Source organism: Streptomyces sp. NPDC091412, from assembly GCF_044756885.1.
In the GTDB taxonomy this organism is placed as follows: Bacteria; Actinomycetota; Actinomycetes; order Streptomycetales; family Streptomycetaceae; genus Streptomyces.
Genome location: NZ_JBIVTV010000002.1, coordinates 359799 through 417158, shown reverse-complemented (window position 1 = coordinate 417158; position 57360 = coordinate 359799). Strand labels below are relative to the sequence as shown.

General features: G+C 72.2%; 49 protein-coding genes, 1 tRNA gene and 1 pseudogene (1 of these 51 cut by a window edge). 22 read left to right on the top strand and 29 right to left on the bottom strand.

Annotation, left to right across the window (positions count from 1 at the left end):
* Positions 1-810 carry the 5' portion of an SDR family oxidoreductase gene (locus tag ACIQMV_RS06020; protein WP_402591465.1) on the bottom strand. Its footprint begins 300 nt before the window's first position, so only the first 810 of its 1110 coding nucleotides appear in the window; it begins with the start codon at positions 808-810; its stop codon lies off the left edge, out of view.
* Positions 811-1003: 193 nt separating this feature from the next.
* On the opposite strand from ACIQMV_RS06020, the gene ACIQMV_RS06015 reads away from it, so the two are divergent.
* Both ACIQMV_RS06015 and ACIQMV_RS06010 read left to right on the top strand, forming a co-directional pair.
* Positions 1004-2479: a zinc-dependent metalloprotease gene (locus tag ACIQMV_RS06015; RefSeq protein ID WP_402591463.1), complete on the top strand. Its 1476-nt coding sequence runs from the start codon at positions 1004-1006 to the stop codon at positions 2477-2479.
* Positions 2476-2991: an NUDIX hydrolase gene (locus ACIQMV_RS06010; protein WP_402591461.1), complete on the top strand. Its 516-nt coding sequence runs from the start codon at positions 2476-2478 to the stop codon at positions 2989-2991. Before ACIQMV_RS06015 ends, ACIQMV_RS06010 begins: the two co-directional genes overlap by 4 nt.
* Positions 2992-3052: 61 nt before the next feature.
* Here the strand turns inward: ACIQMV_RS06010 and ACIQMV_RS06005 are convergent, their stop codons facing one another.
* The 4 genes from ACIQMV_RS06005 to ACIQMV_RS05990 form a co-directional block, all read right to left on the bottom strand.
* Complete coding sequence (locus ACIQMV_RS06005; protein WP_402591459.1) at positions 3053-3808, bottom strand: AIM24 family protein; 756 nt, start codon at positions 3806-3808, stop codon at positions 3053-3055.
* A gap of 17 nt (positions 3809-3825) precedes the next feature.
* Entirely contained in the window at positions 3826-4506 is a 681-nt protein-coding gene (locus tag ACIQMV_RS06000; RefSeq protein WP_141358583.1) for an AIM24 family protein, read from the bottom strand.
* A gap of 11 nt (positions 4507-4517) precedes the next feature.
* Positions 4518-6212: a TerD family protein gene (locus ACIQMV_RS05995; RefSeq protein WP_402591458.1), complete on the bottom strand. Its 1695-nt coding sequence runs from the start codon at positions 6210-6212 to the stop codon at positions 4518-4520.
* Positions 6213-6347: 135 nt separating this feature from the next.
* Positions 6348-6944, bottom strand: a complete 597-nt coding sequence (locus ACIQMV_RS05990; RefSeq protein WP_141358587.1) for a M48 family metallopeptidase — start codon at positions 6942-6944, stop codon at positions 6348-6350.
* Positions 6945-7048: 104 nt separating this feature from the next.
* On the opposite strand from ACIQMV_RS05990, the gene ACIQMV_RS05985 reads away from it, so the two are divergent.
* Genes ACIQMV_RS05985 through ACIQMV_RS05975 form a run of 3 tightly spaced genes read left to right on the top strand, consistent with a single transcriptional unit; the run spans position 7049 to position 9858 of the window.
* Entirely contained in the window at positions 7049-7315 is a 267-nt protein-coding gene (locus tag ACIQMV_RS05985; protein WP_402591457.1) for a hypothetical protein, read from the top strand.
* Positions 7272-8486, top strand: coding sequence for a TOMM precursor leader peptide-binding protein (locus tag ACIQMV_RS05980; protein WP_402591456.1), 1215 nt, complete (start codon positions 7272-7274; stop codon positions 8484-8486). Before ACIQMV_RS05985 ends, ACIQMV_RS05980 begins: the two co-directional genes overlap by 44 nt.
* Positions 8479-9858, top strand: coding sequence for an ABC1 kinase family protein (locus tag ACIQMV_RS05975; RefSeq protein ID WP_401778230.1), 1380 nt, complete (start codon positions 8479-8481; stop codon positions 9856-9858). The genes ACIQMV_RS05980 and ACIQMV_RS05975 overlap by 8 nt, the downstream gene beginning before the upstream one ends.
* A gap of 13 nt (positions 9859-9871) precedes the next feature.
* Here the strand turns inward: ACIQMV_RS05975 and ACIQMV_RS05970 are convergent, their stop codons facing one another.
* From ACIQMV_RS05970 to ACIQMV_RS05950, 5 genes are all read right to left on the bottom strand, one after another.
* Complete coding sequence (locus ACIQMV_RS05970; RefSeq protein WP_402591934.1) at positions 9872-10141, bottom strand: hypothetical protein; 270 nt, start codon at positions 10139-10141, stop codon at positions 9872-9874.
* A gap of 146 nt (positions 10142-10287) precedes the next feature.
* The gene (locus tag ACIQMV_RS05965) at positions 10288-10611 is read right to left on the bottom strand and encodes a hypothetical protein (RefSeq protein WP_141358595.1); all 324 of its coding nucleotides are present in this window, start codon (positions 10609-10611) and stop codon (positions 10288-10290) included.
* Positions 10608-10994, bottom strand: coding sequence for a WhiB family transcriptional regulator (locus ACIQMV_RS05960; RefSeq protein ID WP_402591454.1), 387 nt, complete (start codon positions 10992-10994; stop codon positions 10608-10610). The genes ACIQMV_RS05965 and ACIQMV_RS05960 overlap by 4 nt, the downstream gene beginning before the upstream one ends.
* A gap of 174 nt (positions 10995-11168) precedes the next feature.
* Positions 11169-11489: a hypothetical protein gene (locus ACIQMV_RS05955; protein ID WP_141358598.1), complete on the bottom strand. Its 321-nt coding sequence runs from the start codon at positions 11487-11489 to the stop codon at positions 11169-11171.
* Positions 11490-11664: 175 nt separating this feature from the next.
* Positions 11665-13872: an ATP-dependent DNA helicase UvrD2 gene (locus tag ACIQMV_RS05950; RefSeq protein ID WP_402591452.1), complete on the bottom strand. Its 2208-nt coding sequence runs from the start codon at positions 13870-13872 to the stop codon at positions 11665-11667.
* A gap of 216 nt (positions 13873-14088) precedes the next feature.
* Between ACIQMV_RS05950 and ACIQMV_RS05945 the strand changes: the two genes are divergently transcribed.
* Entirely contained in the window at positions 14089-14331 is a 243-nt protein-coding gene (locus tag ACIQMV_RS05945; protein ID WP_141358602.1) for a mycoredoxin, read from the top strand.
* 81 nt (positions 14332-14412) lie between these two features.
* Here ACIQMV_RS05945 and nudC read toward each other — a convergent pair whose 3' ends face one another.
* The 5 genes from nudC to ACIQMV_RS05920 form a co-directional block, all read right to left on the bottom strand.
* On the bottom strand, positions 14413-15357 hold the full coding sequence (gene nudC, locus ACIQMV_RS05940; RefSeq protein WP_172632849.1) for an NAD(+) diphosphatase: 945 nt from the start codon (positions 15355-15357) through the stop codon (positions 14413-14415).
* 154 nt (positions 15358-15511) lie between these two features.
* Positions 15512-16915: a dipeptidase gene (locus tag ACIQMV_RS05935; protein ID WP_141358604.1), complete on the bottom strand. Its 1404-nt coding sequence runs from the start codon at positions 16913-16915 to the stop codon at positions 15512-15514.
* A 10-nt stretch (positions 16916-16925) separates the two neighbouring features.
* The gene (locus tag ACIQMV_RS05930; protein ID WP_402591449.1) at positions 16926-20579 is read right to left on the bottom strand and encodes a UvrD-helicase domain-containing protein; all 3654 of its coding nucleotides are present in this window, start codon (positions 20577-20579) and stop codon (positions 16926-16928) included.
* Positions 20580-20710: 131 nt separating this feature from the next.
* Positions 20711-24292: an ATP-dependent helicase gene (locus tag ACIQMV_RS05925; RefSeq protein ID WP_402591447.1), complete on the bottom strand. Its 3582-nt coding sequence runs from the start codon at positions 24290-24292 to the stop codon at positions 20711-20713.
* A 312-nt stretch (positions 24293-24604) separates the two neighbouring features.
* A complete protein-coding gene (locus tag ACIQMV_RS05920; RefSeq protein ID WP_401778216.1) occupies positions 24605-24991 on the bottom strand; it encodes an MGMT family protein in 387 nt (128 codons plus the stop codon).
* A gap of 186 nt (positions 24992-25177) precedes the next feature.
* Between ACIQMV_RS05920 and ACIQMV_RS05915 the strand changes: the two genes are divergently transcribed.
* The 3 genes from ACIQMV_RS05915 to ACIQMV_RS05905 all read left to right on the top strand — a co-directional run bounded on the left by ACIQMV_RS05915 (position 25178) and on the right by ACIQMV_RS05905 (position 31345).
* Complete coding sequence (locus ACIQMV_RS05915; RefSeq protein WP_402591444.1) at positions 25178-28030, top strand: lysylphosphatidylglycerol synthase domain-containing protein; 2853 nt, start codon at positions 25178-25180, stop codon at positions 28028-28030.
* Positions 28031-28103: 73 nt separating this feature from the next.
* Positions 28104-29645 (top strand): alpha/beta hydrolase, encoded by a 1542-nt coding sequence (locus ACIQMV_RS05910; protein ID WP_402591442.1) that lies wholly within the window; start codon positions 28104-28106, stop codon positions 29643-29645.
* A gap of 152 nt (positions 29646-29797) precedes the next feature.
* On the top strand, positions 29798-31345 hold the full coding sequence (locus ACIQMV_RS05905) for an alpha/beta hydrolase (protein WP_402591440.1): 1548 nt from the start codon (positions 29798-29800) through the stop codon (positions 31343-31345).
* A 119-nt stretch (positions 31346-31464) separates the two neighbouring features.
* Here ACIQMV_RS05905 and ACIQMV_RS05900 read toward each other — a convergent pair whose 3' ends face one another.
* The 3 genes from ACIQMV_RS05900 to ACIQMV_RS05890 all read right to left on the bottom strand — a co-directional run bounded on the left by ACIQMV_RS05900 (position 31465) and on the right by ACIQMV_RS05890 (position 32385).
* Positions 31465-31680, bottom strand: coding sequence for a hypothetical protein (locus ACIQMV_RS05900; RefSeq protein WP_402591438.1), 216 nt, complete (start codon positions 31678-31680; stop codon positions 31465-31467).
* A gap of 221 nt (positions 31681-31901) precedes the next feature.
* A tRNA-OTHER gene (locus ACIQMV_RS05895) sits at positions 31902-31998 on the bottom strand.
* On the bottom strand, positions 31960-32385 hold the full coding sequence (locus ACIQMV_RS05890; protein ID WP_402591436.1) for a hypothetical protein: 426 nt from the start codon (positions 32383-32385) through the stop codon (positions 31960-31962). Before ACIQMV_RS05890 ends, ACIQMV_RS05895 begins: the two co-directional genes overlap by 39 nt.
* 1050 nt (positions 32386-33435) lie before the next feature.
* On the opposite strand from ACIQMV_RS05890, the gene ACIQMV_RS05885 reads away from it, so the two are divergent.
* From ACIQMV_RS05885 to ACIQMV_RS05865, 5 genes and pseudogenes are all read left to right on the top strand, one after another.
* Positions 33436-34722 carry a hypothetical protein gene (locus ACIQMV_RS05885; RefSeq protein ID WP_402591434.1) on the top strand — a complete coding sequence of 429 codons (1287 nt, stop codon included), beginning with the start codon at positions 33436-33438 and terminating at the stop codon, positions 34720-34722.
* Between the two features lie 93 nt (positions 34723-34815).
* A pseudogene (locus tag ACIQMV_RS05880) lies at positions 34816-35123 on the top strand (GntR family transcriptional regulator); the annotation flags it as partial.
* Between the two features lie 242 nt (positions 35124-35365).
* A complete protein-coding gene (locus tag ACIQMV_RS05875; protein WP_402591432.1) occupies positions 35366-35899 on the top strand; it encodes a SigE family RNA polymerase sigma factor in 534 nt (177 codons plus the stop codon).
* Positions 35900-35977: 78 nt separating this feature from the next.
* Positions 35978-36781 (top strand): hypothetical protein, encoded by an 804-nt coding sequence (locus ACIQMV_RS05870; protein ID WP_402591430.1) that lies wholly within the window; start codon positions 35978-35980, stop codon positions 36779-36781.
* 585 nt (positions 36782-37366) lie between these two features.
* Positions 37367-37591 (top strand): DUF397 domain-containing protein, encoded by a 225-nt coding sequence (locus ACIQMV_RS05865; RefSeq protein ID WP_402591428.1) that lies wholly within the window; start codon positions 37367-37369, stop codon positions 37589-37591.
* 441 nt (positions 37592-38032) lie between these two features.
* Here ACIQMV_RS05865 and moeZ read toward each other — a convergent pair whose 3' ends face one another.
* From moeZ to ACIQMV_RS05830, 7 genes are all read right to left on the bottom strand, one after another.
* A complete protein-coding gene (gene moeZ, locus ACIQMV_RS05860) occupies positions 38033-39211 on the bottom strand; it encodes an adenylyltransferase/sulfurtransferase MoeZ (protein WP_141358622.1) in 1179 nt (392 codons plus the stop codon).
* Positions 39212-39274: 63 nt separating this feature from the next.
* On the bottom strand, positions 39275-40024 hold the full coding sequence (locus tag ACIQMV_RS05855) for a spherulation-specific family 4 protein (RefSeq protein ID WP_402591426.1): 750 nt from the start codon (positions 40022-40024) through the stop codon (positions 39275-39277).
* Positions 40012-40974: an NAD-dependent epimerase/dehydratase family protein gene (locus ACIQMV_RS05850; protein WP_398226348.1), complete on the bottom strand. Its 963-nt coding sequence runs from the start codon at positions 40972-40974 to the stop codon at positions 40012-40014. Before ACIQMV_RS05850 ends, ACIQMV_RS05855 begins: the two co-directional genes overlap by 13 nt.
* 230 nt (positions 40975-41204) lie before the next feature.
* Entirely contained in the window at positions 41205-42413 is a 1209-nt protein-coding gene (locus tag ACIQMV_RS05845) for a hypothetical protein (protein ID WP_402591423.1), read from the bottom strand.
* Positions 42410-44149, bottom strand: coding sequence for a DUF3492 domain-containing protein (locus ACIQMV_RS05840; protein WP_402591421.1), 1740 nt, complete (start codon positions 44147-44149; stop codon positions 42410-42412). The genes ACIQMV_RS05845 and ACIQMV_RS05840 overlap by 4 nt, the downstream gene beginning before the upstream one ends.
* 231 nt (positions 44150-44380) lie before the next feature.
* The gene (locus ACIQMV_RS05835) at positions 44381-45985 is read right to left on the bottom strand and encodes a DUF3152 domain-containing protein (protein ID WP_402591419.1); all 1605 of its coding nucleotides are present in this window, start codon (positions 45983-45985) and stop codon (positions 44381-44383) included.
* 8 nt (positions 45986-45993) lie between these two features.
* Entirely contained in the window at positions 45994-47187 is a 1194-nt protein-coding gene (locus tag ACIQMV_RS05830; protein ID WP_402591417.1) for an alpha/beta fold hydrolase, read from the bottom strand.
* 212 nt (positions 47188-47399) lie between these two features.
* Between ACIQMV_RS05830 and ACIQMV_RS05825 the strand changes: the two genes are divergently transcribed.
* From ACIQMV_RS05825 to ACIQMV_RS05805, 5 genes are all read left to right on the top strand, one after another.
* Positions 47400-47612, top strand: coding sequence for a hypothetical protein (locus ACIQMV_RS05825; RefSeq protein ID WP_141358634.1), 213 nt, complete (start codon positions 47400-47402; stop codon positions 47610-47612).
* 84 nt (positions 47613-47696) lie between these two features.
* A complete protein-coding gene (locus tag ACIQMV_RS05820) occupies positions 47697-47852 on the top strand; it encodes a hypothetical protein (RefSeq protein WP_172632851.1) in 156 nt (51 codons plus the stop codon).
* The gene (locus tag ACIQMV_RS05815; protein ID WP_141358636.1) at positions 47849-48493 is read left to right on the top strand and encodes a TetR/AcrR family transcriptional regulator; all 645 of its coding nucleotides are present in this window, start codon (positions 47849-47851) and stop codon (positions 48491-48493) included. Before ACIQMV_RS05820 ends, ACIQMV_RS05815 begins: the two co-directional genes overlap by 4 nt.
* Before the next feature lie 175 nt (positions 48494-48668).
* A complete protein-coding gene (locus ACIQMV_RS05810; protein WP_141358638.1) occupies positions 48669-48896 on the top strand; it encodes a DUF3107 domain-containing protein in 228 nt (75 codons plus the stop codon).
* A gap of 191 nt (positions 48897-49087) precedes the next feature.
* Positions 49088-49357: a hypothetical protein gene (locus ACIQMV_RS05805; RefSeq protein ID WP_388474249.1), complete on the top strand. Its 270-nt coding sequence runs from the start codon at positions 49088-49090 to the stop codon at positions 49355-49357.
* A 47-nt stretch (positions 49358-49404) separates the two neighbouring features.
* Here ACIQMV_RS05805 and ACIQMV_RS05800 read toward each other — a convergent pair whose 3' ends face one another.
* Positions 49405-50151: a ferritin-like domain-containing protein gene (locus ACIQMV_RS05800; RefSeq protein ID WP_141358642.1), complete on the bottom strand. Its 747-nt coding sequence runs from the start codon at positions 50149-50151 to the stop codon at positions 49405-49407.
* Positions 50152-50641: 490 nt separating this feature from the next.
* On the opposite strand from ACIQMV_RS05800, the gene ACIQMV_RS05795 reads away from it, so the two are divergent.
* Positions 50642-53254, top strand: coding sequence for a DEAD/DEAH box helicase (locus tag ACIQMV_RS05795; RefSeq protein ID WP_402591413.1), 2613 nt, complete (start codon positions 50642-50644; stop codon positions 53252-53254).
* 166 nt (positions 53255-53420) lie between these two features.
* On the top strand, positions 53421-54323 hold the full coding sequence (locus ACIQMV_RS05790) for an alpha/beta fold hydrolase (RefSeq protein WP_402591411.1): 903 nt from the start codon (positions 53421-53423) through the stop codon (positions 54321-54323).
* Here ACIQMV_RS05790 and ACIQMV_RS05785 read toward each other — a convergent pair.
* Positions 54320-55216, bottom strand: a complete 897-nt coding sequence (locus tag ACIQMV_RS05785) for an NYN domain-containing protein (RefSeq protein WP_402591409.1) — start codon at positions 55214-55216, stop codon at positions 54320-54322. The two genes, ACIQMV_RS05790 and ACIQMV_RS05785, sit on opposite strands and share 4 nt — an antisense overlap.
* A gap of 194 nt (positions 55217-55410) precedes the next feature.
* Here ACIQMV_RS05785 and ACIQMV_RS05780 point away from each other — a divergent pair, with 194 nt between their 5' ends.
* Positions 55411-55563, top strand: a complete 153-nt coding sequence (locus tag ACIQMV_RS05780; protein WP_141358650.1) for a hypothetical protein — start codon at positions 55411-55413, stop codon at positions 55561-55563.
* Between the two features lie 102 nt (positions 55564-55665).
* Here ACIQMV_RS05780 and ACIQMV_RS05775 read toward each other — a convergent pair whose 3' ends face one another.
* Together ACIQMV_RS05775 and ACIQMV_RS05770 are read right to left on the bottom strand one after the other, a co-directional pair.
* Positions 55666-56271, bottom strand: a complete 606-nt coding sequence (locus ACIQMV_RS05775) for a MarC family protein (protein WP_402591407.1) — start codon at positions 56269-56271, stop codon at positions 55666-55668.
* Positions 56272-56325: 54 nt separating this feature from the next.
* A complete protein-coding gene (locus ACIQMV_RS05770; RefSeq protein ID WP_402591405.1) occupies positions 56326-57183 on the bottom strand; it encodes a PHP domain-containing protein in 858 nt (285 codons plus the stop codon).
* Positions 57184-57360 lie beyond the last annotated feature (177 nt).

Below are 57360 nucleotides of genomic sequence, written 5' to 3'. Positions count from 1 at the left end.
CAGCGCGACCGCCGACGGCAGCTCCATCCGGCGGATCCCGCTGAGCTCCTCGACCTCCTCCTGCTCCAGCCACCCGTCGCACCCGACGGCCAGCTCCCCGTCGACCTTCTCCAGCACGGCGTACTCCAGGGCGCTGCACAGGTCCTCCACGTGGCAGAACTGCCACGCGGGCCGCGACCCGGCCACGACCAGCAGGCGCGGCGACTCGAAGTACCTGGTCAGCGCGGTGTCCGTACCCCCGACCAGCACCGCGGGCCGGACCACGGAGACGTTCAGCCCGGGGTGCGCCCGCGGCGCGCGCCGCGCCAGCCGCTCGATCTCCAGCAGGTCTCCGACCCCGGTCGCCTCGGCGGTCGCCCGCAGCTCCGCGTCCTCCGACAGCGGCAGCTCGTTGTCCGGCAGCGCCCCGTAGACCATCGAGGAGGTGCACAGCACCACGCGGTGCACCCCGGCCGCGGCCGCCGCGGTCAGCACGGTCTGCGTCCCCCGGACGTTGTACGCCGTCCGGGCGGCCGCATCGGTCTCCAGGTCGAGGTCGAGCGCCAGGTGCACCACGACGTCCGCGCCACGCAGCTTCTCCGCGATCGCCGGATCCCGCACGTCGAGGACGTGCCACTGCGCCGCCGCGCACTCCCCGCGCCGCTCGTCGATGGCGATGACCTGTCTGACCGCGGCGGACTCGGCGAGTCGCTCGGTGAGCAGCGCGCCGACCCCGCGCGCGGCTCCGGTGACCGCGACGACGGGCCCGCGCACGGCGGGAGTGCTCTCGTGGTTTCGCGCTGCGCGAACCTGTGGATCTGGGGAACTCACCGGGCGTCTCCAGCGGTTGTCTTCACATACGGGCGCGAATGACGCGTACGTACCAGGTGGCATCCATCCTGCCGCAGGCGTTCTGTCGGCGAAGCACCGAGGCCCGAACCGCTCGCGGTGTCTACGCTGGGTGGTGTTGTCGGGCAGCCGCGCCGCCGGAGAGAACCGGTGGCCTTACCAGCCGAGGAACCCCGTGAGTGACACCCCATTCGGATTCGGCCTTCCGCCGGAGGAGCCGGACGACGGCGACGAGGGCAAGAAGAAGGACCAGCAGAGCGGCGGTGAGCAGGGACCGGCCAACCCGTTCGGCTTCGGACTGCCCGGAGCCGGAGGCTTTGGCGGGCCCGGCGCCGACAATCCGCTCGCAGCCATGTTCGGTTCGCTGAACCCCACCGACCTGGGCGCGGCGTTCCAGCAGCTCGGCCAGATGCTCTCCTACGAGGGCGGGCCGGTGAACTGGGACATGGCCAAGCAGATCGCCCGCCAGACGGTCTCCCAGGGCACCTCCGACGGCACCAAGGACGCCAGTGTCGGCCCGGCCGAGCGCACCGCGGTCCAGGACGCCGTCCGGCTCGCCGACCTGTGGCTGGACGACGTGACGTCCCTGCCGTCGGGCGCCGGTTCCGCGGTGGCGTGGTCCCGCGCGGAGTGGGTCGAGGCCACCCTGCCGGCGTGGCAGGAGCTCGTCGACCCGGTCGCCGAGCGGGTCGGCACCGCCATGGGCGACGTGCTGCCGGAGGAGATGCAGGCCATGGCCGGCCCGCTGATCGGCATGATGCGCTCCATGGGCGGCGCCATGTTCGGCACGCAGATCGGCCAGGCCGTCGGCGTGCTGGCCGGCGAGGTCGTCGGCTCGACCGACATCGGTCTGCCGCTCGGCCCGGCCGGCAAGGCCGCGCTGCTGCCGGTGAACATCGAGGCGTTCGGCAAGGACCTGGGCGTGCCCAAGGAGGAGGTGCGGCTGTACCTCGCCCTGCGCGAGGCCGCCCACCAGCGCCTGTTCTCGCACGTGCCGTGGCTGCGCTCGCACCTGTTCGGCGCGGTCGACGGGTACGCGCGCGGGATCAAGGTCGACACCGCCAAGCTGGAGGACGTGGTCGGCCAGTTCGACCCGCAGAACCCCGAGCAGTTGCAGGACGCCCTCCAGCAGGGCATGTTCCAGCCGGAGGACACCCCGGAGCAGAAGGCCGCCCTGGCCCGCCTGGAGACCGCTCTGGCCCTCGTCGAGGGCTGGGTGGACGCCGTGGTGCACGCGGCGGCCAAGCCGCGCCTGACCTCCGCCGACGCGCTGCGCGAGACGCTGCGCCGTCGCCGCGCCTCGGGCGGCCCGGCCGAGCAGACGTTCGCCACGCTGATCGGCCTGGAGCTGCGCCCGCGCCGGCTGCGGGACGCCTCCCGTCTGTGGGCCTCGCTCACCGACGCGCGCGGAGTCGAGGGCCGCGACGGCCTGTGGGCGCACCCGGACATGCTGCCCACCGCCGCCGACCTGGACGACCCGGACGGCTTCGTGCACCGCGAGCAGATGGACTTCTCCGAGCTGGACAGGATGCTCGGCGAGGCGGCGGGCGGTTCCGCGCCGAAGCCGGACCTGCACAAGAAGGCCGAGAGCGACAACGGCGACAACAGCAACAACAGCGACAAGGACAACAAGGGCGACGGCGCCGAGTGAGCCTCCATGACGACGCGGTCCTCGTCCTGCGGGAGTACGGGGACCAGGAGGATCTGCGCCCGCTCTACCTGGAGCACCTGCGGACGCGTCCGGACGGCATGTGGAAGGCCTGCACGGACGGGCACATCACGGCGAGCGCCCTGGTGATCGACCCGGAGCGCGGCCGAGTGCTGCTGACCCTCCACAGGAAACTGCGCATGTGGCTCCAGATGGGCGGCCACTGCGAGCCGGAGGACGTCACGCTGGCGGACGCCGCGCTGCGCGAGGCGACCGAGGAGTCGGGCATCGAGGGGCTGGCCCTGCTGCCCGGCGGTCCCGTCCGCCTCGACCGCCACCACACGCCGTGTGCCTGGCATCTCGACGTCCAGTACGCCGCGCTCGCGCCCAGCGGGGCAGTGGCGGCCATCAGCGACGAATCCCTGGACCTGCGCTGGTTCGCCTACGACGACGTACCGGACGTGGCGGACAAGTCGGTCGTCCGCCTGCTGGAGGCCACGCGCGCCAGGCTCTGACCCTGCTCCGACGGTGCGCGGGGCGGCCACCACGGTGGTCGCCCCTGCCCGTGGCCTCGGCTCAGCCCCAGACGTTCCCCTGGTTCTGTCCCCGCGCCCCCTGCTGCCCCATGCCGAACTGTGCGGCGAGGCCCTGCCCGATCACCGCGTTCTGCGGCGGCAGCAGCTCGCTGGGCTGGACGAGCGCGTAGCCGCTGCCCATGAAGCTGAGCTCCCAGCCCTCGCCGGTGTTGCCGCGGCGCCGCCACACGCCGGAGGAGTGCGTCTGGGCCTGCATCTGTACGCGCAGTCCGGTGGACCAGGCGACGATCGCGTCGGCGTCGCAGTTGACGTACTTGTCCGGCGTCACCTGCATCAACAGCGGCGCGCCGGAGGTCATCAGGGCGACCCTGCCGTGGCCTGTGATGTTCAGCTGGTACTTCCCCGAGCCGGAGATGCCGTACATGCTGTCGACGGCGACGGCCTCGTGGTACAGCGAGGAGTCCATCGCCAGCACATAGCCGCTGTCGACGGTCAGGCCGTCCTGTTCGACGTCCATGATGTGCACGTACTGGGCGAGGTTGGCGAGGTAGACCGTGCCCTGTCCATGGCAGCGCATCAGGTCCAGGCCCTCGCCTGTGTACGCGCGCGTGCGTGCCTGGCTGCCGGTCTGGTACTCGGCGTCGAACTCGATCATGCCCTGGTAGGCGACCATCGTGCCCTTGCGGGCAAGGATGTCGTCGTGGCCCTCCAGGGTGACGCGCAGCATCTGCTTGTTCTGCAGGCTCCAGCGCTCCTGCGTCTGGGCGTCGTTGAAGGCGAAAAGCGGGCTCTGCATGGTCTCCTGTCTCCCCTTCAGCCGCGCATCCGCAGGCGGTCGGTGCTGTCCTCGCTGGGCTGTACGACGACGATGCCCTGACCGGAGAAGGCCATCTGGTAGGCCTCTCCGCTGCCCCGGCCGATCAGGGACTGCGCCCTGAAGCTGCGCTTGCCCTTGACCTTCAGGTTCGGCGACCAGGCGACGAGCGCGTCCGGGTCGACGTAGGTCTCGTTCTCGCCCTCGCCGCAGTCGACGACGATCGGCTCGCCCCGGGAGGTCAGCGCCACCCAGCCCTGTCCGGAGATCCTGGTGTTCCACAGGCCCTGCCCGGCGAACTTCGCCAACCCCTTGACCCGCTCGACGCCCCAGGTCAAGCCGGCGTCGAAGGCCAGCAGGTTGGTGGCGTTGACGGAGATCGCGTCACCGCCGAGGTTGATGACGACGACGTTGGCTCCGTAGTCGGCGAGGTAGAGCAGTCCGTCGCCGGTGCACTTCATCAGGGGGGCGCCCTCGCCGGTGACCCAGTCGCGCGCGATCTGGCGCACGGCCGACGGGCTGGGCTCGTACTGGATGAAGCCTTCGTAGGCGACCATCGACCCCACGCGCGCGAAGAGGTCGTTCCCGGTCTGCATGGCGACCTTCAGCATGTGGCTGCCGTGATTCTCCATGCGGGCGGTGACGGGTGCGGGGGCGTAACCCGCGAGCGGCTGGTTCATGACGGGCTCCCTCAGACCTCGTAGGGCTGGACGACGACGAAGTTGCCGGGGGCGGCGCGGAACTGGAGGTTGACGCCCTCTCCGGTGTCGCCCGGGTAGGCGTTGCGGCGCATCCGCACCTGGCTGGAGACGATCACCTGGGCCGCGGCCGACCAGGCGACCACGGCGTTGGAGTCGACGAACGTCGTCGGGGTCACGGGCAGGACGACCGGTGTGCCGTGCGTCTTGACGACGATCGTGCCGGTGCCCTGGAACTGCATCGTGAACAGGGCCCCGCCGGGGATGCCGTGTCCCTCGACGCGGCGGACCTCGTACTCCAGGCTCTCGTCGAAGGCGAGCACGTTCTCGGCGGAGACGCAGATCGCGTCGCCCTGGAGCTCGACGGGGTGCAGGTGGGTGGAGTTCTCGGCGAAGAACACCTGGCCCTGGCCGGTGCAGCGCATCAGCTGCATCTCCTGGCCCGTGACGTTGCCCGTGATCCGGCCCGCGAAGCCGGCGCCCTTGTAGGTGAAGTCGACCTTGCCCTGGTAGAGCACCATGCTGCCCTGCCGCGCCAGCACGGGCCGGCCCCCCTCCGTGCCGAGGTCGGCGCGGATCAGCTTGCTGTTCTGCAGGGTCCAGCGACGGCCGGCGGGCGCCTCCTTGTACAGGTTCAGCGCGGCGGACACCCCGGCGGCCTGGGGAGCGGCCTGCGGCGCCGCGTACGGCGCGGACTGGCCGGGGACCTGGCCGAACGGCGGCTGGTGACCGTAGCCGGGAGGCGGGGGCGGCGCCTGGTACTGGGCGGGCGGCGGGGGCGGGGTCCGACCGTGCGCCTGGCCGTACGGCGGCTGCCCGTAGGGCGCGGGCGCCGGGGCGGGCGGCGGGACCGGGCCGCCGGGCGGGGTCAGGGGGGCGATGATGGTCGGCGCCGCGTGCACCGAGGGCGCGGGGCCCGGTGCCGGGGGCGGGGGCGGCGGGGTGGCTCCCGGGGGCGGTGTGAAGCCGTGCGCGGCGGGTGGCGGCGCGGGGGCGGCCGGGAGTGGAGCGGGGGCGGCGGGCGCGGGAGCGGCAGGGGCCGGTGCGGCCGGCCCGGAGGGAACGGCGAATTCCGGGGGCGCGGTGGCCTGGGCCGGCGGGGCGAAGCCCGGAGCGGCACCGGGCTGCGCGTCCTGGCCCGCGGCGGGGTCCTCCTCCTCTTCCAGGACCTCGCCGCCGAAGTTCTTCAGCAGCGCCTCGAGGCCCCCGTCGAAGCCCTGGCCGACAGCCGCGAACCGCCACACGTCCTTGAGGTAGAAGTCGCCCAGCATCACGGCCCGTTCGGTGGAGAACTCCGAGCCGTCGAACGCGTACCGGGCCACCTCCTCCCCGCCCGCCACGATGCGCAGGTACCCGGAGTCGATCTGCGCCATCTGCCCGGCACCGTCGACGGCGGCCGTGAACGACAGCTTCCGGATGTGCGACGGGATCTTCTCCAGCGTGACCCGGAAGGACTCCGTGTCGCCTGCCTGAGCACCCAGCAGCTGGATGGCCTCCTCGGGGGACTTCGGCTGGTTGAAGAAGACGAAGTACCGGTCGTCCGAGAGGCGTTCGTCGGCGTCCAGCCCGAAGCAGCTGATGTCGACGGTCAGTCCGGGTGCCGAGATCTGCACGCCTACGTACAGATCCGTCCCCGCGGTCAGGTCACTGATCCTGGCCTTGTGGCCGCGCTGGAATTCCCTGGGCATGCGTAACGACCGTCCCCCGTCCCGAGTGCGAGTGCGTCGCGCCAGGCTAACGGCAAACTCCGACACCGGACGAAGTCGGTACAGACCCGGTACACAAACACAGTCCGGCGGTACCGGACGTCCCCGGCGGCCCGCTCACTCGTCGCGCGTTCCCGGCGGATGCGGCAGCCGCGCGGCCGCGGCCACCCCCTCCAGGTAGCCCCGGGCCCGCTCGGTGCGCGGGTACGCCTCCAGCAGCCGCCAGAAGTCGGGGCCGTGTCCGGGGACGAGCAGATGGGCCAGCTCGTGGAGCAGTACGTAGTCGACGACGTACTCGGGCATCCCCTGAAGACGGTGGGAGAGACGGATGCTGCCCTCCGCCGGGGTGCACGAGCCCCAGCGCGTGTTCTGGTTGGTGACCCAGCGGACCGAGGCGGGCCGGGCACGGCCGTCGAAGTACTGGGCGGACAGCCGCTCGGCGCGTTCGGCCAGCTCCGTGTCGCCGAGCGTCCGCCGGCTCTCCTGGGCGGCCAGCTTGTCGAGCATGACGGTCACCCAGCGCCGCTCCTCCGCCTCGGACATCCGGGCGGGGATGAGCACGACGGTGCGACCGCCCTCGCGGTACGCGGAGACCGTCCGGCGGCGCCGGGCGCTCCTGCGGACCTCGATCTCGCTCGCCGCCGCGCCCTCCGGGGGCCGGCTCGTCTTGCCGCGCTGTGGCGTTCCGGCACGGTTCAGTGGGTCGGCGGACACGCCCCGACGTTACCGGGTGCGAGGACGAGAAGTCCCGGGTGCGGAACGGTTCCGTGCGGATCCTCCACCGAGAGTCCGATTCGTACGACGAGTACCCACCGCCTGTGGACAACTTCCAGCACCCGCTGTCCGGACCGGGCATGCTGGCCGTCGTGACAGTCGTCGGTGGCGACTCGGACCGGCTCACCCCGGCGCATGAGGACGTTTTCGATGCCTTCCCTCCGCTTCCTTCGCTTCGTTCGCTCTCTTCACTTCGTTCCCTTCGCTTCGTTCGCTTCGCTTCGTTCGTTTCCGACGCTTCTCCTTCTTCGGGCTACGGGGGCTCGCATGCATCCGATGGTGAAACCCGCGCTCCGGCGCGGCTGGCGTGATCTCGGCACCGTGCAGTTCGGGATGACTCCCGCGCACGCGATGACACTGGGCCCGCTGGACACCGCGACGGGCAGTTTTCTGGACCTGCTCAACGGCACGCGCGGACTGCCGCTGCTGCGGGAGGAGGCGCGCCGCATGGATCTGCCCGACGGCCATGCCGACCGTCTGGTGGAGCGGCTGGCCCGGGCCGGGCTCCTGGACGACGCCCGGGGCGGCGGCGCGGCGGCCGACACGCTGCGGGAGCGGAAGGAGGCCATGGACCGGCTGGGGCCCGATCTCGCCTCCCTCTCCCTGATCACCCGCGAACCGGGCGAGGCGATGGAACGCCTCGCCGCCCGACGTGAGGCGCGCGTGCAGGTCAAAGGCGCGGGCCGGGTGGGCGCCGTCCTGGCCGCACTGCTGTCCGGGGCGGGGGTCGGCGAGGTCGACGTGCGGGACGGCGGCTGTGTGGAGCCGGGGGACGTCGCCCCGGGCGGGCTGTCCGCCGAGGCCGTCGGCGAACGCCGGGACGCCGCGGCGCGGCGGGCCGCGCGAGCGGCGGCCCCGGACCGTCCGGCCCGCCGCACCCCCCGGACGCGGCCCGAGCGGGAGGAGCGGGGATTCACCCTGGTGGTCCTCGCCCCGCGGGACGACATCGCCGTGCACGCGCCCGACCCGTCCGCGGCCGCCGCCCTGATCGAGTCCGGCACCCCTCATCTGTACGCCGGGGTGGTGGAGGGCACGGGCGTTGTGGGCCCGCTCGTCCTGCCCGGCGGGACCGGCTGCGCCGGCTGCCTGCACCGGGACCGCACGGACCGGGACGGGACGTGGCCGCGTCTGGTGGCGCAGTGGCGCTCGGGCGGATCACGTCACGTTCGTCCGTGTGATCTGCCTCTCGCCGCGACCGTGGCCGCCCTGTCGGCCGCGCACGCACTCGCCTTCCTGGACGGGGAGTCGCCCTCCAGCACGGGCGCCCGCTGGGAGGTTTCACTGCCCGGCCTGAACTGGCGCGCGCGACCGGTGTGGCCGCATCCGTCCTGTCCGTGCGGCGCGGCCGGGAAAACCGAGAGGGAGCGGGCCTCAAAGAACGGGGAGCCACGCGCGACAATGGCTGAGCAACGGCCGTCATCGACGCCCTGCCGTCGGGCAGACGCGGCGCGGCTTGCTGGGACTTGGAGGGCGCATGTCTGATCTTCCCCGGAAGGCGGTCACCCGGACCGCCAAGCTCGCCGCGCTCCCGCTCGGTTTCGCCGGGAGAGCGACCTGGGGACTCGGCAAACGGATCGTGGGCGAGTCAGCCGATCTCGTCGGCCGTGAGCTGCAGCAACGCACGGCCGACCAGTTGTTCAAGGTGCTCGGCGAGCTCAAGGGCGGGGCGATGAAGTTCGGGCAGGCGCTGTCCGTCTTCGAGTCGGCGCTCCCCGAGGAGGTCGCCGGCCCCTACCGGGTCGCGCTGACCAAGCTCCAGGAGGCGGCGCCCCCGATGCCGACGCGCACGGTGCACTCCGTACTGGAGGAGCGACTCGGCGCGCACTGGCGCGAGCTGTTCGAGGAGTTCGAGGACAAGCCGTCCGCGGCGGCCTCGATCGGGCAGGTGCACCGGGCGGTGTGGCACGACGGCCGCGAGGTCGCGGTCAAGGTGCAGTACCCCGGCGCCGGTGAGGCCCTCGTATCCGATCTGACCCAGTTGAGCCGGTTCGCCCGCCTGCTGGGGCCGCTGGTTCCCGGCGTGGACATCAAGCCCCTGATCGCCGAGCTCAAGGACCGCGTCTCCGAGGAGCTGGACTACGGACTGGAGGCGCAGGCCCAGCAGGCGCACGCCGAGGAGTTCGCCGACGACCCGGACGTCGTCGTCCCGGCCGTCGTCCACCAGCGCGAGCAGGTCCTGGTCACCGAGTGGATGGACGGTGTTCCGCTGTCCGAGGTGATCGCGGACGGCACCCCGGCCCAGCGTGACCGGGCCGGCCAGCTGCTGGCCCGTTTCCTGTTCTCCGGCCCGGCCCGCACCGGCCTGCTGCACGCCGACCCGCACCCCGGCAACTTCCGTCTTCTGCCCGGCGGACCGGACGGCGAGGACGACTGGCGCCTGGGCGTCCTGGACTTCGGCACCGTCGACCGCCTTCCGGGCGGCCTGCCGACGCCCATCGGCTCAGCCCTGCGCATGGCGCTCGACGGGGAGGCGGAAGCGGTCTACGAGATGCTCTCCGCCGAGGGCTTCGTGAAGGAGTCCATCGAGCTGGACCCGGACGCCGTCCTCGACTACCTCCTGCCGATCATCGAACCGGCCCAGGTGGAGGAGTTCACCTTCACACGCGGCTGGATGCGCAGCCAGGCGGCCCGGATCGCCGATCCCCGCTCCCCCGCCTACCAACTGGGCAAGCAGCTCAATCTGCCCCCGTCGTACCTGCTCATCCACCGGGTCACGCTCAGCACCATCGGCGTGCTGTGCCAGCTGGGGGCCACGGTGCGGCTGCGGGAGGAGCTGGAGGAGTGGCTGCCGGGTTTCGCCGCCCGTCCGGAGGGCGAGGAGCCGGACGACGAGCAATCGGCCGTCGAGGCGTGAGCGCGCGGGGGGACTACCACCAGGCGGAGTCCAGGCGCCCCTCGATCGAGCGGAGGTTCTCGCGGGAGCAGGCGTCGCAGAAGTAGCGCCGGGCGCCGTTCTCCACCGAGCAGGTCCACGTGGGCGGCAGGCCCTCGGCCGGGGTGCCGCAGCGCGCGCACACCAGGGCGGGACGCTCCACGCGTTCGCCGTCACGGTCCGTACCGTCACGGTCCGTGCCGTGGTGCGCCGTGCCCGCGGGGGCCGCGCTCGCGTGGTTCGTGCCTCCGGGAAGACTCGTCACTCCGCGACCATACCGCCGGGCCGCTGATCGGCGGGAACAACGCACCGCGGGGGCCGGTCCGTTCGAACGGACCGGCCCCCGCGGGGAGAGTTCCGGCCTCCCGGACCGGGAGGCCACCGCCAAGCGGTGTGGAACGGCGTTGTCGGTCAGTGCATCACTGCCATGGCGAGCGCGCGGCGGGCGCGCAGCGAGGCGCGCTCGGCGCGGCGCTGCATCCGGCGGGCGGCCGCCAGGCGTACGGCCTGGCGTTCCCTCTCCGCCTCGTGCAGCCGCTCGTGCATATGCGCACGAGCCAGCGCTTCTGGGATGAGTTGCATCTCTCGGTTCCTGTTCTGACGCGATTCGTTCGCGCCGGTGGTGGTGACGTCTTCGGTCGCGGAGCCTGCGGGCTCGCTGGCGGACGGCTTCATCGGGGCCTGCTTCTGGGGGTCGTGCGTGAGGGGGCGGTCGATCGTTCCTGCGGTGTTCATGCTGTGACCGGGTTCTTGCGCGGGCGGCCACGCGGCCGCTTCCGGGCGACGACGACACCTTGGACGAACAGCTCGCCGCCCCAGACGCCCCAGGGCTCGCGCCGCTCCTTGGCGCCGGCGAGGCAGGCCTCGATCAGCGGGCAGGTGCGGCAGAGGGACTTGGCGTACTCCACGTCCGCCGGCGACTCGGCGAAGAAGACCTCCGGGTCGTAGGAGCGGCACGGGACGGGCACGCCGAGGTTCTCGATGGCGTCGTCGAGCGCGGTGAGTGCGGTGAGCGGGGTGAGCGCGGTGAGCGGGGTCAAGGCGGGGTCCTCCGTGAGACCAGGCTTGGGGATCGTGTCGGAAGGCGGTACGGACGGGACGTGCGCTTCGAGTTGCACGGTTCGTCTTCCTCGTCTGTTCGGGTCGGCCGGTCGGCCGGGTGTCGGCTGGCTACCGGGTTCTTGTCTTGTCCCGAGGCCCCTTCGCTCCGCTGTCCCCGTTCGGGGAAAACAGAAGGGCCGCGGATCCCGGATGGGGTTCCGCGGCCCTGAAGGCGCCGGCCTGATCGGCGATCAGGCTGGATCACTCCAGGGTTCTGGCCCACGGAAGGCCCACGTCAGGTGGTGCTGCTTCGTCTGCTCCCGGTTACCGGCACCGGCCGCCTGAACGGCATAGGCCTGTGCCTTTGCCGCTACTGCTTCCAGTGCCTCGGTCGGTCGCTCGTCACGCTCACGGACGGGAAGACCCGCGAGGGACATAAAGGACTCCGGACGCGCGGCAGCGATGCCGGACAGACCGGTGCCCTGGTTGAAGGCGCCGAGCATGCACAGGGAGACGACCGAGCGATCGGTCATTTTGGCGGTGCTGATGGAGCTGGTCTTGATAGTGATCACTGGGCTCGCCTCCTCTCGGCGTCTGGGGGACTGGGGTGAGCCAGTCCGTACGGATATGCAAGTAGAACACGGAATCAGGGCCTCAGGAAGGCCACCGTTCCCGTGACCAAGAACCTATGGGGACGGACGGCGGGTGCGCAAACTATTTTTTCGACGAGTTCCCCTCAGTCCTCGGTCAGTCCTCGGTCGCTTCTCCCGCGGGCTCCCGGCCTGCGCAGATGGCGAGAACATCCGATCCGTAGCGGCGGAGCTTGCGCATCCCCACTCCGGGGATGCGGGCCAGTTCCCGCTCGTCGTCCGGGACGGTCTCGGCGATCGCCATCAAGGTCTTGTCGGTGAAGACGCAGAAGGCGGGCTGTCCGCTGCGCCCCGCCTGGCCCGCCCGCCACTCGCGCAGCCGCTCGAACAGGCCCTCGTCCATGTCGGAGGGGCAGCCCTCGCAGCGCATCAGCTTCATCTCGCCGGCGTCGGCGAGCGTGCGGCCGCAGACCCGGCACCGGGCCGGGGTGCGCTGTGTGCGCCGCGGGGCGGGCGCTCCCCGCGTCCCCACGGCCGCGGTGAAGCCGCGCTCGATGCCCCCGGAACCGCCGGGTGCGGTACGGCCCGCCGTACCGGCCGAGCCGGGGCGCAGCCCGTCGAGGAAGCGGCTCGGGCGGCGGCTGGGACGGCCGCCGGGCGAGCGGGACAGCGACCAGGAGACGTGCAGCCGCTCGCGCGCGCGGGTGACGCCCACGTAGAGGAGCCGGCGCTCCTCCTCGATCTGTTCGTCGGTTCTGGCGTAGGTGATGGGGATCATGCCCTCGGCGACGCCGACCAGGAAGACGACGTCCCACTCCAGGCCCTTGGCCGAGTGCAGGGAGGCGAGGGTGACGCCCTGGACCGTCGGGGCGTGCTGGGCGTTCGCCCGCTCGTCGAGTTCCGCCACGAGGTCGCCGAGCGTCGCGCCCTGCCGGACGGCGGCGAAGTCCTGTGCGAGGTTCACCAGGGCTGCCAGCGACTCCCAGCGTTCCCTGACCGCGCCGGATCCGGCCGGCGGCTGCGGGGTCCAGCCCTCCCCCGACAGCACGGCACGCACCTGTGAGGGCAGGTCGACGGCGTCGTCGAGGAGGGAGTCGTTGCCGCCGAAGCGTGCGGCGGCCCGCAGGGCGACGCCGGCCTTGCGCACCTCGGGCCGGTCGAAGAAGCGCTCCGCGCCGCGCAGCTGATAGGGCACGCCGACGTCGGCGAGGGCCTGCTCGTAGGTCTCGGACTGGGCGTTCGTCCGGAACAGGACGGCGATCTCGCTCGCCGGGACGCCGGAGGCGATGAGGTCGTGGATGCGGTGGGCGGCCCCCTCGGCCTCGGCGGGCTCGTCGGTGTACTCCGTGTAGGCGGGCTCGGGGCCGGGGGCGCGCTGGGAGACCAGTTCCAGCCGGTGGTCGGCGGCCCGGCCCCGGGCCTGGGCGAGCAGTCCGTTGGCGAGGTGGACGACCTGCGGGGTGGAGCGGTAGTCGCGGACCAGCTTGACGACGGTGGCGCCGGGATGACGGGTGCGGAAGTCGAGCAGGTGGTCGGGGGTCGCTCCGGTGAAGGAGTAGATCGTCTGGCTGGCGTCGCCGACGACGCACAGGCTGTCGCGGTCGCCCAGCCACAGCTCCAGCAGGCGCTGCTGGAGCGGGGAGACGTCCTGGTACTCGTCCACCACGAAGTGCTGGTACTGGGCGCGGACCTGTTCGGCGACGTCGGCCCGGTCCTGGAGGACGGCGACGGTCAGCAGCAGGACGTCCTCGAAGTCGATGACCGAGCGGGCCCGCTTGAGGTCCTCGTACACCGAGTACAGCTGGGCGATCTCGGCCGGGTCGCGTGGGGCGGTGCGGCCGTCCTTCGCGGCCGCGAGGGCGTAGTCGGCCGGGACGGTCTGGGTGACCTTGGACCACTCGATCTCGGCGGTGACGTCCCGCAGCTCGCCCCGGTCCAGGCGGATGCGGCAGGCGGCGGCCGCGTCCGCGACGAGCTGGATCTTGCGATCGACGAGCCGGGGCATGGAGCCACCGATCGCTTTCGGCCAGAAGTACTGCAACTGCCGCAGGGCGGCGGAGTGGAAGGTGCGGGCCTGCACGCCGTGCGCGCCGAGCTGGCGCAGCCGGCCCCGCATCTCCCCCGCGGCACGATGGGTGAAGGTGACGGCCAGCACGCTGGAGGGCTGGAGGACACCCGCGCGCACTCCATAGGCGATGCGGTGGGTGATCGCCCGGGTCTTGCCCGTGCCGGCGCCCGCCAGGACGCACACCGGCCCGTGCAGGGACGTGGCCACCTCGCGCTGCTCGGGGTCCAGCCCGTCGAGCACCGCGTCGGCGGAGTCCGGGACCCGAGGGAAGAGCGGGGAGTGCGTTGCTGCTGTCACACAGCCATGCTGCCAGGTCGCCGTGGGACCCATGAGCCGGTTGTCCACAGGCAGCCCCTGCGGTCGTACTAATGCCGCGCGCTGACGCGGCGCCGCGCGTCCTCGTGCCGCGCGTCACGCCCTGCCGCATACCCCCGGTGGGAATGCCGGAGCGATGGCGTACGTTCCTTCCCTGCGACGAATACGTCCCCGAGCCGCCGAAGGAGCGCGAGAGACATGCCGGGCACTGTGACGATGTACAGCACCACGTGGTGCGGCTACTGCCGCCGGCTGAAGAGCCAGATGGACCGCGAGGGCATCGCGTACACCGAGATCAACATCGAGCAGGACCCGGAGTCCGCGGACTTCGTCGAGAAGGCCAATGGCGGAAACCAGACGGTTCCCACCGTGCTCTTCCCGGACGGTTCGACCCTGACGAACCCGTCGCTGGCCCAGGTCAAGGAGAAGGTCGGCGCCTGATCACGGCGCGCCGCACCGCAGACGCCGAAGGCGGCCTCCCCGGCATCCCGGGAAGGCCGCCTTCTCGTCGTCCAAGGGGCCTCAGACGGCGCTCCTCGTCGGCAGCGGCTTGCCGTACCAGAGCTCGATGAGCCGGGCCGCGATGGAGATGCCGTAGGGCGGCAGGACCTCGCCGGACTCGAAGGCCGCGCGCAGTTCCTCGCGGGAGAACCAGCGCGCCTCGTGGATCTCGTCGCCGTCGACGGCGATCTCGGTCGAGAGGGCGTGCGCCATGAAGCCCAGCATGAGGCTGGAGGGGAACGGCCAGGGCTGACTGGCGACGTACTCGACCTCGCCGACGGTGACGCCCACCTCCTCGTGGACCTCGCGGCGCACCGACTGCTCGATGGACTCCCCGGGCTCGACGAAGCCGGCGAGCGTGGAGAAGCGGCCCTCGGGCCAGTGCACCTGGCGGCCGAGCAGGATGCGGTCCTCCTCGTCGGTGACCGCCATGATCACGGCGGGGTCGGTGCGCGGGTAGTGCTCGGCGCCGCAGGCCGGGCAGCGGCGGATGTGTCCGGCCGCGGCGATCACGGTGCGCTCGCCGCAGCGGGAGCAGAAGCGGTGCAGCCGCTGCCAGTTCTCCAGGGCCACCGCGTGCGCCATCAGGCCGGCGTCCCGGGGTGACAGCAGCAGGCCGGCCTCGCGCAGGCCGGCCGGGCGGGCGGACTGGTCCATGCGGCCGGGCAGGGAGTCCTTCTGGAGGGCGAAGTAGCTGACGCCCTCCGCGTCCGTGCCGAGGAAGTAGCGGTGCGCCTCGGTGAGGGGCGCCTCGAAGGAGGGCGTCGTGACCAGTTCGGTCCGGCCGTCGGGTGTCTCGTCGATCAGGGCCTGACCGCCGGAGACCACGAAGCAACGCGTCGAGGGGTGGCTCCACGCCGCGGCGAGCCAGGCCTCGTCGAGCCGGTGGTGGGCGGCCCGGTCGATGCCGCTGGGCGCGGTGAGCGAGATGGGTCGGTCGGCGGTGTGGTCGGTCCAGGTGGTCACGGGTGCTTCCAACTCCCCCGGTGGAACGGTTGTTTCGGCGGCGGTTCAGCGGGACGTGCGGCAGGAGGCGTCCGCGTCCGGCGGGGCCTGGGGGCACGGGACGGCCTTACCAGTGTGCGCCCGGCACGACACCGCCCGGGCCGGTGGGCGCCCGTCAGGGCGCATCGTGCCAGTGCTCCGCGAGGTCGCCCCACAGGTACGCGCTGGTCTCGACGCCCTTGAGCAGGAGGTCGAGCTCGACCTTCTCGTTCGGCGCGTGCCAGCCGTCGGAGGGGACGGAGATGCCCAGGAAGAGGACGGGCGCGCCGAGCACCTCCTGGAGGTCGGCGGCCGGGCCCGAGCCGCCCTCGCGCGTGAAGCGGACGGGGGCCTCGAAGGCACGGCCCATGGCACGGACCACGGACTGCAGGGCCGGGTGGTCCAGCGGCGTCAGGCACGGGCGCGTGGCCGCGCCGAACACGATCTCGTGCCGTATCCCCGCGGGCACCTGCTCGGCGGCCCAGGCGCGGACGGCCTTCTCGATGTGGTCGGGGTCCTGGCCGGCGACCAGGCGGAACGACAGCTTGACCATCGCCGTGGAGGGGATGATCGTCTTGCTGCCGGGGCCCTGGTAGCCGCCGCCGATGCCGTTGACCTCGGCGGTGGGGCGGGCCCAGATGCGCTCCAGGGTGGTGTACCCGGCCTCGCCGTGGGTGGCGTACGACTTGGCGGTGCGCACCCACTGCTCCTCGGCGAACGGCAGCTCGGCGAAGAGCCGGCGCTCCCGGTCGGTGAGTTCCACGATGCCGTCGTAGAAGCCGGGGACGGCCACGCGCGCGTGCTCGTCGTGCAGGGCGGCGACCAGGCGGGCGGCGGCGGTCGCCGGGTTGGGCACCGCGCCGCCGAAGGAGCCGGAGTGGATGTCCTGGTCGGGTCCGTACAGCCGGATCTCGCACTCGGCGAGGCCGCGCATTCCGGTGCACACCGTGGGGGTGTCCGCGGACCACATACCGGTGTCGGAGACGATCACCGCGTCGGCGGCCAGGCGCTCCGCGTGCTCTTCGACGAGCGCCCGGAAGTGCGGGGAGCCGGACTCCTCCTCGCCCTCGATCAGCAGCTTCAGGTTGACTGCCGGGGCTGTGCGGCCGGTCGCGGCGAGGTGGGCGCGGACGCCGAGTGTGTGGAAGAACACCTGGCCCTTGTCGTCGGCCGCCCCGCGCGCGTAGAGGCGGCCTTCGCGGACGACGGGCTCGAAGGGCTCGCTGTCCCAGCCGTCCTCGCGGGCGGCGGGCTGGACGTCGTGGTGGCCGTAGACGAGGACCGTGGGGGCCTCGGGGTCGTCGGAACGCCACTCGGCGAAAACGGCGGGGGCACCCGGGGTGGGCCAGACCTCGGTGGTGGTGAAACCGGTCTGCCGGAGTTTGCCGGCGAGCCAGTCGGCGCTGCGCCGTACATCGGGCGCGTGGTCGGGCTGAGCCGACACGGACGGGATGCGCAGCCATTCGGCGAGGTCGTCGAGGAAGGCGGTGCGGTGCTGCTCGATGTACGTACGGACGGCGCTGTCCGGGGTCTGGCTCATGGCTCCGAGCCTATCGGCCCGCGGTGGCTTCCCGTTCGGGCGGTTCGTCACACTGCGGCTCGGCGTGCGGCTCCCCCGTCAGCAGCCGTTCCAGCTCGGCGCGGCCCGGGAGGTCGTCGTGCCGCACCACCTCGCCGGTGCGCACGTAGACGAACGCGGCCGTGACACGGTCCAGGGGGATGCCCCGCTGTTCGGCCCAGCCCAGCCGGTACACGGCGAGCTGGAGCGGGTCCGCCGTACGGGAGCGGAGCGTCTTCCAGTCCACGATCTCGTACGTCGCCCGCTCGCCGTCACCCTCCTTGTAGACGGCGTCGATACGGCCCCGGACGACACGGCCGGCGAGAGCGAGCTGGAAGGGCGCTTCGACGCGATGGGGCGTGCGGTGGGCGTACGGGGTCCGTTCGAAGGCCTCCTTGAGGGCTTCGAGGTCGCGTTCGTCGGCGATCTCGGCGTCGCCGCCGGGCAGTTCGCCGGGCTCCAGCATGGGCAGCGTCAGCTCTTCGAAGCGGGATTCCACCCAGGCGTGGAAGCGGGTGCCACGGCGGGCGGCCGGTTGCGGGGGGCGCGGCATGGGGCGCGCGAGTTCCCGCGCGAACCCGTCGGGGTCGGCGGCCAGGTGCAGCAGCTGCGACGCGGTCAGGGTCGTCGGCAGGGGTACGTCGGTGACGGTCTGCCGGGCGCGCCGGAGTTCACCGCTCAGCGCTTCGAGGTCGCGGTCCCAGGAGGCGACCATGCGGGCCTCCTCCGGGGTGAGGGGGCTGGATCCGGGTGCACGGTCCGGGTCGGGGTGCGCGGTGTGCCGGCGTGCGGGCGGGGGCGCGGTGTGCTGGTCGGGTGGGGGCGCCTGGTGCGGGACGGTCGGGCGTTCGCCGCTCCAGGAGTCCCAGTCGTCGGTGTCCTCCTCGAAGGAGTTGTCGTCGCCGAAGGAGGTGTCGTCTTCGAAGGGGGCGTCCTCACCGAAGGGGGCGTCCTCACCGAAGGGGGCGTCCTCGCCGAAGGGCGGCTCGTCGTCGTACGGAGGCACCTCGTCGTGCAGAGGTACGTCGTCGCGTAGAGGCACTTCGTCGCGTGGAGGTGCGTCGTCCTGCGGCGCCGCGGGCCAGTCGGGGTCGTCGTGGGACGTGGGGTCGTGCGTGGCCTCCGGGTGGCCGTTCGCGCCGGCGGCGAGGTCCTCCAGGTGGGCGAGGACGATCGCGGCGGCCTCACGGCGGCGGGCCAGGGCGGCCTCGTCCAGCGGCAGGGGCCACACCTGGTCGGCCGTGGCCCGGTGCAGGGCCGGGTTCTCCTCGTCCTCCCCGGGCTCGTCCGCCCAGGCCTCGATCTCGCCGTGCCCGGCGGCGCAGTGGTCGTACAGGGCCTGAAGGAACGCGGACGGGCCGCGTGGCCGCTTCTGGCTCGGGCCCCACCAGTGGCCGGAGCCGAGGAGCAGGGAGCGGGGGCGGGTGAAGGTGACGTAGCCGAGGCGCAGCTCCTCGGTGTGCTGGTGGTCCTTCAGGGCCTCGTGGAAGGCCTTCATGCCGCGTGCGTCCCAGCCGTCGATGTCGGGGAGAGTGTCGGCGTCGCCGCGCAGGGCGTGCGGCAGCACCTTGCCCTGGCTGGTCCACTTCTCCCGGCCCTGCCCGCTGGGAAAGGTGCCGGTGACCAGGCCGGGGACGGCGACGACGTCCCACTCCAGGCCCTTGGACCTGTGCGCGGTGAGCACCTTGACGGTGTTCTCGCCACCGGGCAACGCGTTGTCGAGGCCCTTCTCGTACTGGGCGGCGGTGCGCAGGAAGCCGAGGAAGGCCAGCAGGCTCGCCTCGCTCTCGTTCGCGGCGAAGGATGCGGCGATGTCCAGGAAGTTCGCCAGGGTCTCGCGGCGGCGGGCGGCCAGGGCGTGCGGGGAGGCCGACAGCTCCACCTCCAGACCCGTGACGGCCAGGACGCGGTGCAGGACGTCCATCAGCGGGTCGGACAGTGAACGCCGCAGGTCGCGCAGTTCGGCGGCGAGCCGGGCGAACCGCACGCGCGCGTCCGGGGAGAACGGCAGCCGGTCGTCGTCCCCGGCGCCGTCCAGGGGCGTTTCGAGGAAGGTGTCGAGAGCGTCCGCGAGCGAGATCACCTCGGCCGGGTCGACGCCCTCGACGGCCTCCGCGAGCCGGCTGTCGGGGTCGTCGGCGGCGTCCACGCGCGCGTGGGCGACGAGCAGTCTCGCCCGGCGGCCCAGGAGCGCGAGGTCGCGCGGGCCGATGCGCCAGCGCGGGCCGGTGAGCAGCCGTACCAGCGCGGCGTTGGCGCCGGGGTCCTGAAGAACCTCGCAGACCGCGACGAGGTCGGCGACCTCGGGCAGGTGCAGCAGCCCGGACAGGCCGACCACCTCGACCGGGACGTCACGGGCGACCAGGGCACCCTGGATCTCGGCGAAGTCGCCCGCCGTACGGCACAGGACGGCGATCTCGCCGGGTGCCGTCCCGGTCCCCACGAGGTGGGCGATGGAGTCCGCGACCCAGTCGATCTCCTCGGCGTGGGTGGGCAGCAGCGCACAGCGCACCAGGCCGTCACGCTCCGCGCCGGGGGCCGGGCGCAGTGCCTCCACGCCCGCGTGCATGGCGCGCAGGGGTTCCGCGAGGCCGTTGGCGAGGTCGAGGAGGCGGCCGCCGCTGCGACGGTTCTCGCTGAGGGCCTGGCGGGTGGCGGGGCGGCCGTCGGCGTGCGCGAAGTGCTCGGGGAAGTCGTCGAGGTTGGCGACGGAGGCGCCGCGCCAGCCGTAGATCGCCTGGCAGGGGTCGCCGACGGCGGTGACGGGGTGGCCGGTGCCGTCGCCGAAGAGGCCGGCCAGCAGGATGCGCTGGGCCACGGAGGTGTCCTGGTACTCGTCGAGCAGGACCACCCGGAACTCCTCGCGCAGGACGCGGCCGACCTCCGGCAGGCGGGCGAGCCGTGCGGCCAGGGCGATCTGGTCGCCGAAGTCGAGCAGGTCGCGCTCGCGTTTGGCGGCCCGGTAGCGGAGCACCAGCTCGGCCAGTTCCCGGCGGGCGGCGGCCGTCTCCGGGACCTTGCGCAGGTCGGCGTTGGTGAGCTTGGCGCCTTCCAGGGTGCGCAGCAGCCCGGTGTCCCAGGCGCTCAGGTCCTCCGGGCGTACAAGGTGTTCGGCGAGCTCGGCGTCGAGGGCCAGGAGGTCGCTCACCAGGTCCGGGAAGGATCGGGCCAGCGCCGGGTAGGGGCCGGGGGCCTCGCGCAGCACGCGCGCGGCGAGCTGGTAGCGGGTGGCGTCGGCGAGCAGGCGGGCGGTGGGTTCGAGCCCGATGCGCAGCCCGTGGTCCTTCAGCAGACGGCCGGCGAAGGCATGGTAGGTGGAGATCAGCGGCTCGCCCGGCGGGTTGTCGGGGTCGATGGCCTCGGGGTCGGTGACGCCGGCCCTGATCAGGGCCTTGCGGACACGTTCGGCGAGTTCGCCGGCGGCCTTGTTGGTGAAGGTCAGCCCGAGGACCTGCTCGGGGGCGACCTGTCCGGTGCCGACCAGCCACACCACGCGCGCCGCCATCACGGTCGTCTTGCCGGAGCCGGCACCGGCCACGATCACCTGCGGGGCGGGCGGCGCGATGATGCAGGCCGTCTGCTCCGGGGTGAACGGGATCCCGAGGAGCTCCTTGAGCTGCTCGGGATCGGTGATACGGGCGGGCACCTCACAGAGGCTAGCGGCGGGCACTGACAATCCGTGCCAGATGGCCGCCGGGGTCGAAAGACGCGCAGGTCAGCACGGGTGGTGCCGTTCGTCACGCGGGTCAGCACGGATGGTGCCGCTCGTCACGCGGGTCACTCGACGATGTGGCGCCCCTCCGGCCGCGCGCTGCACGACGCCCGGAAGGCGCAGTGCGCGCAGTGCTGCCCGGCCGTCGGCGTGAACCGCTCGTCGAGAACCTTCCCGGCGGCGGTCGCCAGCAGCTCGCCGGCCCACTCCCCCTCCAGCGGCTCCTGGGTCTGCACCTTGGGCAGGTCGTCGCCGCCGTCCCGTTTGGCCGCGCCCTGGCGCAGCTGGACCAGCTCGGCGCCGCCCGGCTCGGGACGTGCCCCGTCGAAGACCCCGTCGACGGCGCCCTCGCGGACCGCGAGCTGGTAGACGGCGAGCTGCGGATGACGGGCCACCTCGGCCCCGGTGGGCGCCTGCTTGCCGGTCTTGAAGTCGACGACGTAGGCACGTCCCTCGCCGTCGGCCTCCACCCGGTCCATGGAGCCGCGGATGCGCACCTGGTAGCCGCCCGCTTCCAGGGTCACGTCGAAGTCGTGCTCGCCGGCCACCGGGGTGCGGCCGGAGCGCTCCAGGACGTGCCAGTTCAGGAAACGCTCCAGCGCCACGCGCGCGTGCTCCTTCTCCTGCGCCGACTTCCACGGCGCGTCGAAGGCGAGCGCGTTCCACACCGTCTCCAGGCGTTCCATGAGAACCGCGAGGTCGGCGGGGCTGCGCCCGGAGGCGACCTCGTCGGCGAGGACGTGCACCACGTTGCCGAAGCCCTGGGCGGCAGTCGCGGGGGCGTCGGCCTTGACCTCGCGGCTGAGGAACCACTGGAGGGCGCAGGTGTTGGCGAGCTGGTCGAGGGCGCTGCCGGACAGCGCCACGGGCTGGTCCCGGTCGCGCAGCGGCACCTTGCTCTCGGTCGGATCGGCCATGCCCCACCAGCGGTAGGGGTGGGCCGCCGGCACCAGCGGACGGCCCTCGTCGTCGGCGAGCGCGGCCAGCCGGGCCAGCCGGTGCGCGGCTGCCTGCCTGAGGGTGCCGGAGACGCGCGGGTCGACGGTCGTGGCACGCAGCTCGGCGACGAGTGCCGCCACCGCCAGCGGGCGGCGCGGGCGGGAGGTGACGTCCCTGGGTTCGACACCGAGTTCCGTGAGGAAGCGGGAGGGCTGGTCGCCGTCGTCCGCGGGGGCCTTCACCGCGGTCACCACGAGGCGTTCACGCGCACGCGTGGCGGCCACGTAGAACAGCCGCCGCTCCTCCGCGAGCAGCGCGCCGGGGGTGAGCGGGGCGGCGAGTCCGTCGCGGCCGATGCGGTCGGCCTCCAGCAGGGAGCCGCGCCGCCGCAGGTCCGGCCACAGACCCTCCTGGACGTCGGCGACGACGACCAGGCGCCACTGCAGGCCCTTGGAGCGGTGCGCCGTCATCAGCCGCACGGCGTCGGGACGCACGGCGCGCCGGGTGAGCGTGTCGGCGGCGATGTCCTCGGCCTCGACCTCGGCGAGGAAGTTCAGGGCGCCCAGGCCGCCGGTGCGCTCCTCCGCGCGGGCGGCGGTCGCGAACAGCGCGCACACGGCGTCGAGGTCGCGGTCCGCGTTGCGGCCCGCCGCGCCGCCGCGCCGGGCCGCCCGCTCCAGGCGGGAGGGCCACGGTGTGCCGTCCCACAGGTCCCACAGCGCCTCCTCGGCGGTCCCTCCGCCCGCCAGTCGCTCCCGTGCCTTCCTGAGCAGCGCGCCCAGGCGCTGCGCGCCACGCGCGTACGTGGGGTCGTGAGCGACCAGGCGCTCGGGCTCCGCGAGCGCCCTCGCGAGCAGCTGGTCCGAGGGCGGGGGCAGCGGGTTGCCCGCGGCGCGTTCCTCCTCGCGCAGGGCACGGCCCAGGCGGCGCAGGTCGGCGGCGTCCATGCCGGCCAGCGGCGAGGCGAGCAGGGTGAGCGCGGTCTCGGTGTCCAGCCAGCAGGCGTCCGCCTCCGGATCCGCCTCGGGCCGCCCGGAGGCCTGCGCCACGGCGGCCGACTCCCCGGTGACGGCGGTCTCCTCCCCGGTGAGGACGGCCTGTTCCAGGCTGCCGGCAGCCTGCTCCTCGGTACCTGCGGCCGACACCCTGGCACTGGCCGCCTGCGCCTCAGTGCTTGCGGCCGGCCCCCCGACATCGGCCACCTGCTCCTCGACGACCCCTTCCTCCGATTCCTCCGATTCCTCCGACCCCCCCGCTTCCCCCGCCTCCTCCGAGCGCCGCACCGTCTCCGCGGTCGCCACCGCCCGCCGCACCGTCTCCGCGGTCGCCACCGCCCGCAGCGCCGTCAGCAGAGACGCCACCGCCGGCTCGTGGCGCAGCGGCACGTCGTCACCGTCGACGTCCAGGGGCACTCCGGCTGCCGTCAGGGCGCGGCGCAGGCCCGGGAGGGAGCGGGCGCCGGCGCGCACCAGGACGGCCATCTCGCTCCACGGGACGCCGTCCTCCAGGTGCGCCCGGCGCAGGATGTCGGCGATGTTGTCCACCTCGGTGCCCGCCGTCGGATACGTGTGGACCTCGACGCGGCCGCCGTCGCGCACCGGGGTGAGCTCCCGGTGGGCGCGGACCTTGTCGGCGGGCAGGCGGGTGAGCGGCATCCGCCGGGTCAGCAGCCGGGTCGCGGTCAGCAGGGCGGCGCCCGAGCGCCGGGAGGTGCGCAGGACCCGCACGGGCGCGGGAGCGCCGTCCGCGCGCGGGAAGGTCTGCGGGAACTGCAGGATGCCGTTCACGTCCGCGCCCCGGAACGCGTAGATCGACTGGTCGGGGTCGCCGAAGGCGAGCAGGGTGCGGCCGTCCCCGGCCAGCGCGCGCAGCAGCCGTACCTGGGCGGGATCGGTGTCCTGGTACTCGTCGACGTAGACCACGTCGTACCGCGCGGCGAGCCGTTCGGCGACCTCGGGGCGGCGGGCGAGGAGCACCGCGCGGTGGACCAGTTCGGCGTAGTCGAGGACGCCCCGCAGGTCGAGGACGTCGAGGTACTCGGCGAGGAAGGCGGCCGCGGCCTGCCAGTCGGGGCGGCCGATACGTCGGGCGAAGTCGGCCAGGGCCTCGGGGCCGAGGCCCAGCTCGCGGCTGCGGGCGAGGACCGCGCGGACCTCGTCGGCGAAGCCGCGGGTGGTCAGGCAGGCGCGCAGCTCGTCCGGCCAGCGCACGTGCGCCAGGCCCAGCCGCTCCAGGTCGACCTGGCCGGCCAGCAGCGAGCGGACGGCCACGTCCTGCTCGGGTCCGGACAGCAGCCGCAGCGGCTCGACGAACAGTTCGCCGGCCTGGTGGGCGCGGACCAGGGCGTAGCAGAACGAGTGGAAGGTGGTCGCCTGCGGGACGTGGGCCGCGCCGGTGCGAAGTGCCATGCGGTCGCGCAGGTCGACGGCGGCCCTGCGACTGAAGGTCAGCACCAGGATCCGCTCGGGGTCCTGGCCGCGGGCGATCCGGGCGGCCACGGACTCGACCAGCGTGGTGGTCTTGCCGGTGCCCGGACCTGCGAGGACGAGCAGCGGACCGGTCCGGTGGTCAACCACGGAGCGCTGTGCGGCGTCCAGACGAGGGGGATCCGGTCTGGTCGGCGGGGTACGCACCAGTCGGTAGGCGCCACGGTCCCCCTGCCGCACCCGGGGGTGCGGCAGGCGCCTGGTGGAGGAAGAGGAGCTCACGTGGTTCGCCGGTCCTGGTGGGTGTGCTGGGCTCTGTCACGGCCGGCGCGAAGCGCCGTCGTCGCGGGGACGGACGGCCCGAGGGGTGGGGCGGTGGCCGCTGGGGTGAGGGGGACACGCGGAGCCGACGCTACGCCGCGGCCGGGCGCGGAAGGAGGGCTTCGCCTTCTTCCCCTGCTTCTCCCGGTCCTCCCTCGGCACCGCCGTCACGTGTGTCCCTCGAACCACGAACGTACGGCATGCCACGAACGTGCCTCGTTTCCCCCGTACGGGCCATGGGCTCCCCACGACCCCCTCGAATGGCGGAAGCTGTCAGGTGTGACCCTGCGCACGTTCGCCGCCGTCCCACCGGGCCCGTCTCATGTCGAGGCGGGGCAGGTGGCCCTCGGCCGCCCTGCTCGCCTCCTTCAGGGGTGTGCCCTCCGTGCGGTAGTGGGCGAGAGCGCGCAGCTCGTGGCCGGGGAGCAGGACCCCGTCGGCGCGTACCACCCGCCACCACGGGACGGCGCCGCCGTAGAGGGCCATCACGCGGCCCACCTGGCGGGGGCCTCCCCGCTCCAGCCATTCGGCGACGTCGCCGTACGTCATGACGCACCCGGGCGGGATCATCTCGGCGACCTCCAGGACCCGCTCGGCGTACTCGGGGAGCGCGTCGGGGTGCTCGGGGCGGCCGTCGTCCGGAGGGCTCACTTCGCTCATCCGTCCCATCCTGCCCCACCCCACCGACAGCGGACCGCGCCGCGTCCGGGGCGTGGCCCTCGCTCCCGGGCGGTGCCTCGGGCAGACTGTGCGGCCCCGCATATGCACCCTGATGCCCCTGTGTGCCGGTGGGACGTGCCACCATCGTGCGGGCGGTGACCGGTGATACGAGACCAAGAAGAGACCATGAAGCAGCAGGGCGTGCATCCCGATGACGCGGAGGGCACCTCTGGAGTTTCCTCGCGCCCCGGCACCGGCGGCACGGACGCCCAGAGGGCGGGGGGCACGGGCTCCCCGAAGACCGGCGGCACGGACGCTCCGAAGGCGGGCAGGAAGCCCGCGGAGGAGGACGTCGTGACGCACGCCGACGAACTCGAGGGCGACGAGCCGTTGCTCCCCGCGCGCGTGCACCGTCCCTCGGACCTGATGCGGCTGCTGGTGGGCGTGCTCGCCATCGTCGTACTGCTGGCGATCGCCGGGTTCGCGCACGGCACCACCTCGGGCCTCGAACAGGACATCAACAAGGGCACCGGTCAGGCCCCCGACCTGCTCATCAAGATCGCCGGGCTGGCGTCCAGCATCGCGATCCTGCTGGTCCCGGTCGCCTTCGCGATCGAGCGGCTGATCAAACGGGACGGACTGCGGATCGCCGACGGCGTGCTCGCGGCCGTCCTCGCGCACGGGGTGACGCTCGCCACCGACCTGTGGGTCGCCAAGGGCGCCCCGCACTCGATCCAGGACGCGCTCACCCAGCCCTCCCCCGGCAACGTCCACGCGCTCACCGATCCGGTGCACGGCTACCTCGCCCCCGTCATCGCGTACATGACGGCGGTCGGCATGTCCCGCCGGCCACGCTGGCGCGCGGTGCTGTGGATCGTGCTGCTGCTCGACGCCTTCTCGATGCTGGTCACCGGATACACCACGCCGTTCTCGATCATCCTGACGGTGCTGATCGGCTGGACCGTCGCCTACGGCACCCTGTACGCGGTCGGCTCACCGAACGTCCGCCCCACGGGACGGACCCTGGTGGCGGGCCTGCGGACCGTCGGCTTCCACCCGGTCAGCGCGGCCCGCGAGGAGGCGGCCGAGTCCGCGGACATCGGCGACCGCGGCCGGCGCTACTTCGTCACCCTGGAGGACGGACCACCACTGGACGTCACGGTCGTCGACCGCGAGCAGCAGGCACAGGGCTTCTTCTACCGCGTGTGGCGCAACCTCACGCTGCGTGGTTTCGCCACCCGCCGCAGCCTGCAGTCGCTGCGCCAGGCCCTGGAGCAGGAAGCCCTTCTCGCCTACGCGGCCATCGCGGCCGGCGCCAACGCGCCCAAGCTCATCGCGACCTCCGAGCTCGGCCCCGACGCCGTGATGCTCGTCTACGAGCACACCGGCGGGCGCACGCTCGACTCGCTGGCGGACGAGGAGATCACCGACGAGCTGCTGCACCACACCTGGCAGCAGGTGCGGGCGTTGCAGTCACGGCGCATCGCGCACCGCAGGCTGGCCGGTGACGCGATCCTGGTGGATCGTTCCCGCAAGGTGATCCTCACCGATCTGCGCGGCGGCGAGATCGCGGCCGGCGATCTGCTGCTGCGCATGGACATCGCCCAACTGCTGACGACGCTCGGCCTGCGGGTGGGCGCGGAGCGCTCCGTGGCCTCCGCGGTCGGCGTCCTGGGACCCGACGCGGTCGCCGACTGTCTGCCCATGCTCCAGCCCATCGCTCTGACGCGCTCCACGCGCGCGACGTTGCGCAGGCTGGCCCGGGAGCGGGCGCAGCGGGAACGCGAGGCGGTGCTCGAGGCGTCCCGGCAGGCCAAGCAGGCCCGCCTGGAGCAGGCCGCCCAGGACAGTGGTGACACCGGCCCGGCCGCCCTGGAAAAACCAGAGAAACCAGAAAAACCCGAGAAACCGGAAAAAGCAGGGAAGCTGGAAAAGCCGGAGAGGCCCGATAAGAAGGACAAAAAGGCCGAGCGTGCCGAGGCACGGGCGGAGAAGCGGGCCATCGGCGAGGCACTGGAAGAAGCCCGCGAAGAGGATCTGCTCACCCAGATCCGCCACCAGGTGCTGCGGATCAGGCCGCAGGCGCCGGTCGAGCCGGCCCGGCTGGAGCGGGTCCGGCCCCGCACCCTGATGAGTTTCATCGCGGGTGCCATCGGCGCCTACTACCTGCTGACCCAGCTCACGCACATCGAGTTCGGCACGCTCTTCGCCCACGCCCAGTGGGGCTGGGTGATCGCGGCGGTGCTCTTCTCGGCGCTCAGCTATGTCGCCGCCGCCATGGCGCTGCTGGGCTTCGTACCGGAACGCGTCCCGTTCGTACGGACGGTGGCGGCGCAGGTCGCCGGCTCGTTCGTGAAGATCGTGGCACCGGCCGCGGTCGGCGGCGTGGCCCTGAACACGCGCTTCCTGCAACGCGCGGGCGTGCGCCCCGGTCTCGCGGTGGCCAGTGTCGGCGCCTCGCAGCTGTTCGGGCTCGGCTGCCACATCCTGATGCTGCTGTCCTTCGGTTATCTGACCGGCACCGAGAAGACGCCGTCCCTGTCACCGTCCCGGACGGTCATCGCGGGCCTGCTGACGGTCGCGGTGCTCGTACTGGTGGTCACCTCGGTGCCGTTCCTGCGGAAGTTCGTCGTCACGCGCGTGCGTTCGCTCTTCGCGGGTGTCGTGCCGCGCATGCTGGACGTACTCCAGCGACCGCAGAAGCTGGTCACCGGCATCGGCGGCATGCTGCTGCTGACCTTCTGCTTCGTGATGTGCCTGGACGCCTCGATCCGGGCCTTCGGCGACCAGTCGACCTCGCTCAGCATCGCCAGCGTCGCCGTCGTCTTCCTCGCCGGCAACGCGCTCGGCTCGGCCGCCCCGACCCCGGGCGGCGTGGGCGCGGTCGAGGCCACCCTCACCGTCGGCCTGATCGCGGTGGGCCTGCCGAAGGAAGTGGCCGCGCCCGCGGTGCTGATGTTCCGGCTGCTGACGCTGTGGCTGCCGGTCCTGCCCGGCTGGCTGGCCTTCAACCACCTGACCCGCAAGGGCGCCCTGTAGGCACGGCGGCCGCGCGTACTCCGAACGGCCCGCGTCCCGCGCGGGAGGCCGCCGGCGGCGTGAGGATGGGGGCATGCACAAGCGCCACGGGCTGCGCGCCGCCGCCCTGACCACGACCACCGTCCTGTTGAGCGCCCTGACGGCGGGCTGCGGCGGGCTCTCCGTCGGCGGGGGTTCGACGGACCCGGGGCTGGACTGGAAGGACTGCCCGGCGCCGTCCGCGCCGGAGGGCGGCGGGGCGGCACCCTCGCCGCCGCCCAACGGTGGCAAGTGGCAGTGCGCCAGCATGAAGGCGCCGCTGGACTGGAGCAAGCCCCAGGGCAAAACGATCGACGTCGCGCTGATCCGGGCGAAGGCGACCGGGCCCGGCAAGCGCATCGGCTCACTGCTCTTCAACTTCGGCGGCCCGGGCGGCTCCGGCGTCACCACGCTGCCCGCGATCGCCCAGGACTACAACAAGCTGCGCACCCGCTACGACCTGGTGAGCTTCGACCCGCGCGGGGTGGGGCGCAGCGCCGGTGTGAAATGCAAGACCGACGCACAGCTCGACCAGTACTTCCAGCAGGACGTGGTACCGCAAACCGCCGCCGAACGTGCCACGTTCGTGAACAACACCAAGCAGTTCAACGCCGCCTGCGAGAAGAACTCCGGGAAGATCCTGCCGCATGTGCGCACCACCGACGCCGCCCGCGACATGGACCTGATCCGCCAGGCACTCGGCGACTCCAAGCTGCACTACTTCGGGATCTCCTACGGCACCGAACTCGGCGGCGTGTACGCACATCTGTTCCCCAAGCATGTGGGGCGCGCGGTCTTCGACGCGGTAGTCGACCCCACCAAGACCCCCGAGCAGACCTCGCTCGGCCAGGCCAAGGGCTTCCAGCTCGCCCTCGACAACTTCGCGAAGGACTGCGCCTCGAAGGGCACCAAGTGCCCGATCGGCAGCAGCGTCCGGAACGTCGAGGACCGCATCGCCGCTCTGCTCAAAAAGCTCGACACCAATCCGCTCCCCGGCATCTTCCCGCGCCGGCTGACCCGGTCCGCCGCGACCAACGGCATCGCCCAGGCCCTGTACTCCAAGGAGCTCTGGGCCCCGCTCACCGAAGGGCTCCAGCGGGCCTACGCCGGCGACGGCCAGATCCTGATGCTGCTGTCCGACGCGATGAACGGCCGCAACACCAACGGCGAGTACAGCAACCTCTCCGCCGCGAACACCGCCATCAACTGCGCCGACCAGAAGCAGCGGTACACCCCCGCCTTCGTGGAGCAGAAACTGCCCGAGTTCCGGGTCGCCTCGCCCGTGTTCGGGGACTTCCTGGCCTGGGGCGTGCTCAGCTGCACCCAATGGGCAGTACCTGGTGCGGCCGCCCACGCCGACGTGAGCGCGCCGGGTTCGGCGCCGATCCTCGTGGTGGGCAACACCGGCGACCCGGCGACTCCGTACGGGGGCGCCAAGAGGATGGCGAACGCGCTGGGCAAGGGTGTCGGGGTCGAACTCACCTGGCAGGGCCAGGGACACGGCGCGTACAACAGCAAGAACCCGTGCGTGCAGAACGCGGTGAACAGCTATCTGCTCGACGGAAAGGTGCCACCGGCCGGGACGGTCTGCGCTTAGCCGGGCGAAGGGCCGCGACCTCCCCACCTCACACGAAAAATAGCAGGTCAGAGGGTTATCCACAGGCTCCCACGGGAGTGATGGGATCCGCCTACCATGGCCTGAACACTCCCCTCGGCCGATCCGCGGGGAGCCTGTGAGGGGGGAAGCACATGGCGCGTCTGACGCAGTGGGCGGCCGCGGTCGCCGCCGCGGTGCTGCTGGCCGGATGCGGCGGCGATCCGGCGGGCCGAAGCGCGGACGACGGAAAGAACCGGTCCGCTCCCGCGCCGGCCGCACAGTCCGGCTCGCCGTCCGCGCGGCTGCCTTCCTCACTCACCTCGCAGCAACTCGACTGGGGCCACTGCGAGGCCACGGCCGACTCGCCCGCGCCGGGCGACGCATGGCGGTGCGCGACGCTCAAGGCACCGCTGGACTGGTCCCGGCCGGACGGCGAGACCATCGGCCTCTCCCTCATCCGCGCCAGGGCCACCGCGGAGCGCACCGGTTCCCTGCTGTTCAACTTCGGCGGCCCCGGCGGCTCCGGCGTGGCCGCGCTGCCGTCGTACGCCTCCGAGGTCACCGCCCTGCGGCAGCGATACGACCTGGTGAGCTGGGATCCCCGCGGGGTCGGCGGCAGTTCGGGCGTGCGCTGCCGCAGCGACCGGCGGATCCAGGCCGCCGAGGCGATCGACGTGACACCGGACACCGCGGCCGAGGAGCGGGCCTACTTCCAGGACGCGGCCGACTTCGGCCAGGGCTGCCGGAAGGCGGCCGGGAAGCTGCTCGCGCACGTCTCGACGACCGACACCGCCCGGGACATGGACCTGATCCGCCACGTCCTCGGCGACGCCGGAATGCACTACTTCGGCATGTCCTACGGCACCGAACTCGGCAGTGTGTACGCCCACTTGTTCCCGCAGCGCGTCGAGCGGGTGGTGCTGGACGCGGTGGTGGACCCGACAGCGGACTCCGTGGGCCACGCGCTGAACCAGGCGAGGGGCTTCCAGCGGGCGCTGGACACCTACCTGAAGTCCACCGGCCAGGATCCCGAGCGCGGTTCGCGGAAGATCGCGGATCTGCTGCGGCGAATCGACGCCGAGCCGCTGCCCACGACCTCCTCCGGGCGGAAGCTGACGGAGGCCTCGGCGCTCACCGGCATCGCGCTGCCGCTCTACAGCAAGAGCGGCTGGCCGGCCCTGACGAGCGCCCTCGCCGCGGCGGAACAGGGCGACGGCTCGGGGCTGCTGTCCCTCGCCGACGCCTACAACGACCGTGACGACTCGGGCCACTACGGCACGACGACCCACGCCCAACGGGTCATATCGTGCCTGGACGCCAAGCGGCGGCCGACGCCGGAGGAGGCGAGGAAGCTGCTGCCCGAGTTCGAGCGGATCTCGCCGGTGTTCGGCGCCTTCATGGCCTGGGACACGGCCGGCTGGTGCCACGACTGGCCGGTGCCCGGTCAGTACGACACCCCTCGGGTCAGCGCGCCGGGGGCGGCGCCGATCCTGCTGATCGGCAACACCGGGGACCCGGCGACGCCCTACGAGGGCGCCCGGAGAATGGCGGACGCGCTCGGCAAGGGCGTCGGTGTGGAGCTCACCTGGAAGGGCGAGGGCCACGGGGCGTACGGCAGCGGAAGCGACTGCGTGGACTCGACGGTGAACGCGTATCTGCTGTACGGCACGGTGCCGAGGGACGGCAAGGTCTGTTCATGAGAGAGCCCGTCGCCAAGCCCAGCGGTTGAAGTCGTCGCGGTTGACCGGGCGACTGCGATCCCGATGGAGGAGCAGTGATGCCGTAACCGGCTCTCCGCCGACCGCCCGCCACGGCAGGGTCACAGCGGCCGGCGGATGATGACGCCGTACCGGTCCGCGGCCCACGTTCCGCGGGAGGTCCGAAGATCGTGTGGAGTTATGTCGGTGAGGCGGGCCGCCGAGACAGCAGGGTCGAAGTACGCCGTGCACCACTGGTTGTAGCGCAGCGGCTTGCCCGCGGGCATGGTGAACAACAGCGCGCATTCATCGCCGGGCAGCTCTTCGAGGTACGCCACGAGTCGCTTCGCCAGTGCCGTGAGCCGTGCTCGGTCTCCGATCTGCGGTTGGTGCTGGTTTGCGCCACCGCGGACACCAGAGACTGTCAGGGACCAAGTGCAGCTGTGGCGCTACCGTGCCCGATCGGTCGGGGAATCGCGGGGAACGGCGGTGTCCGACGGGCAGTGCGCATGACGACGCCCCCCGACCGTAACGCCTGGTCAGGGGCCGTAAATCATTGTGGTGGGTGTGGGGTTTGAACCCACGGTGACTCGCGCCGCGACGGTTTTCAAGACCGTTCAGGCATTGGCTCGCCCATCACGGTTCCGCCAACTTCCGACGAGGAGTGGCACCGACATCAGGAGCAGGGCACCTTCGACGGCCAGGCTGACCAGCCCGAGCGATTCGGTCCAATTGCCGATGTCCTCGCTGTAGGCGGGCAGTCCCGGCCCCCTGGAGAGGACATAGCCCAGCAAGGGGCCGGCGGCGACCCCGGCTGCCAGCAGCCATCCCAGTTGGACGAGGCCGATGAGGAGCAACACGGCGGTGACCACGGCCGCGATCTCCAGGACGCGGTAAGCGACGCCGATGTAGTAGGGGTCCACTGTTGCCGTGATACCGCCTTGGTCAGTGACATGGATGGCGGCCACCGCGAGGGACAGCAGAGCTCCCGCCCCCCTGGCCACCCAGGTAGCCCCCGGCACCGCCGCGGTGTGGTGTGACATGCGGAGGCACCTCTTGCTTCCTTCGGCGCGGCGCACGGCTGCGGCGCCGCGGTTCCGTCCACGCGCTTGGCTCCTGAAGAGACGGCGCGCTCCTGTGTCAGGCCCCAGCCTCAGCGGACGGCGGCTTGACGTCGCCCCCGGCGGTGCAGAGGAGTGACGCGGAAGAGGCGCCGCCGCAGGCGGCTCTCCTCCATCAGCGGCCCGGGTGCCCACGGCGTCGGGACTCCGCAAGGTTGGTTGGCAGAGCACCGTTGCCGCGCGAGGTGGGAGGACCACCTCGTGGAGGCCGACGCCGAGATCTTCGGCACGTGCGTCGACCCCAACGCCACCGGGCTTTTTGTTCGCTTCACGCTGCGTGACAGGGACCGGGCAGGCCACTGGCCAAACCAGCTCCGTCGCCCGCGCGGACCACTGCCCCGCGTGGCTGCTATCGCAGTTGTGGTCGGACCGTAGTGAACCCGTTCGGCATACACCGCACGAAGCTTGAACGGCCGTGCACTTGTCCGCCGTTCGCCGACAGACGGGCCGTCCGAGTGAAACCCTCCAGCCGAGGTGAGCATGCCGAAAGTGTCCGTTAGATTCCCTTATAGCCCGACGATGATTCAGGCGACCGGCGCCATCGGTCACGTGTTCGGGGATGCGTGACCACATTCGGAAGAGGTGACCTCGGCGCCACGATGACAGGTGCTGCTCTCGCCTGCGGCCTTTGATGAACGCAGCGCCAGCCCCTGCCGCAACTTCTCACGCCACGCGGCACGATCCTCACGAGCCAAGCGACGGTGGCAGCTTGCGACGCGGGTTATCCGCCGGCGACGTGACCACAAGGAGTGAACATGGGCATAAGGCCCAGCTTGGCCCGGGCGTTCGTGGTGATGGTCGCGTACGCATCAATCGCTGCTTGCGCGACGCCCGGGACGCAGGAATCTGTGAGGTCGAACGCCAGCCCCTCAGTACAGGGCACGCTGATCCAACCTCCAGCGCTGCCCGGGGCGCAGCCGATCTCGGGGAACGACCGGGTGTACACCGCCGACCAGGCCTCCAACACAGTGAGTGTCATATCCGGCGACGAACACGGTGCTGGGCACGATCGCTCTGGGCAAGCCGCGGTTGGACCCCAGCGCGGACGTGCTGGGGGCCATGTACGACGGGCAGATCGACGTGCACGGCCTGGGCTTCTCCCGGGATGGGAAGTGGCTCAACGTGATCGATGTGACCACCAACGCCGTCCATGTCATTGGCACCGCGACCAACAAAGTGGTGAGCACCGTGTACGTCGGCCGGGCGCCGCACGAGGGATTCTTCTCGTCGGACGGCACGCGGCTGTGGGTGGCGGTGCGCGGTCAGGACTACATCTCGGTGATCGACTGGCGGGCCGGCAAGGAGGTCGACCGGATCCACACCGAGGACGGGCCGTCGAAGGTGGTCTTCAGCCCCGACGGCAAGCTCGCCTACGTCAACCACCTGCGCGCCCCGAGGCTGGACGTGATCGATGTGGCCTCCCGCCGGATCATCAAGCGTGTGCAGATCCCCGCGGAGGCGGGCGGGTCCTCCGACGAGGCCATCTCACCCGACGGCCGGGAGATCTGGCTCGGTATGCCCACCAACGGCCGGACCACCGCTGTGCTCAATGCACGCACCTACCGTGTGGAGGCGGTGCTGAAGACGGGGCCGCGCACCAACCACCCCAACTTCGTCACGGTCGGCGGCGTCGACTACGCCTACCAGACCGTGGGCGGACTGAACCAGACCTTGGTGTACCGCCGATCGCACACCGGGGGGCCGCCCACGCTGGTGAAGACCATCCACAACAGCGGCCACGGTCCCCACGGCATCTGGCCGAGCCCCGACAACACCAGGGTCTACGTCGCCCTGCAGAACTCCGACGCGGTCGACGTCATCGATACGCACACGAACTCGGTGATCAAGACCCTTCCCATCGGCCAGTCACCCATGGCGCTGGTGTACGTGGCGCGCAGCACTCCGGCCACCAGCACAAACAATGTGGGCCGGCAAGGTCTGGGCATGCGCACGCAGAACCTCCCGCTGCGCGTCTCCGGTAGCTCCGGCCAGGGCACGGCCCTGATCCGGGCACTCCCCGGCATCGACGAAGTCACCATCGGAGCCACTGGGTTGCCAGCCAACCAGCAGTTCACCGCCTACGCCGGCGACGGCACCCGCACGACAGCGCTGATGTCCATGATGAGCAACCAGTTCGGCAACATCGACGAAGGCCTGTCCTCTTCGTACTTCTTCGCCAACCACTACACCTCCGTCACCCTCAAGCCCGGAACTCCACCGGGCGAGCACGAGCCAGGCCCGGCAATGCCCCAGGCATGACGAACCAAGGGCACAGGGCGGCGCAGTCGGTGCGGTCGGCGCGTGATGGGTGACCTTCGCTGCGACCCGGGCGGCTTCCGCAGCGCCGACCGCCTGGCCGACGGCAGGCCGGTGCTGCTGTCGACGAGCAGGGAGCCGTACGACCTCACCGCCGGCGCTCTCGTCGTCCTCCCCGAGGGAGGGCCGCACGCCGGGGCATGTGTCGTGAACCGGATGGCCACGATCGGCATCACCGTCAGCCACGCCGTGGAGCAGCCCGAGCCCAGGCAGGCGACCACCGAGGAGGCGTCGCTCCTGGGCATCCACAAGGCCGCGCTCAGCAGGGGCGGCCGGTGGGGACAGCGGACATCGTGGTGCCCGCCGCTCACTGCGAGATCGTGTACGAGATCCCGATCAACCGCTCGCCACACAAGCGGGCATCGCGCAGCAAAACGGGCCCTGACCGTTTCACCTGGTCAGGGCCCGTTCACCCTTTCAAGATCGCCCTGTCGACCGCGGCGCCCCAGTAGAACGCCGCCCACGGTGTGCGGGCAGGGAGCGCCGCGGCCCGGGGCGAATTCGGTTTCAACCTTTAGGGTCCGGCAGCGCTCTGAAGAGGTGTGACAGGGCAGGGCTCCTTGACGGGGCCCGGAAAGGAGAGCAGATGCCGGAGAACGGCCAGGGCTCCGAAGCGCCAGAGGGGTCCCAGGCGCCCGAGAGCTTCGAGGCCTTCGCACAGGCGAGCCAGAGACGGCTGTACCGCACCGCGTACCTGCTGTGCGGGGACCCGGACACGGCCCGGGACCTGACGCAGACCACGCTCGCCAAGCTGTTCCAGCACTGGCGGCGGGCGAGTGCCGCCGACCACATCGAGGCCTACGCCAGGACCGTGCTGGCCCGTACCTACCTGGCCGAGCGGCGGCGTCGACTGCGGGACCTGCTGGCGCACTCCCGCCCCGATCCCCGGCCCGCGCCCGACCACACGGATCTGCGGGTGACTCTGATGTCGGCACTGGCCGGGTTGCCGCCCAGAGCGCGAGCCATGGTTGTACTGCGGTACTGGGAGGACCAGAGCGTCGAGTCCGTCGCCGAGCTTTTGAAGTGCAGCGAGTCCACCGTCAAGAGCCAGTGCTCACGCTCCCTGGCAAAGCTGCGCGCCCAATTGGGCGAGGCCCACATCTACGCCACGGGGAGTTGAGGAACCGCGATGACACCCAACATGCCCGAAGAAGACCGCCGCAGCGCCCTACTGATCAGGGACGTAATGGAGCGTACGGTGGCGGAACTGCCCTCGTCGCACGACCTGGTGCCCGCTGCGGTCGCCCAGGGCCGGCGCCGCAGAGCTCGTGCCCGTCTCGCGGTCGCCGCCGGGATCGCATGCGTGGCCGGGGCCATGGTGTTCGGCTCCCTGGCGCTTACCACCGGGGGCGACGCCGACAGGACGGTCCGCCCTGCCACGAGCGGCACCCCCTCGCCACATGAGTCACCCGAATCGGTCCAGCCGGAGCCCTACCGAACGCCGGTCCACATCGACCCCACGAGCGACGACGAACGGTCCATGGCCAACCTGCCCTCCGCCGAGCGGAAACGGCGGGCGCAGTTCCAGCAACATGTGTCTGTCCTCCTCGACAAGCTGCTGCCGGACTCTGTCGGCCTGATCCGGCCGGTCGACCTCGACGTGTCGCGCTACCAGGGCGAGACCGAAGACGGCAAGGTGTTCACCATCATCTTCTCCGTACGGCCCTCCGGCGACGGTCCTGAATCGAAGCCCTGCCCCTCCGCTGCTCTTGCCGCCGCGGGCGGAAGCTGTAAGCAGGCCACTCTGCCAGGCGGTATCAAGGCCAGATCGCTCCGCGTGTTCACCGACTCGCCCGAGACCATGTCCACCGACGTCCATTTCCGCTATGGGCACAGCGATGTCGGACTCACCGTCGCCCCCGACGTGGACGCCAAGGCCTCCGCCTCCGTCACCAGCGAGGAATTGCTGGCGGCTGCCGGCGATTCCCGCTTCCTCGACCTGGTGAGGTACGCCGACGAGCACCCGATGCAGAAGCGGCAAACCACCATCGCGGGCGGCTGAAAGCGGATGGCACGCTGGGACCACGCCCGGTAGGCGCGGAACGGCTGCGTGTCCACCTGCGTGACAACGCCGACGCGCTGCGGCGGACAAGCGCGGACGTCTGCGCAACGACAGAAGCCCACGGCATCTGAGCTGGTCAGAGCCGTGGCCTTCTTCTGTTCCGCTGGTCGGCGGAACGGTTGATCAGTAGACCGGCAAGTCAGGCCATTTGTGGCGTGACCTGCGCGTTTCCCGCATCCTCACCCCTCCTGAGCCGTCGTGGGGCCGTCATCGATGTCCGGGCCGTCCGCGAAGGCACGGTTCACTGCCTCCCGGGTCCGCTTCCGCCAGGCGCAGTCGAGTACCGCGCGCCGCGCGACTACGGTCAAAGCGAACGTCCGGCGGGGGATCGGCCGGCACTCGGATGGAGGGGGCGCCGTCGACGGCTGCGGGCCCGTCCTGGTGTCTGCGGGGGAGCTGGGAGCCGGGCAAGTGGTGGGTTGAGGCGGTGGCGAAAACCGGTGTCGACCTCGCCAGTTGCGACGTTGAAGCAGAAAGGTGACGGTGGATGGAGAACACATAATCGAGTACCGAACGGAGCTTCTCATGCAAGCGAAAAAGGCTGAACTGTACGCACTCGATCTGAGCCAAACACGCTGGGTCAAGAGCAGCAAGAGCCCCTACTCGTCCACCTGCGTCGAGGTAGCGGACCTTGGTGGCGGAGCTGTTGCCGTCCGTGACTCGAACCATCGAGACCTGCCGCCTCTGCGGTTCACCGCAGAAGAATGGGCAGCCTTCCGAGACGGTGTGCGCGAGGGCGAGTTCGGTTAGAACATCTCGCGTTGACCAATGCGGCCGGGCCCGGCTTCACACGCTAACTGCAGCGATTTCAATCAGTGTTGTTCGCACTCGGACTCAGCGGCCCTTACGCCCGCACTTCGCAGCGACTGGGGGACCGCCTGGCCGACGGAGTTCTATGGAGCGGCGCCGCGGCCCGGGTCGAAACTCCTCATGCGGGACTCACCACCGGGCAGATCGGCCCACGGTCCGCTGGTCGATCCCGGCACCGAAGAAGCCCACGGCATCGGTCTCCGCTCTCACTCGACGCCGGCCGCGGCTGCAGGTGAGGCACGGGCCAGCCCGGGAGACCTTGAGACAGCCTGCCCGTCTCCGGGCCGTGCGTTGTCAGCCGACGCCGACCGACAACGACAGAAGCCCACGGCATCTGAGACCGTGGGCTTCTTCAGTCTCGCTGGTCAGGCGGACCGGCGATCAGTAGACCGGCTTGTCCGGCTCGATCTGGTTGACCCAGCCGATCACGCCGCCGCCGACGTGCACGGCGTCCGCGAAGCCCGCGGACTTCAGCACGGCGAGGACTTCCGCACTGCGGACACCCGTCTTGCAGTTCAGGACGATCTTCTTGTCCTGCGGGAGGCTCTCCAGGGCGGATCCCATGAGGAACTCGTTCTTCGGGATCAGCCGGGCGCCCGGGATGGAGACGATCTCGAACTCGTTCGGCTCGCGGACGTCGATGATCTCGATGCTCTCGCCGTCGTCGATCCACTCCTTGAGCTGCTTGGGAGTGATCGTCGAGTCCGCGGCCGCCGCCTGGGCCTCCTCGGAGACGACGCCGCAGAAGGCCTCGTAGTCGATGAGTTCGGTGACGGTCGGGTTCTCGCCGCAGACCGCGCAGTCGGGGTCCTTGCGTACCTTGACCTGGCGGTACTGCATCTCCAGGGCGTCGTAGATCATCAGGCGGCCGACCAGCGGCTCGCCGATGCCCGCCAGGAGCTTGATGGCCTCGTTGGCCTGGATGGAACCGATGGACGCGCACAGCACGCCCAGGACTCCGCCCTCGGCGCAGGAGGGGACCATGCCGGGGGGCGGCGGCTCCGGGTAGAGGCAGCGGTAGCAGGGGCCGTGCTCGGACCAGAAGACGGAGGCCTGGCCGTCGAAGCGGTAGATCGAACCCCATACGTACGGCTTGTTCAGCAGCACGCAGGCGTCGTTGACCAGGTACCGGGTCGCGAAGTTGTCCGTGCCGTCGACGATCAGGTCGTACTGGCTGAAGATCTCCTTCACGTTGTCGGCCTCGAGCCGCTCCTGGTGAAGGACCACGTTCACGTACGGGTTGATGCCCTTGATGGTGTCGCGCGCGGACTCGGCCTTGGGACGGCCGATGTCGGACTGGCTGTGGATGACCTGGCGCTGCAGGTTCGACTCGTCCACCTCGTCGAACTCCACGATGCCGAGCGTGCCGACGCCCGCCGCGGCCATGTACATCAGACCCGGCGAACCCAGCCCGCCGGCACCCACAAAGAGCACCTTGGCGTTCTTCAGCCGCTTCTGCCCGTCCATCCCCACGTCGGGGATGATCAGGTGGCGGGAGTACCTGCGGACCTCGTCTACGGTGAGCTCGGGAGCGGGCTCGACCAGGGGTGGCAGCGACACGGGGACTCCGTTGGTCGGTCAAACACTACGGTTGTTCTCCTCGTAACACTGCCACGACCTTCTTCATTCCGAGACACCTCGTCCGATCCGCGAGACGATTTCGTCCCAGTAACCGGGCATGTCCTCCCAGGGGGCGGCCGTGCCGCCGCGGCAGGAGCGGTCGGTGAACCAGATGGTCGCCGCCCCCTGCCAGCGGGCGATGCGCAGCGCCTCGTCGAGGTGGCCGCGCGGAACGCCGTGCACGAAGTGGCAGAAGCGCTCGGGCGGATAGTCGGCGGTCCACTCCGCGGCCTGCGACCAGCGGTAGTCGCTCCACGGGCCGCGGAAGGTCACCAGTTGGTCGGCGTTCTCGGCGTAGCCGGGGTGCGGGTGGGTGCCGTGGCCGAGGACGACATGGGCATCGTCACGCACGGCCCGCAGCGCGCCGATCGTACGGCGGACCTCGGACAGCCCGGCGCGGTCGGCGGGGCAGCGGTCCAGCAGGAAGCCGTCGGCCCGGTACCACTCGAGGTACCGCCGCGCTTCGGAGATCAGCTCGGTGAAGGACCGGGCGCCGTGCGCCGCGTCGAGGTGGCCGAGGACGCGGACGCCCGCGTTCCTCAGCCGTCCCGCCGCCTCCAGGCAGTGCGGGTCGGGCTGGACGCCGGGGCCGTCGGCGACGTTGAGGACGACCCAGTGCAGGGGCGTGCCGGGCCGGGTGAGTTCGCTCCACTCGGCCGGGGCGAGAAGGGGGTGGGCCCAGCCGGGGACACCGAGTCCGGTGCGCAGTCCGGTGCTCGAGATGCCCACGGGGGTGCTGGTCAGATACGGCATGCCGCCTCCATCCAGATGTCGGCCAGGGACTCTTCGAGGTTGATCCGGGGCCGCCAGCCGAGCCGGTCGCGGGCGGTGCGCACATCGGCCTGCTGCCAGCTGCCGCAGCCGTCGGGGTACGGGTACGCGACCGGGGCGGGATGGTCCGACTCGGCCCGGGGGTGCCCGATGGCGGCCCTGAGGTGGCCGCCGGGCGGGCCGTCGAGCTCGTGCAGGGCACCCCCGTATCCGGCGACGCGGGCGAGGATCGCCGCGGCGTCGCGCAGCCGGACGGCGCGGCCCGAGCCGATGTTGATGACGCCCTGGGCGGCCGAGAGGGAGGCGGCGTGGACGGCGCGGGCCACGTCGCGGACGTCGACGAAGTCGCGCTGGACGCCGAGACCGCCGAGTTTGAGGTCGCTGTCGCCGGACTGCATGGCGCGGCGCATGGCCTCGGCAAGCCGGCCGAGCGGCGAGCCCGCCGGGGTGCCGGGTCCGGCGGGCGAGAAGACACGGAGCACGACGGCGTCGAGACCGGAGCCGAGAACCAGTTCGGTGGCGGCGAGCTTGCTGACGCCGTACGGGCCGCCGGGGCGGGGCACGGCGTCCTCGGCCGTGGAGGAGCCGGGCTGGCTGGGGCCGTACTCGGAGCTGCAGCCGACCTGCACCAGGCGGGCGCCGCAGCCGCTGCGGCGCAGGGCCTCGCAGACGGTGGCGACGGCGACGGTGTTGTGCCGGGTGAGGTCGCGGGCGCCGCCGCGGGTGGCGCCCGCGCAGTTGACGACGACGCCGGGGTGGACCGCGTCCAGGAAGCGGGTGAGAGCTCCGGGGCTGCCGGCCGCGAGGTCGAAGCGGACGTCGGCGTCGTCGCCGCGGCCCAGCGCGGTGAGCTGGACGGCCGGGTCGGCGAGCAGACGGTCGGCGACGAAACGGCCGAGGTATCCGTTGGCTCCGATCAGCAGAACCCTCATCGGGCGGCTCCCGGGGTGTGCGCTCCGGTGGCTCCGGATGCTCCGGACGCTCCGGATCGGGCGGTGATCATTTGGTGTTCTCCTTCTGGGCGGTGGTGCGACGGGCTCCGGCGGTGGCTCGGGGCCTGCGTCGGCTCAAGTGCCTGCGGTCGGCGGGGAAACGCGGGCGGCACCCGTGGCTGCGGCCGTACGGGGGCACGCGGGAGTGATCGGGGCCGGCCCCGTGTCCCTCACGGCTGCGGCTCCGCTCGCGCATGGGCGGAGGCCCGGGTCAGCGTGCGGGTCGCGTGCAGGAGGAGGGCCAGGGCGGCGGCTCCGCAGACGAGTGCGGGTACGCCGCCGGGGCCCCAGGCGGCCACGAGGGTGTCGACAGGGGTGGCGAGGGCGCCGCAGCCGGGGAGGCGGGCGGTGAAGACGCCGGCCTGGGCCGCCACTTCGGCCGCGGCCGCGGTGCCGAGGGCGACGGCCGGGGCGTGTGTGAAGCCGTGCGTGGTGAGGAGGCGCGCGAGCAGCAGCAGCGCGCCCAGCGTGAGGGCCGGGGCGTAGCCGGCGGGCTCGTCCAGGATCGCGCCGCACACCGCGAGCAGGGCGGCCAGGGCGCACAGGAACAGGCCGAACGCGCCGAGCAGCAGGGGCCGTACGGACGCGGCGAACTCCTCGAGGCCCCGGCTGGCGGTCACCTTGCGCCGGGCGCCCACGGCGAAGAGGTGCGCGGTCCAGGCCGCCGGTCCGCAGGCCAGGGCGAGGGCCAGCACGGGGGCGGTGGTCATGGGCCAGGGCCCGGCCGCGGTGCCGTCGGGAAGCCCGTCGGGACCGCCGCCGACGGCCGCGCCGAGCAGGCCGTCGCCGAGGAGGGCGTAGCCGAGGAGCCAGCACGTCCACATGCGCGTGCCGGGCGTGTGCGGGCCCGGAAGCGTGCGCTCCTCGGCGCTCAGCGGGCCACGGCGGAGCACGGCGCGCAGGCCCAGGCCCACGGCCACGACACCGAGCGCGGCGACGGCCAGCCGTGTCCGGCCCTCGGTCAGGCGCAGCCCGGCCACGGCGGCGGCGCACAGGGCGCCGGGCAGCAGGCCGAACGCGACCCGGCCGAGGCCCAGTCGGGGTACGGCGGCGGCCTCGTGCCGCGGGGGTGTCTCGGCGTCTCGGCTGATCCGGGCGTACATCTCCTCGGCGAGGGAGAAGACGTCACGGTGGCGGAAGCGGGCGGCGGTGCGGTCGGTGACGCCGTGCGCCTCCAGGCCCGCGGCGATCTCCAACGGGTCGACGGCCCTTTCGCACAGCTCGCGGTGACGGTGCATCAGCACCTTGACCGGGTCGGCCGCACCGCGCCGGGAGGGCACGGAGGGGCTCTGATCGAGGGCCGGCTCGCCGAAACCGCCGACCGGACCGCCCCGGCCGGTCGGGGTACCGAGGTCGTCTCCTGTTCTCGGGCCGCTCATCGGGAAGCCTCCGTGGTGGTCGTGGGGGCCGCGCACCCCGTCGGTGAGCCGGTGGCCCAGCTGGGGCGCGAGCGTGCCGCGACGTGGTCCACGGCCCGGGTCCAGCGGCCGGGCACGTGAGCCTCGGCGGGCGCGGCGAACGGAAGGGGCTCGCCGGTCTCGTCGAGGACGACGCGCTGGACCGGGCAGTGCGAGACGACCTCCAGGTAGATGCCGTGGAACGCCGCGATGTTCTGCTCGGTGGTGAACAGTTCGAGCGCGCGGGCGCGGGCGGCGGCGCCCAGGCGCGCACGGCGCTCGGGGTCGCGCAGCAGGTTCACGCACACCTCGGCGAGCGCCCGCGGATTGCGCGGGGGCACGACCACCCCGGTGCCGCCGACGATCTCGACGACCGCGCCGACGTCCGTGGAGACCGTCGCTCGGCCGCAGAGCATGGCCTCGATCAGGCCGAGCGGGAAGCCCTCGACCACGCTCGACAGGACGACCACGGCGCCCGAGGCGTAGGCGTCGGCGAGGGTCGGCACCTCCGGGCCGCCGATCTCCTCGAAGGACACCGGGTTGTGCCCGACGGTGTGCGGGCCCTCGGCCTCGTCGGGGAAGAGCTGGGCGGCGAGCGCCCTGCAGTGGCCCAGGTAGGCGGCGCCGTCGGAGCCGGTTCCCGCGCTGACGATCCGCAGTCGTGCCTTCGGTTCCTGCTTGCGCACCTCGGCGAAGGCGTGCAGCAGGGACACCAGGTCCTTGGCCGGCCCGACACGGCCGACCCACACGAGCGTGTCCGGGTCGGCGGCCTCCGGCGACTCCCCGGCCTCGGCGAAGGGGGCGGCGTCCATGCCCGGGTGGATGGTGCGCAGCTTGGCGCGGTCGGCGCCGCAGCGCTCCTGCCAGCGTCGGGCGTGCGCGTTGCCGTGGGTGACGACGGCGGCCCGCTGGTAGACCTCGACGGCGAGACTGCCGTGGAAGGCGGCGAGCAGGGCCCGCACGGCCGGGGTGGTCCCGTCGGCGCCGGCGGCGAGGTAGTGCGCGCGCAGGTGTACGCCGTACTCGGTGACCAGCAGGGGCACGCCGGTGAAGTGGCGGGCGAGCAGTCCGGACAGGGCCGCCGTGCCGCCGGCCGCGGCGTGGCAGAGGTCGGTGGCGCCGAGTCCGTCGTCCTCGTACCAGTCGAGCGACAGCGGGCTCAGTGCCTGTCGCAGATGCGCGGCGACCGCGAGCAGATCGGGGACGCGGGCCTCGCGCGCCGCCCGCGGTGCGCCGGGCGCTCGGCAGGCGCGTTCCAGCGCGCGGACGGCGGCTTCCGAGCGCAGGGCGCGCGCCAGGCCGCCCTCGTCGCGGGCGAGTTCGGCGAGGCCGTACAGCCCGCTGCTGAAACGGTCCGCCTCGATTTCGGCACCGCCCGTGGCCGTCGCCCCGCCGGGCTCGCCGAACTCGCGCAGATCGCCGCCGCTCGCCGCGACCAGCGCCGACGCCAGCTCCCCGTAGCACTCGGCGAAGCGCCGGCGCGCACGCCGTCCGTACACGGTCCCGTCGTCCTCGGCCGCCCATGGGGACGCGGTGCGGACCCGGCTGACCTGTGGCGGCAGCGGCACCCAGCCCTCGTCCTCCTGCTGCCGGCTGCGGCTGAGCGCGTAGAGGTCGAACTCGTGCCGTTCGAGCCCGCGCACGAGCCGTTCGCACCAGAGTCCGGCGTCACCGCTCACATACGGATAGCCACCCTCCGTCACCAGTCCGATGCGCACGCGTGCACCCCCGATCTCCCGTCTGTCCCGTGTGGGGAGCCGCCGTCGCACCGGCGGCTCGCAGCGGGACGAACGTATGCGGACATGACGGTGGCGTGATGGACGGTTGTCCATCACGCCACCAAAAGGGGTGAACAGTCGTAACTTTCCCGCGCGGACGGCGTTCCGTCGCGCTAGGAGATCAACCGGACACGAACCGTCACGCCGCGGTCCGGTCCGGTCGGCCTCCGGTCACTTCCCCGGATAGGGCCAGGCATTGGGCAGGCAGTGGATTCCGTCGTGGTCGAGGAACTTCGTCTGCTGCTGCATGACGGGCGCCGGCGCGCCGTCCTTGTCGCAGGTGACGTGGCCGAAGCCGAGCCGGTGGCCGACCTCGTGGTTGATCAGCATCTGCCGGTAGGCGTACATCTCGTCGCCGTAGGTCTGGGAGCCCTGCGCCCACCGGTAGGCGTTGATCATCACGCGTTCGGTGGCGGCCGAGTCGCAGGAGACGTTGTCCACGGTGGTGTCCAGGCCGGACTTGGCGCACCAGATGGCGGTGGTGCCCGGGCTGGCGAGCGTGATGACGAAGTCGGGGCGGCCGGAGGAGATGCGCTCGAAGGCGCGGGCACCGTTGTGGGCCCAGCTGCGGTGGTCGTTGAGCGTCTTCTGCACGGCCGCGGCGAAGAGCTCGCCGTCCAGGCCGAGGCCCTGCTCCACGTCGACGCGGTAGGTGTACTTGCGTCCCGTGCCGGGCGCCTTGGCGAAGCCCGGAACCGCGTCGAACCGGCCGGAGCCCTTCAGGGCGGGCCTGAGCGGGTACTTCGTGCTCATCTTCTGGTCGTACGTCAGTGCCGACACGTTCGGCGGCGCGGACGGGGCCGCCTCGCCGTCCCCGCCCGCGATGCCGGCGGTGCCGGGCCCCGCCCGGTCGGTCGCGGACTGGGAAAGCACCCCGGCGCCGGACTGGTCCTCGGCGACCTGCCCGGCGACGACGACGGCGAGCACGGTGGTGACGGCGGCGGCCGCTATGCCGGTGAACGCCTTCCCCTTGGTCGCGGTCCCCCGTACGGACTCGCCGGCCGGTCGTGCGGTGTCGTCCCCGCCGTCCACCGCGTCCTGCCCGGCCGGAGCGAAGGGCGGTGCCGCGGTCGGGTTCGCGGTGCTCACGCCACCGCGGGGCCGGGGGGCGAAGACGTCGTCGTCCTCGTCGAAGGCGTCGAGGTAGTCCTGCCGCGGCCCGGCAGGCGACGCCCGCCGCTGCCGGGGAATCGGAGCGCGGGTACGCACGGAGGCGGCGGTGGGAGCGGTGGAGCCGCCGAGGCCCGTCGAGCTGCCGAGACCGGCGGCCGTCGGCCCCTGCGCCCCGCCCCCGTTCATGCCTTGCGTTCCCAACTGCCCCCAGCCGCCACCGGTTTCCCGATGCTCCGGGTGCCCACCTCGAACCGGCGGAATCCCGCCGGCCGGGGTCCCGTCGGGCAACCGCGGAACCCCGCGAGCCGGTGTGCCGTCGGCGAGTCGGGGACCTCCCCGCGCCGGAGCGCCGGTGCCGTCGGCGAAACGCGGTGTCCCGTCCTGGAAGCGGGGCCCGCCGTCGGCCGGCCCCGCGGAGGTGGTCCGCTGCCCGAGTGCCGGGCCGGGGTTCGGCCCCGCACCCGGCCCCGGCCGACCACCGGGACCGTGCCAGGGCTCGGCGCCGTCCCGGTTCTCGCGGGCGTCCCAGCGCTCCGGGCCGCCGTGCGGCCCGTGGCCGTCCCGTGGCCCGTACCCCTCCTGGGGTGGGCGGTCGTCCCGGCCGGTGCTCGTGCTCTTGGTCCTGCCCTTGGGCGCGGGCCCGCGGCGGCTGTGGCGTCCCACGTCGGCCCTCAGCCCCCCGCCGCGCCGGAGGAGGCTCCACCGCCGGCCTCCGGGCCGGAAGCACCACCGACCGCCCGGGCGCCGGAAGCGCCACCGCCGGTCCGCGCGCCGGAAGTCCGGCCGGCCGTCCCGGCCCTGGAAGCCCCACGGCCGGCTTCGGCACCGGCGGACTCGACGCCGGTCCGTACGCCGCCGTCACCCCCGACCCCGGCGGCCGCTCCCGGTTCCGTCATCGATCCGGCCTCCAACTCTCCCGTGTCCAGCAGTAGTTCGCGGAAGGCGGTAGCCACGGTCTCCGGGTACTCCATCATCGCCACATGGCCGGCGTCCGGCAGGGTGAGGAGGCGGGAGTCGCGGAAGGCACGGGCCGCCCGCTGCGCCATGCGGAAGCCGACGAGCTGGTCACGGCCGCCGTAGATCAGCAGTGTGGGCGCGAGGACCCGCGCGGCCTGCCGCCACAGGCCGTGCTGACCGCCCAGCGTGTACGCGTCCACGATCCCGCGTGCGGAGCGCGACATCGCGTCCCAGAAGTATGGCAGTTGAAGCCGCCGCTCCATCTCCCGCACCGCGTTGCGGAACCCCTCGGGCGTCACCTGCCCCGGGTCGCCGTAGCAGAGGGCCATGACCCCGCGGACCCGCTGCTCCGCCGTCCACTCCCGGGTGAGCCGGGTGAACAGGGCGGTCACGCCGGGCACCGCGAGCAGGCCGGTCGGGACGGCGGTGCGCTGCACCCGGAGTTCGGGCAGCGCGGGCGAGACGAGCGTGAGCGTCCGCACGAGATCGGGCCGCAGCGCCGCGACGCGCGTGGACACGGCGCCGCCCAGCGAGTTGCCCATCAGGTGCACCGGTCCGCGGTCCGAGGCGTCGAGGAAGCGGATCACCGCGCGCGCGTGGCCGGTGACGGAGTAGTCGCCGTCGTCCGGTGGCGGGGAGTCGCCGAAGCCCGGCAGGTCGACCGCCTCGCCGTCGACGACACCGTCGAGCAGTGGCATCAGCGCGGACCAGTTCCGGGAGGAGCCACCGAGGCCGTGCACGTACAGCGCGGGCGGCAGTCCCTCCCGCGCGGGCGGCCGCGTGCGTACCGACAGTGTGATCCCCGGCAGTTCGACCGAGCGCAGCCGCTCGCCCTCCTCGACCCCGACGGGCGTCACCCGTGGGAAGACGTTGGCGGGCGGCACGAAAGGCAGCTCGGTCGAAGACATGCGGGCAATGTTACGAGACGATCACGTAGCGACTCCTGCGTTCGCCTGTGTTCGCGGTCACAGATCGTGCGCGGGCAGGACCGCCGATCGGGCCGCGGATCGCATAGCGTCGCCATCGGGTGTCTCCTAGGCTCATACAGAGGGCACCCGCCCATGGCCCCTGCTTCTTCCAGGGACATTCGCAGGGACATTCCGCAGGAAGGGAGCCCAGCATGGCATTCGACCCCACCGATCCCGAGACGTTCGAGGACGGCGACGCCACGGAGATCGCCGTCGAGGCCCCGGAGGGCGACGCCGCCGAGCAGCACGCGGACGTGGCGCCGGACCACGACGAACCCCTCACCGGGGACCCGGACAGCGCCAACGAGGCCGATCTCATCGAGCAGGCGCGGGTCGTCTCCATCGACGAGGACGACTACCGGTGAGGGACGGGGCGGACGGGGTGGCGCATGAGGCGACGCTCGGGACGCGCGGCGGGAGAGACCGCCGCTGAGCAGGAGCGGAGGGTTATGCCCACCTTGAGCCTGTTTGAAACGCTCTATGCCGCTTTTGTCGCCGTCCGGTCCGTGAAATCCTGCGCTCGCACCGCGCACACCACGGTTACCGAAAAGTACGATGGCGGCGCGGCGCACACCGCATGTGGACGACTTTGGGAGGCGGCGTGACAGCCATCGAGCAGACAGAGGCGGCACGCCCGCGAGGCACGCGCCTGCCGCGCCGTGCCCGACGGAACCAGCTGCTGGGCGCCGCCCAGGAAGTCTTCGTGGCACAGGGCTACCACGCGGCCGCCATGGACGACATCGCCGAGCGCGCCGGCGTCAGCAAGCCGGTGCTCTACCAGCACTTCCCCGGCAAGCTCGACCTCTACCTCGCCCTGCTGGACCAGCACTGCGAGGCGCTCATCCAGTCGGTACGGGGCGCGCTCGCCTCGACCACCGACAACAAGCAGCGCGTGCGCGCCACGATGGACGCGTACTTCGCCTACGTCGAGGACGACGGCGGCGCCTTCCGGCTGGTCTTCGAATCCGACCTGACGAACGAGCCGGCGGTGCGCGAGCGCGTCGACAAGGTCACCAACGAGTGCGCCGAGGCGATCTGCGAGGTCATCGCGGAGGACACGGGCCTCTCGCGCGCGGAGTCGATGCTGCTGGCCTCGGGCCTCGGCGGACTCGCCCAAGTGGTGGCCCGTTCCTGGCTGAACAGCGACCGCAGCGTCCCCCGCGACCAGGCGGTCCAGTTGCTGGCGTCCCTGGCGTGGCGCGGCATCGCCGGCTTCCCGCTGCACGGCGCCGAGCAGCACCACTGAGCGCGGGCGGCACCCCCGCACCCCGCCGGGGCACCGCCGTACGGGGGTTCTGTTCCCGTGGGCTGTTCGCTCCTGGCGTTCCCGGGCGGAGCGTGCTCGTCCCCTCACCGGGCTAATGTGTGCTGGTACGGCGCGGAAGGTCGCGCACTTCACTGACCGTCGGAGGGACATAGCCGTGGAGGTCAAGATCGGCGTGCAGCACGCGCCCCGCGAGATCGTTCTGGAGAGCGGTCAGACCGCCGAGGAGGTCGAGCGGGCGGTGTCCGAGGCGCTGGCCGGGAAGTCGCAGCTGCTGACCCTCGTCGACGAGCACGGCCGCAAGGTGCTGGTACCGGCCGACCGCCTCGCGTACGTCGAGCTCGGCGAGCCGGCCCCGCGCAAGGTGGGCTTCGGCGCGCTGTAGTCGCTGCGTCGCGGATGACGGGAGGGGCCCGGCGGTGGAGAACCGCCGGGCCCCTCCCGCGTCTCCCTTTCCCGGGTGGCGCTTTCACGGGTGGCGCACAATCCGCTCACAGAGAGGGTTGCATTCCGCAGGTCAGGGGTAAGACCGGCTACGACCGCCAGCACCGGCCGATCGTGTGGGAGGGAACCGGCATGTTCTTGGAAACGCTCGGCTCGGCGCTGATCGGCCTGCTGTTCGGCTGGACCGCGCTCCACCGTCTGTCCCACCGTCTGCCGTCCCGTCTCCTGGTGCAGTCGACCGGTGTCGCGGGGGGCCTCTTCGGTGGTTTCGTCACGCACAGCGCGCTGGGCTCCGGCAGCCTGCTGCCGACGCTGCTCGGCGCGGTGGTCGTCTCGGCCGCCTCGCTGTCCCTGCTGGTACGCCCCGCGGGAAGACTGCGCCGTCGGTCGGCGCCGGCCTGATCCGACGCCGACGGCGGCGCACCCCCTGACCACGTCTCCCGGCAGTCCTACGCGGCCAGCCCCAGCGCTGCCATCCGCTTGGTGTGCGCCTCGGTGATCCGCGAGAACATCCTGCCGACCTCGGCGAGGTCGAAGCCGTCCGCGACGCCGCCGACGAGCATCGTGGACAGCGCGTCCCGGTCGGCCACGACCCGCTGGGACTGCGACAGGGCCTCGCCCATCAGCCGCCGCCCCCACAGCGCGAGCCGGCCGCCCACGCGCGGGTCCGCGTCGATCGCCGCGCGCACCTTCTCCACCGCGAAGCCGGCGTGTCCGGTGTCGTCCAGGACGGCCAGGACCAGCTCGCGCGTGTCGGAGTCCAGACGGACGGCGACCTCCCGGTAGAAGTCGCTGGCGATCGAGTCGCCGACGTAGGCCTTGACGAGCCCTTCCAGCCAGTCCGAGGGCGCCGTCTGCCGGTGGAAGCCGTCGAGCGCGGCCACGAACGGCTCCATCGCGAGTGTCGGCTCCTCGCCGATCTCCGTGAGCCGGTCGCGCAGCCGCTCGAAGTGGTGGAACTCGGCCGACGCCATCTTCGCCAGCTCGGCCTTGTCCGCGAGGGTGGGCGCCAGCTTGGCGTCCTCCGCGAGCCGCTCGAACGCCGCGAGCTCTCCGTACGCGAGGGCGCCGAGCAGGTCCACGACCGCGGCGCGGTACTGCGGGTCGGCGGCGGCCGTCGCCCAGTCCTGGGCGGCGATGCCGGTGGGTTCGGCGGGCGTGTCGGAGGCGTTGTCAGACTTGTCAGAGCTCGTCATGAAGCGCACAATAGCCCGCTCTCCGCGCCTGCGAAGGACCTGATCAACCAGTGTGACGACGACTACGTGACCGAATCGGCCATCACGTGTGCGTGTTTCCGGGGTATGGTGGTAATGCGCCTGCTGAGTACGCCGACGTGTTTCGGCGTACGTCGACAGGCCGCACGCATGAGGATGCCCGGTCGGTGGCCCGATCGGCTCCGACCCGACAGCCCTCCCTGACCGTACGGCACTGTGTGTACGACGGTCGGAGGGACCTCCAAGCGGTTCGAGCGCTAGAGCGTCGGCTGTGGTCCCGTGCCACACGGCCCGCCCGCGTGGGCGGCCGACGTCCCCGGCCCGGTCAGACACGACCCCCGCGCTCGCCTCGCACCGCGCACACAGAAGAGGCAGCACCCTGACTACGACGTTCCGAGCACTCGGGATCCTCCCCGAGACCGCCGAGGCCCTGGAAGCCGTCGGCATCACCACTCCCTTCCCCATCCAGGAGATGACGCTGCCCGTGGCCCTGACGGGCACGGACGTCATCGGCCAGGCCAAGACCGGCACCGGCAAGACGCTCGGCTTCGGCCTTCCGCTCCTCGAGCGCGTCACCGTCCCCGCCGACGTCGAGGCGGGCCGCGCCCAGCCCGAGGCCCTCACCGACGCCCCGCAGGCGCTCGTCGTCGTCCCCACGCGCGAGCTGTGCGTCCAGGTCACCAACGACCTGCTGACCGCGGGCAAGGTGCGCAATGTGCGGGTCACCGCGATCTACGGCGGGCGGGCGTACGAGCCCCAGGTGGAGGCCCTGAAGAAGGGCGTCGACGTGGTCGTCGGCACCCCGGGCCGTCTGCTGGACCTCGCCGGCCAGAAGAAGCTGAACCTGAAGCACGTCAAGAGCCTGGTACTCGACGAGGCCGACGAGATGCTCGACCTGGGCTTCCTGCCCGACGTCGAGAAGATCATCGGCATGCTGCCGGTCAAGCGGCAGACCATGCTGTTCTCGGCCACCATGCCCGGCGCCGTCATCGGTCTGGCCCGCCGCTACATGTCGCAGCCGACGCACATCCGTGCCACCGCGCCGGACGACGAGGGCGCGACGGTCGCGAACATCACGCAGTTCGTCTACCGCGCGCACTCGCTCGACAAGCCGGAGATGGTCGCCCGCATCCTGCAGGCCGAGGGCCGCGGACTGGTGATGATCTTCTGCCGGACGAAGCGCACGGCGGCCGACATCGCCGAGCAGCTCCAGCGCCGCGGCTTCGCCTCCGGCTCGGTCCACGGCGACCTCGGCCAGGGCGCCCGCGAGCAGGCGCTGCGCGCCTTCCGCAACGGCAAGGTCGACGTGCTCGTGTGCACCGATGTCGCCGCGCGCGGCATCGACGTCGAGGGCGTCACGCACGTCATCAACTACCAGTCGCCCGAGGACGAGAAAACGTACCTGCACCGCATCGGCCGTACCGGCCGCGCGGGCGCGAAGGGTACGGCGATCACACTCGTCGACTGGGACGACATCCCGCGCTGGCAGCTGATCAACAAGTCGCTGGACCTGGACTTCAACGACCCGGTCGAGACGTACTCCAGCTCGCCGCACCTCTTCACCGACCTGGGCATCCCCGAGGGCACCAAGGGCGTCCTGCCGCGCTCGGAGCGCACCCGCGCCGGACTGGAGGCGGAGGAGCTGGAGGACCTCGGCGAGACCGGCGGCCGCGGTACACGCGGTCGCGGTGGCCGGGGCGGCCGGAGCGAGGCACGCTCGGCGGACCGTGAGCGTTCGGCGGACCGTGAGCGTTCGGCGGACCGCGAGCGCCCGGCGCGTACGCCGCGCCGCCGTCGCCGCACCCGTGGCGGCGCTCCGCTGGACCCGGCGGCGGTCACGCCGGCCGACGGCACGTCGGCCGACGCCGCGCCGGTCGAGTCCACGGTCGCGGAAGAGGCATCCGCCACGCGCACTCCGCGCCGCCGGCGTCGTCTGCGCGGCAGTGCGACGGCGCAGCCGGTCGCGGCCGGCGAGCCGACGACACCGTCCGAGCCCGCTGAGCCCGCTGAGCCCTCCGAGTCCGCCGAGTCCGCGGTGACGACGGCCGAGGGCCCCGCCCTCGACGCCACCGAGGCGCCCGAGAAGCCGCGCCGCCGCCGCACCCGCAAGGCGGCGGAGCAGACGGTCACGACGGCCCCGGCCGAGACCGTGACCGAGGTCGCCCCGGAACCGGAGGCTCCGGCCGCGACCGGCGCCGAGACGGCCCTGGACACGGTCGAGTCCACCACGGACCAGCCGGAGGCCAAGCCGCGCCGCCGCACCCGCAAGACCGCGGCCACTGCGCCGGAAGCCGCCGAGGGCACCGCCGACGAGGCGGAGACCAAGCCGCGCCGCCGGACCCGCAAGGCCGCGGCCACCGCGCCGGAAGCCGCCGTGGACACCGCCGAGGGCACCACCGACGAGGCCGAGACCAAGCCCCGTCGCCGCACCCGCAAGGCCGCGGTCACCACGGACGCGCCGGAAGCCGCTGCCGCGGCCAAGCCGCGCCGCACCCGCAAGACCGCCGAAACGGTCGCCGCGGAGATCCCGGCACAGCTGGCCGACGGGCCGGACAGCGCCGCCGAAGCGGCGGTCGACGTCGCCGAGGGTGCGGAGGCCAAGCCGCGCCGCCGCACCCGCAAGGCGGCCACCGCGCCCGAGGCCGTGACGGACACCACCGAGGGCACCACCGGCGAGGCGGAGGCCAAGCCGCGCCGCCGGACCCGCAAGACCGCCGAGACGGCCGACGCACCCGTCACCGACGAGGCCACGGCAGTCAAGCCCCGCCGCACCCGCAAGGCCACGGCCACCGCGGACGCGCCGGAAGCCGCCGTGGACACCGCCGAGGCCAAGCCCCGCCGCACCCGCAAGGCGGTCGCGGCGACGGCGGAGGCCGAGGCGGAGGCCAAGCCGCGTCGCCGGACCCGCAAGGCCGCCGAGGCCCCCGCGGAGGCCGTCGACATGGCGGTGAGCACGGCCGCCGAGCCGAAGCCGCGCCGTACGCGCAAGACGGCGGCCGCCGCCAAGGCAGCGGTGGACGCCGCCGAGATCCCGGCGCAGACCACCGGGAAGACGGCCACCGCGGTGGAGTCCACGGAGGCCTGATCCAGCGCTCCAGGCGCCCGTACGACCCGGCGGCCCGGCCCACTTAGTGTGGGACCGGGCCGTCGGCGTACGCGCGATACCCGGCCGGTCCATCCCGACCGCCGACCGGTTCACCCGAACCGCCATCCCACGCCCCCGAGGACGCCGTGCCCGGTAGCCTCGGCGCATGAGCAGGCCTCCTACGTTCGTCCCGCCGCCCGGGGCGCGCGCCTACCGGCTGCGCACCGCGCGCGGCGAGTTCGCCGTGGTCGACGCGCCCGTCGCGGCCGGTGCCGAGCCGCGGGGCACCGTGCTGCTGCTGCCCGGGTTCACCGGGAGCAAGGAGGACTTCAACCCGCTGCACGGGCCGCTCGCGGCGCGCGGGTACCGCACGGTGGCCGTGGACGGCCGCGGACAGTTCGAGTCGGACGGACCGGTGGACGACGACTCCGTGTACGCCCAGGGGGAACTCGCCCGGGACGTCCTCGCGCAGGCGGAGGCGCTCGGCATGCCGCTGCATCTGCTCGGGCACTCGCTGGGCGGGCAGATCGCACGCGCGGCCGTGCTCCTCGACCACTCCCCCTTCGTCTCGCTCACCCTGATGGCCTCCGGCCCGGCGCAGATCTCCGCCTCCCAGCGGCAGCGCGTGAAACTGCTGCGGGACGCGCTCGGCGTGATGTCGATGGCCGAGGTGTGGGAGGTCATCCAGGCGATGGAGCCGCCCGAGGAGACCGACACCGGCGCCGGACTCGACGCGGGCCTCGACGACCGCGCGGACCTGCGCCGCCGCTGGCTGGGCCACAAGCCCGCCCAACTCCTGGCGACCGGGCTCCAGTTGTGCACCGAGTCGGATCGCGTCGCCGAACTCGCCGCCCTGCCAATGCCGTTCCACGTGCTCTCGGGCGCACGGGACGACACCTGGCCGGTGCCGCTCCTGGACGACATGGCCCGGCGGCTGGGCGCCCGGCGCACGGTCGTCGAGGGGGCCGAGCACTCCCCCAACTGCGACCAGCCGCTCGCCACCGCCCGCGCCCTCGCCGTCTTCTGGGACACCGCCACCGAATCGCCGGAGGACCGGACAGGCGGCTAGAACCGCGTCTGAAGGTGCTCCCAGAAGCCGTCCCGCAGCGCGCGCCGCAGGTCCGCCTGGCCGCGCAGGGAGTACTGGAGGATGCCCTCGGCCTCGACCAACAGGTCCTGGTCCACCGACCCCGGCAGATACGGGTGCCCGGGGAGCAGTTCCGCCAGGGATTCGCGGCCGCGCGCCACGAGCCACTTGCCGGCGATCTGCGCGCCCACGAAGCGGACGTTCTCGCGGGTCGGGCGGGCCGTCTGGTCGGGGTCGTACGCCGGGGCGGTGCGCCGGGAGACGTACGGCTTGAAGAACTCGAGGTCGAGGGTGCGCTGGCTGTCGACCTCCCAGAGCAGCGCCTCGGCCTGGTTGCGGGCGTCGGGGGCCTCGATGCCCCACAGGTGCACCCGGGCGCCGTAGCCCTGGGCGGCCTCCACCGCCGAGACCAGGTCCTCGTCGCCGCCGAGCAGCGCGGCGTCACTGATGGCGCGGTGCCGGGCCAGTGACTCCAGGTCCGTGCGGATGAGGGAGTCCACGCCCTTCTGCTGGTTGTTGGCGTTGAGGTTGCCCAGGCGGACCTTGACGTCCGGCAGTTCGGCGATCGACTGCTGCTCGGCGGTGTGGATGCGGCGCCGGGCGCCGTCGTACCAGTAGACGCGCAGCAGCCGGCTGTCGGCGAAGATGGTGCGGGCCCGGTCGATGAGCGCGTCGATCAGCCCCTCGGCGTCCAGGTCGAAGGCGCGGCGGTCCTCCGTCCCGGCCACCAGCCGCCCCGCCGCCGCGTAGAGGTACCCGGCGTCGACGAAGATCGCATGGGTCGAGGGCGTCTTCGCCACCTCGGCGAGCATGCGTTTCAGCAACTCGTTCGTGCGGTCGATGCGGGCGGACAGCGCCGCGAGGTCATCGTTCATCGCCTTCCATTGTCCCGGCGGTCACGCAGCGAACACAACCGGTCCCGGTCGGTCAATTGAAGCTGTCTTACCGGTCACTGATTAGACATTCGAAAAATTTCCTTAGCGTAGGGAATGTTTGCATCGTGCAGCTCGTTGTACCGGGTGAAGCCAGTAGTTCTCCTCAGGAGGATGACCAGACGAAGGGAGAGGCAATGCGCTTCGAAATCATGCGACTCGACGAGGTCGACGGCACGCCCGTGGACTGCACCGTCGTGGACGCCGCCTCCGTCAACCGGATCGTTCAGCAGGCCGCCGCTGTCGGACAGCGGCTGTGGATCCGCCCGGCCGGGACCACGGCCTCGTAACAGAGGCCGAGACCCCGGCCTCAGCACAGACGCGGACCACCGCAGAAGCTGCTGCGAAGCCCCCGTACGACTGCCGTACGGGGGCTTCGCGCATGTGCGCGCTCAGGCGCCCTGGATCACCTGCGTGACCCCGTTGATGATCTGCTGCACGGCGATCGCGGAGAGCATCATGCCCGCCAGTCGTGTCACCAGGACCACACCGCCGTCCTTGATGACCCGGATGATCAGCAGCGAGTAGCGCATGACCAGCCACAGCACCACGTGGATCGCGAGGATCGCCGACCACACCGAGATCTGGCCGGCCAGGCTGCCGGCCTTCTGCACGGCGAGGATGACGGACACGATCGCGCCGGGACCGGCGAGGAGCGGCATGCCGAGCGGGACCAGCGCGACGTTGACGTCCTTGGTCTGCTTGGGTTCGTCCGTCTTGCCGGTGAGCAGGTCGAGCGCGATCAGCAGCAGGAGCAGTCCGCCGGCGATCATCAGCGCCGGGACGGACACGTGCAGGTAGCCGAGGATCTGGTTGCCGAGCACGCCGAAGACGGCGATGACCCCGCCGGCCACGCAGACGGCCTGGAAGGCCATCCGCTTCTGCGTCTTGGCGGGCCGTCCGGCGGTCAGCGCGAGGAAGATCGGGGTGATCCCGGGGGGATCCATGATGACGAAAAGGGTGAGGAACAGGGAGCCGAAAACGGCAGCGTCGAACATCGGTGAGAGGCCTTGAGGAAGAGAGAAGTGACGTGAGAGCGGGGGAGGTGGGCCTCAGACCCCGCCGGTCCCCGGGACCGGGAACGCCCCGGTGGCCCGCCGCGTGATCTCCCCGTACACGTCGGGATGCGTCGTGAACTCACCGAGCGAGACGGTCTTGCGACTGCCGTGGTAGTCGCTGGAGCCGGTCGCGAGCAGTCCCAGGTCGCCGGCCAGCCCGCGCAGCCGCTCGCGGGTGTCGGGGTCGTGGTCCATGTGGTCGACCTCGATGCCGTCCAGCCCGGCCGCGGCCATCTCGGCGATGCGGGACTCCGGCACCGTACGGCCCCGCTTGGCCGCCGCCGGGTGGGCGAAGACACACACTCCGCCCGCGCCCTTGACCAGCCGGATCGCCTCGAAGGGGTCCGTCTCGTGCTTCTCGACCCAGGCGCGGCCGCCGTCTGCCAGCCAGTCCTGCGTGAAGGCGTCGCTCACGGTGGGTACGACGCCGAGCTCGACCAGCGCCGAGGCGACGTGCGGCCGTCCGACCGAGCCGTCGTTCGCGATCCGCGCGACCTGCTCCCAGGTGACCGGCACGCCCAGCGTGTTCAGCTTGGCGATCATGGCCTTGGCCCGCGGAACCCGGTCGTCGCGGACCAGTTCGCGCTCGGCGAGCAGCGCGGGCTCCGCGGGGTCGAAGAGGTAGGCCAGCAGGTGCATGCTGATGCCGTCGACACGGCAGGAGAGCTCGGCACCGGTGACGAGGGTGAGCCCCTCGGGGAGCGCCGCGATCGCCTCGGTGTACCCGCGGGTGGTGTCGTGGTCGGTCAGCGCGACGACGTCCAGACCCGCCGCGGCGGCGTTGCGCACCAGCTCGGCAGGGGTGTCCGTGCCGTCGGACGCGCTGGAGTGGGTGTGCAGATCGATGCGCACGACACGGACTCCAGGCTCTGACGGGACGGAAGGGGACACCCCAGGATAACGGGCGCCCGAGGGTGCCGTGTCACACCCGCGAAGGCCGTGCGCCCCCTACGGCTGCACGCCCTGCGGCTCGCGCACCCGACGCCTCACGCACCCCTGCGGCTCGCACACCCGACGCCTCACGCACCC

Coding starts and splice junctions, on each gene's coding strand:
- ACIQMV_RS06005 (WP_402591459.1), bottom strand. CDS start 3,808: ATGCAGAGCCCGCTTTTCGCCTTCAACGACGCCCAGACGCAGGAGCGC.
- ACIQMV_RS06000 (WP_141358583.1), bottom strand. CDS start 4,506: ATGAACCAGCCGCTCGCGGGTTACGCCCCCGCACCCGTCACCGCCCGC.
- ACIQMV_RS05995 (WP_402591458.1), bottom strand. CDS start 6,212: ATGCCCAGGGAATTCCAGCGCGGCCACAAGGCCAGGATCAGTGACCTG.
- ACIQMV_RS05980 (WP_402591456.1), top strand. CDS start 7,272: ATGCATCCGATGGTGAAACCCGCGCTCCGGCGCGGCTGGCGTGATCTC.
- ACIQMV_RS05975 (WP_401778230.1), top strand. CDS start 8,479: ATGTCTGATCTTCCCCGGAAGGCGGTCACCCGGACCGCCAAGCTCGCC.
- ACIQMV_RS05965 (WP_141358595.1), bottom strand. CDS start 10,611: ATGAACACCGCAGGAACGATCGACCGCCCCCTCACGCACGACCCCCAG.
- ACIQMV_RS05945 (WP_141358602.1), top strand. CDS start 14,089: ATGCCGGGCACTGTGACGATGTACAGCACCACGTGGTGCGGCTACTGC.
- ACIQMV_RS05935 (WP_141358604.1), bottom strand. CDS start 16,915: ATGAGCCAGACCCCGGACAGCGCCGTCCGTACGTACATCGAGCAGCAC.
- ACIQMV_RS05920 (WP_401778216.1), bottom strand. CDS start 24,991: ATGAGCGAAGTGAGCCCTCCGGACGACGGCCGCCCCGAGCACCCCGAC.
- ACIQMV_RS05915 (WP_402591444.1), top strand. CDS start 25,178: ATGAAGCAGCAGGGCGTGCATCCCGATGACGCGGAGGGCACCTCTGGA.
- ACIQMV_RS05910 (WP_402591442.1), top strand. CDS start 28,104: ATGCACAAGCGCCACGGGCTGCGCGCCGCCGCCCTGACCACGACCACC.
- ACIQMV_RS05905 (WP_402591440.1), top strand. CDS start 29,798: ATGGCGCGTCTGACGCAGTGGGCGGCCGCGGTCGCCGCCGCGGTGCTG.
- ACIQMV_RS05890 (WP_402591436.1), bottom strand. CDS start 32,385: ATGTCACACCACACCGCGGCGGTGCCGGGGGCTACCTGGGTGGCCAGG.
- ACIQMV_RS05875 (WP_402591432.1), top strand. CDS start 35,366: ATGCCGGAGAACGGCCAGGGCTCCGAAGCGCCAGAGGGGTCCCAGGCG.
- ACIQMV_RS05865 (WP_402591428.1), top strand. CDS start 37,367: ATGCAAGCGAAAAAGGCTGAACTGTACGCACTCGATCTGAGCCAAACA.
- ACIQMV_RS05855 (WP_402591426.1), bottom strand. CDS start 40,024: ATGCCGTATCTGACCAGCACCCCCGTGGGCATCTCGAGCACCGGACTG.
- ACIQMV_RS05850 (WP_398226348.1), bottom strand. CDS start 40,974: ATGAGGGTTCTGCTGATCGGAGCCAACGGATACCTCGGCCGTTTCGTC.
- ACIQMV_RS05845 (WP_402591423.1), bottom strand. CDS start 42,413: ATGAGCGGCCCGAGAACAGGAGACGACCTCGGTACCCCGACCGGCCGG.
- ACIQMV_RS05830 (WP_402591417.1), bottom strand. CDS start 47,187: ATGTCTTCGACCGAGCTGCCTTTCGTGCCGCCCGCCAACGTCTTCCCA.
- ACIQMV_RS05825 (WP_141358634.1), top strand. CDS start 47,400: ATGGCATTCGACCCCACCGATCCCGAGACGTTCGAGGACGGCGACGCC.
- ACIQMV_RS05820 (WP_172632851.1), top strand. CDS start 47,697: ATGCCCACCTTGAGCCTGTTTGAAACGCTCTATGCCGCTTTTGTCGCC.
- ACIQMV_RS05805 (WP_388474249.1), top strand. CDS start 49,088: ATGTTCTTGGAAACGCTCGGCTCGGCGCTGATCGGCCTGCTGTTCGGC.
- ACIQMV_RS05800 (WP_141358642.1), bottom strand. CDS start 50,151: ATGACGAGCTCTGACAAGTCTGACAACGCCTCCGACACGCCCGCCGAA.
- ACIQMV_RS05795 (WP_402591413.1), top strand. CDS start 50,642: ATGACGCTGCCCGTGGCCCTGACGGGCACGGACGTCATCGGCCAGGCC.
- ACIQMV_RS05790 (WP_402591411.1), top strand. CDS start 53,421: ATGAGCAGGCCTCCTACGTTCGTCCCGCCGCCCGGGGCGCGCGCCTAC.
- ACIQMV_RS05785 (WP_402591409.1), bottom strand. CDS start 55,216: ATGAACGATGACCTCGCGGCGCTGTCCGCCCGCATCGACCGCACGAAC.
- ACIQMV_RS05780 (WP_141358650.1), top strand. CDS start 55,411: ATGCGCTTCGAAATCATGCGACTCGACGAGGTCGACGGCACGCCCGTG.
- ACIQMV_RS05775 (WP_402591407.1), bottom strand. CDS start 56,271: ATGTTCGACGCTGCCGTTTTCGGCTCCCTGTTCCTCACCCTTTTCGTC.